Below are 54,626 nucleotides of genomic sequence, written 5' to 3' on the forward strand. Positions count from 1 at the left end.
CTAAAGATTCAAACGTACCATTTGGATTTTTCTTGTACACCTTGATGTCTTTTTTAAAGGTCATTTTTCCCGTTTGCTCTTTTACAACTTCTGCTCCATCATACATCACTTTCGCTTCTGATTTTGTTGGATGTACTACTGCAAATGCAAAGCCTGCTAGTAACACAATAAATAATTTTTTCATTATTCTCCCCCTCTCAGCTTTATTGTAGAAAACACAATTTAGTATAATATACTAACAATCCAATATTCTACCAATCAAATGATAATGATGTAAGTCATTTAACAAAATTAGAGTGTTTTGCCTCAACTTAATTTCTTATCTCTAGGTACTCTGATATAATAATGACGGTTAACATTTAAAGACAATTAACTAGTGAAGATAAAAATAAAGCTAGTGACTATTTTAATGACTTCATTTAGGTGGTCACTTTTTGATTACTCGCTCCATCTTCTACTCAATCCTGCACACATAATTCTTTAAAATTACAGCCTTTACAGTGCCATTTTTCAAGGGTTTGCTCAAATTCTTCAAAATCCACTGGTTCATTGGAGAAAATATCAGCCTGATATTTTTTCATTTCGAGTACACTTCGCTGAAACGTATGTAAAATATTGTCCATATCAAATGTTGTAAAGGCATATTTTTTTCGTTTGCCGGTCAATAAATATTCATTATAGACATCAATCTGGTCAAGAGATACGCGATATTTCTGCTGGATATAGTAAGCATAGAGCGCTAATTGCTGGCGATCATCATCGGACTCTCCACCTGTTTTCCAGTCGATAATAATCCATTTGTCTGCCATCTCATCATAATAATGAAAATCCATTACGACGAAAACTTGTATCCCCTCGATTTTCATGGAACGAAATTGTTCAGGCTCACCGATTCGAAGGGAGCCTTTTTGAGCGGTAATTTGCTGGAACGTTTCACTGTTAAGAAAGTTATCAAAGACAGCCGTCATTCGCTCCTTATAGTCCTGTACAAGTTCAGGATTTAACTGCCCCTTGTAATAAATTTCCTGCATCATATAAAATTTATTCGGCTTATGTCTCCATAAATCTATATGGCGTGTAGAATCGATAAAAGCGGCATTAAGCTGGCCACGTGCACGATTTACTAGCTCAGCAACAGTCGGCGCCTTGCCGGTTTGCAAATAATCATTGATCGATTGCTCTATTAAATGATGGACGATTTGCCCAAATAAAATCGGCATGGATTGCAGCTTTTTTAAGCGATAGACATGTTGATGATATGGCTCCACATTGTAGCTTAGCCAGCCATTATGAGAAAAATAATATTCATAGCCATATTTTCGCGCACAGCTTGTTAACGTTTTATGACGTGACAGTGACCACGAAAAAGATGGATAAGGTGTGATTTCAAACATGGATATCGCCTCCTTATATTTGTTTGATAAAGTCGTATACAAGCTGTAGTATCAACAAGATCGTAACAACTCGTAGTAATAACTTTACTTGATTTGCCTTAACCTTTCTTGCAAGGATAATTCCTATTTGCGCACCAATGACAGAACCAATCATTAAAACGATGGTCAATGGCCAATCAATTTTATCTGTGACAATATACGTAATTGCGGCTCCTGAGCACATCGCAAAAACACCTACACGTGACAGACCTACAGCTTTCATATAAGAGATTTTCTCATGAGCATATGTATAAAGTGCCAGCGTGCTGCTCCCAGGACCGAACATCCCATCATAAAAACCAACACCAAGAAGTATTGGACCGTTTTTACGATTCATTGTAAAGCTTTCTTTTTCTCCAAATTCAGCCCCACCTATAAAGGACATAACAAGTGCAAAGCCTAATAAAATTATAGCGATAAACGTCAATGTTTGACTGCTCATAAACGATGCAAACAGCCCACCAAGGGTCCCACCTACTAGAGAAACAAGTAATACTGAACGCATTTCTGACCATAACAATTCTTTTCTTTTAAAAATCATATAGAAGCTTGAAAAGGCACTGACCATATTAGAAACCTTATTTGCGCCGATCGCTGAATGGACCGGTACCCCCATTAACGTCATGGTCGGTAATGTAATTAACCCACCACCTCCCACTAACGTTCCAATGACGTTGCCAGTGATGCCTATTAGTAAAAACAACAAGTATTCCATACAACCCCTCTTTCTATGACACACATGATGCAATTCCTATGATACAGTATAACAGAATAGTATTTTTTAAAAGATGAAATATGAGGTGAACAAATGCTTGATCAACAAAAAACACCTAAACCGCGTTTTTGTAAGCCACTAACGCTTATTGTCGCGACCATTTTTTTAGCTGGCATTACGGCAACGCTTATCCAATACAATAAGCTCCCCGCTTCTATACCCGTTTTGCAAAGCTTTAAGAGTGAACATGCGCAATTTGGCCCAAAAATCGCTATTTTTTATTTACCCTTTATTGCCTTCATGCTATTTTTACTTTTACACTACTTAGAGATTAGAGCAGCTTATCCTATTCTACGTAAAAATAAGCCCACTCTATCACATGTACAGCGACAAAATGGGATTATTACCTTTTGTCTCATCAAAAATAGTATCCTACTGTACTTTACATATTCACTATTCAATGACTTAACCGTCGCTTTAGGCCATAACCGTATTTTACAGCAGTGGCATGCTTATTTATTTCTATTTGTACTAAGTACTATTTTTATAATGGGGATTGTACGTGGGATTTTATTGAACAAGACGGAATAGAGCATTCTTCACTCCAATACTGCGTTGATGGGTAATTAAAACCACCTATACCTTTGCAATTGTCTCTTATGCAAAAGGTATAGGTGGTTTTATTGTTACATCTATTAATAAAGCATAATAATTAAAACAAGTGTTGCACTAATAATACTTATTTTTATTGTTTCTACTTTATATATGGAATATGTCTGTACCTTTCGTATTATGAAATTCCAAAAAATCACACCATATAAAAGCGCAAACGTCATTATTAATGGCTTATACAATGGACCAACCCAGGTTGCCCAAGCAAATATGCTAGAAATCATCGCAAGCACAAGTACTAACAGCCACCACACATGCTTAGATGGTTGAGGTGCTTGTAGATTATGACGTTTATAATAGTTCGCAGAAAATAAATTTACAGCTATCACGATTAGTGGCAGGATAAATATCCAAGGCATTGTTTCTACAGAGTATAATGTTTGAAATACTTCATCATACATATCAGAATTCCCTACAAAAAACTGGCCAGAATCAACATTTAGCATGCCTGTATCTGAAATCTGATAGTGCTCTTCCTGACGATCTCTTACAACTACTACATCTGTAATATAGTTACCTAACTTTCCATCTGCTTTTTCGACATATTGTGTTAAATCTTCAAAAAAGCTAAAAACTGATGTATCTTCAACCTTTTTCACAGACATATACAAACTCGAACTTCTTGCAAAGAATTCCCCTTCTTTTCCTCCAAAATGCTTATAAATCGCTTGGATGGATTGACTAGCAGTTTGAGGCGGTGAAGAATTTTGTGGAATCAAAATAAAAAATAGAGCAATCATGGCGATCGTAAATAGTAGAAAACTTTCCTTCCATATCGTTAAGCCATTTCTTTTCTTATGATGAATGCGTTCATAAATACGAGCCTTTACAGCCCGATCCTCTGGTAATTTATTGAGTTCCTTCAGTCGTTTGTTTAAATCCAAATTTATCACCTCCAAGTATCTTCTCTAAAGCCTTCATAGCGTTTCTTTGTGTATTCGCTATTTTCATTGTAGACCACCCTAAAATTTCACTAGTTTCGGCTAAATTCAACTCTTCAATTTTTCTGTAAATAAGAACCTCTCGATATTCAGGCTTTAATAATTGGATTGCTTCATATAATAGCCGACGCTCCTCAGATTGTATGATCCAATCATGTGGTACATATTGTGTCTCCCGTTTCTCATGTTCTCTTTGAAATGGTAGCCATTTAATAAGTGCTTTTTTTCTATATGTGTCATAGACAAGGTTACGTGCAATTCTCCTTATATAAGTGCCCATTGCAGCCTCATTTCTAAACTGTCCTTTATAAACACGGATAAAGGTTTCCTGCGTTAAATCCTCCGCTAAACCTGGATCCGAGACCATATAGTAAATAAATTGATAAATGCATTGAAAATATTGTTCATAAAGCTCATCAAACTCCATCTTTTCACCTCTCTTACTTTATTAGACGAATGAGTATACAAGATTTGTATATTTAAATGTAAATTTACTAAGTTAAAAATAGGCTACCTGACACCATATAGCATCAAGTAGCCTAAAATTTTTACAGATCCGTTTTCATTTTTTCAAATGTATGTATTAACACATATTTTTGTACACCACGAGCCACTTCAATGCTTTCTTGGGAAAATTGATGAAGGGCTGTTTCATTCTTCATTTTATACGCATAAACCGCTTCAATTGCTGGCTGCATCCACGGCTGTGTAAGCTGATCACTTCGCATGTCAGTTATTCGTCCTTCAAATGCAGCGATATAACATTTTGCATAGCTAGTTAAAGGCTCTTTATTTATTTTATTTGCCGCATCCTTTGCTTCCTCTAAATTCTCTTCCATGATCGCCTTAATAAATTTACAGTTATACTTCATTGCTGGCTGTTTATACTTTACAATTGCCGTTTCTAATGAGTGTAACTGGTCTTCCTTTGTACCATAAGCAACTGCATATAGGTAGGCAAAAAAAGGATGCTTCTTGCGATCTTTTACTAACTTATCTACCAATTTCATATTATTTGTCCACAATACAATATGTATATGTCTAAAAATCATTGCAATGGCGATAAGGATAAAAATGCCGAGTGAAATGGATGGGCGAACCCCAGCTAGTGATAGTAATAGTGCCAACATAAATATGACCAAATAAAATATGGCTAGTTTTGTAATTTTCATAATTCCTCCTACTGTAATTTCCTTCGCATTTTTCGAGAAAAAATAAAGCCTGCCCCAAGGAAGAATATAAGCGCCATAAATTTCATGAGAGGAATAATAAATAACTTGCTAATCACGAAAACAACAAAAATATAATAGACTACCATTGCCAATAAAAATAATGTCAGTTTATTCACTGTGCTTCCTACCTTCATTCAATGCTGCTTCAATGGTCGCTAGCGCTTTCGGTCCCATCCCGTGTAAATTTTTCAACGTTGATAAATCAACATTTTCCAATTGCTCTAATTGTGTATACCCTGCCTCATTTAATGCACGTATAGCAGGCTTCGCTACTCCCTTTGGCCATTCTGTCATTTATGCTCGTCCTTTCCTTTTTCGTCTATTAAGGATCTCAGTTCCAATAATACCTATTAATAGTATAACTAGTGAGGCGACATGATAATCAACGAAAAAAGTCGTAAATGCTATTTGATAATAACGGCATATTGTGGTGATAATACGCCCTCCCAATCAATTATGCCTCGGCATAATTGCGTCCTGAATCGTCTTTATGCTTAGGCCTGCATGAGGAACTGCATTCCTATCACCTCTCTGCTTTATTATGCAATCGAACATGATGAAATGCAAATGAGCTAGGTCTTTAGAGTATATTAAACATTGCCATGAAAGAGGCAAACAGATTGCCAATACCATGTATGCCCCAGCTTGTTACGATGGAACCATTAGATTTCCGTTCATTGATCCACCCCATTAAATAACCTACAAACGCTGTTGCGATAACAACTAATACTACAACTCCAAAAGGAACTAAAGAATAAAACATCCATCCATGTAAAATGCCAAAAAGTAGACTTTGCATGATATTTCCCATTTGAAAACCAAACTTATGCTTGAATCTTTTTAGTAAGAAGCCTCGGAACAACAGCTCCTCTGACAACCCCGTTTGTACAATTGAATGGAAAAGTGCTGGAATGAGCGCTGAAAACCCAAGTCCTGTAAAACGATTGGTCGCTAAAGTTGAACTATCTAGGTAGAAATAGCTGATTGTAGTAAGGGGTACGAATAATAAAATAATAATGAATAAAAACCATAGAAAATAATTCCCTTTATTTTCAATGACAGGCTTTTTGAGACCGAGCCAAGTTAAAAATGATTGTTCCTTTCTTGCTGAGAAAAACCACCAAATAAACGGTATAACTGAAAATAAAATGACCTGAACAATTGCGCTTATTGCACTTTCCAAAACCATAACTTTTCCCCCTGTTCAAAATGTTTTCCATGAAGAATGACGAGCGATGGTAAGGTGTTTTCTAGAAATATCTGGTTGGTGTTTGAAGTTCGCCGGTAACATTTGCTTTTCCGCCGCTAAACGTTCAAATTGCGCCGCTAACATCCTCTTTTCCGCCGCTTAATGTTCGAATTGCGCCGCTAACTCCTGCTTTTCCGCCGCTTAACGTGGAAAATACGACGGTACTCTATATGTTAAGCATATTAAATAGCAGAGTTGAAATCAAGATGTTTTTAATGATAATCATTAAATAATTATCTTTTATAACTAAAAATTGAATGTTAATCGGTATGTAAGCATTAAAAAAGCGACTAGAAAAAGACTAGTCGCTTTCATTCTTTATTCGGATTTCGTTCAATAAAATCTTTAATCTGATCTTTTAATTCATAAACTAAATTAAAATAATGATGCTCATTCATTGCACCCTTCTTTCGCCATTTTTGCATTTCTTGATAGTGGAAAGCGATAAAATAACTTTCAATCTCACGACGCTCTATCCCTTCCTTTTTTGCCATATCAACAATCGAAAGCCCCTCTTTCCAGTATTGATCATACACTTTTTGCGTGATCCCAAGAACCTTACAAATAGCATCATAATCATACTTTACGTGGTAAATAAGCTGTCCTTCCTCACCATTTGCATGTTGTTGAATTACATTATTTGCATAACCAATTGGTGTAAAACTCATTATAAGTATGCTCGTGAGAAATATTTTTTTGAATGGTGCTTTCATTTTAAACCTCCTCATGTTTCCAATAGTGTGTGAGGTTTTAAAAAATCATATTCCTTTGATCACAATACTTTACGAAATGAATAGCACCATTTTTCATACCCTAATCGATCTTCATAAAAGCGATGTGCACTAGTCCTTTGAATACCAGACTCCAAAGCAATATAGTGCGCTCCATTTTCTTTGCCCCATTGGTGAAGATCATGCAATAATTTCTCACCATAGCCTCTTGAACGATAGGCCTCATCCGTTACTAAATCATAAACGAAAATATGGCGTTCACTGTAAAAGTTGACTCTCCAACTTAATCCGGCGACTGCCACAATATTCATGTTTTCGTATAAAGCAAATAACATATAGCCATCTTGGGTCATTTCCTTTAATAATAGAAGGTACTTTTCTAATGTTAATTCTGTACGAAGCTGCACCATAACAGAATATGCTTCCATCCATTCCTGCTGCGTTGTTAATTGTTTAATTGTTACAGTCATTTTTCGAACCTCCTTTTACCAATATTTAATAAAATGATATACTCCATCGTCTATTTTCATCCCAAGCTTCTCATAAAGTTTTTGAGCACGAACGTTGTCTGTCGCTGTTTCTAAACCTATATAACGTGCATCATTCTGTAAACAGTATGAATAACATTGTTCAATTAGGCCCTGCGCTACACCTTGTTTCCTGGCATGCTTTGCTACAAATAAATCGTTTAAAATAAATGCCTTTTTCATCGCAACTGATGAAAAAATAGGATAGAGCTGGACAAAACCAACTGGCTGCGCATCCACATAAGCTAGAAAAATTACCGACTCCTCCTTATTTATACGCTCCATAAGAAACTGCTCAGCTTGCTTTAAGTCAGATGGTTGACCATAAAATTCTCGATAGGCATTAAATAATGGCACCACGTCTCCAACTGTTGCTAAGGTTACTGTACAAATTTCCATTATCGTTTCTCTCCATTTCTTTTAATATGTAATTCTAGTATTATGATAAAAAACAAACTGACATTTAAAAAGAAACAGTTCTAGACATTTCAACATGTCAAGGAGGGCCTTTATGGAGGATTTTATTTTCTTATTCACAGACGAAGAGGCAAAATATAAACAAATTTATCAGCAAATCAAATGGTTAATCGAACAAGGGAGATTGTCAACGAATGATTCTCTTCCTTCTATTCGAGGGCTAGCCGAAACTTTACATGTCAGTCGGAATACTACTTTAACTGCCTATGAGCAGCTCGTTGCGGAAGGATACATACGTGGTGAAGGGCGAAAGGGTTATTTCGTCAATGAATTTGAGCAAGTGTTTCTACAGGAGGAGGAACGACCAAGCCTTACGCAAAAAAAAACAGCTAACAATGGAAATATCATCATCGACTTTCGGGCTGGCGCTGTCGATCAACAGCATTTTCCACTGAAAGTATGGCGTCAAATCGCCAATCAAGTATTACCTTTACAAAAGTGCTATGAATATGGTGATCCTTTCGGCGAGCCACTTTTAAAGGAACAGCTTGTGCATTATTTACTTCAAGCTCGTGGGGTTCATGTAAATGAAGAGGACATTATTATCGGTAGCAGCACGCAACAAATGTTAATTTATCTAGGCTTCCTATTAAAGCAAGATTTCCCAAGTGTTATATTAGAAGACCCTGGCTACAACGGTGCTCGAGAAGCATTCAAGCTGCATGGCTTTCAAATAGAGACATTACCTGTGCTGGAAAAAGGTGCACAGCTTGAACATTTAGCGCATTTACATTCGCGCCTACTCTATGTCACACCTTCTCATCATTTCCCATTCGGTGTTTCCATGAGCATTCAGCAGCGACAAGCTTTAATTCAGTGGGCCAAAAATGTTGATGGCTATATACTTGAAGATGATTATGATGGAGAATTTCGTTATACGCAGCAGCCATTTCCTGCTCTCGCCTCCATCGACAAGTCACGTGTGATTTATATAGGAACATTTTCCAAATCATTTTTACCAGCTATTCGTTTAAGCTATATGGTGCTACCGAAAGCTCTTGTTCAGCCATATAAAGAACGCTTTGCTCATTTTGAACATAACGCCTCGTCCTTACATCAATTAACAATGGCGAAATTTATGGAGCAAGGTGAATGGACACGACATATTAAAAGAATGCGCATCACCTATAAACATAAAATAAATACTCTTGTAGAGGCACTTAACAAGCAATTCGGAGAAAAAATTACAATACTTGGAGAGCAATCTGGTCTTTATATATTGGTCAAGGTGCATACCTCATTTTCAGAAGAGCAGCTCATTCAAAATGCACAACAATACGGAGTCAAGGTCTACCCAACGAGCCCATATTTTCTACAACAGCCAAGCGCCGTGCCTATTATCCAATTAGGCTTTAGTAAATTAAAAATGGAGGAAATCGTCCTCGGTGTGCAACTGCTGAAAAAAGCTTGGATCACAGCATAATAAGCCATAACTGTAATGGTTATGGCTACTCTTTATCTCGATAATCATATGTTTCATCAGGCGAATTTAACATAGCGCTCAAATGTATGCTCTATTTTCTCGATATTGTTAATATATTTTAAACCCTAGCGAGTCTTTTGGTGACCTGATTGCGGTTTTCTCTTGGACCCGAGCCGTTCTCACGCTAACCCGATCAATTTTCTTTTGAATCCAATAAAAAAGGAATCTGCACAGGCTGCCTCTGCACAAATTCCCCATAATTTTTTTAAAAATAATCAATAAACGTTGGAATGCCTACTGGTAGTACGGTCTCTAGTAGTGCAATTTCAATAGCATTGCCGTGTAAACGCTCGATTTTTTCTAAATAGCTCGGTCGTTTATAGCCTAGTAACATAGTGGCGAGTGTTTGAACCGTGAGCTGAATAGCATTTTCAGACTGTGTCTCACTCACCTTTTCAACGGTAACTTTTCCATTCTGCTTCGTTATGACAAATGTGCCATTATTCCATGCCACAATGCGATCACTAACAGCGAGTCGAAGTTGAAAATCATTTCCCGTGAATGGGTAGCGTAACAGAAATTCTTTTACGTCTACAATTCGGGCCATAAAATAAGGGGACACCTTTTGAATAATTTCACTATCCTCTAACAAAAAGGCAACGGCTTCATTGCCGGTTGTTTTACCATAGACATTGTAAATCATCGAGCTATGTGCGGAGACAAAATTCCATAAGCCTTTACGCGCCTCTTCCTGCAAATAGACAATTTCATCGATGTAATAATTTTCCTCCATAATACGATAAAACATATAGCCTTGGGGTATTTCATCTTCGTCATAATACACAGCAGCCTGGAGGTTCACATCACTATCGATAAATTTTTCCTCCCAAAAATCTTCCTGAAACTTTTCATTCCAAGCGATACTATTACGAACCATGACACCGTGGGTCTTCGTTGAATAATGTGCATAAATGGTCATAACGTCTTCATGTTTCGGATCGACACGGCGGATCTTTCCATTTAGGCCACCATAGCGAGGAAGCTGCGTATCCTTGATTTGATATTCCACAATATCACTCATAATTTCCCAGCCCCTTTTACGGTAATACGGGATAGAATATGGAAATAAATAGGATATACATTGTCCTTCGTTTCGCATCCGCTCCAGGCTCTCAATAATCAGGCTCTCCATCAAACCATGCCCAGAATATTCAGGGTACGTTCCGACAGCAGTAATGCCTCCCATTTCATAAATCTTTCCATGAACATTTACTTCAAAAGGTAGACTTAAAATTTGAGATACAAGATGTGAACCATCAAACCAACCAATTGCATGACCTTCATTAAATTGCTTACTTTTGGCATTCACAAAGCGACGATCCTTATGAATGGACATGGACATTTGGAAAACATAATTAAGCAAATCTATAAACTGTGCCATTTCATCTAATCGAATTTCTCGCATGACTAAGCCTTTACGTTGATTCATGATTCTCGCTCCTCATCAAATAACTCTGAAAAAATGGTTTCTGGTGCATTTAAAAAGCGCTTCGTAACAATGTAATGTATAGTATCTTCATAACGAACAGACTCAATGTCCCCATTATCAAAACTATAGATTGTAGCATTTGGATAGCCAAGCAAAATAGGTGAATGTGTGGCGATAATAAATTGCGCCTCATGCTCTAAATCTTTCATAATTTTAAGGAGACTAAGCTGTCTAGTCGGTGACAACGCTGCTTCAGGCTCATCCAATAAATAAATGGCTTTCCCCTTAAAGCGATGCATAAATAGCGATAAAAAGGACTCGCCATGTGATTGATGATGTAGGGACTTACCACCAAAAGCGGTATATTTTCTTGGATCTTCTAACAAATCAATATGACTTGCAAATTGATAAAATGTTTCCGATCGTAGGAAAAAACCATTCGTCACTTTCGGCATCCATGACAATCGGATATATTCCCCGAGTGAAGACTCCGCCTTATGTACTTCATATAAATTTTGACGACCACCACCCGCTGTATTAAAATCACAGCGATCAGCTATAGCCTCCAACAATGTTGATTTCCCAGAGCCATTTTCCCCAACAAAGAAGGTCACATTCGTAGGAAACTCTAGCTCCTGTAAATCCTGCAAGCTTGGTATATTAAAGGGATACTGATCTTTATCTTCTATAGCTCTCTGTAATATCTTACATGATTTTAAATACATTTTGTTTCCTCCCTTACTACTATTATACCGCGCTTAAACTAATCTGAAACCGACCTTTTCTCTAAATACAAGCTACACACGCCAAAAATAAACAAAAGACTTATTCCTATCAAGGAAACGGGCGACCACGATAGCCTTGTATCAAACAGCTGAAAGAAAAACGTGAATATTGGTACAAAGCATAAACTCATCATTACGCTCAAGGGCGAACAATACTGAATGCCTATCTGCAATAAATACATCGGAAGCATGACACCCACTGCTGTTACTGCGATTATCCATGAAATATTTCCCGAGAAATATTTAAAAAATATGTCGAAAGTCGCGAAAAAAGATAGTAAAATTATGCCATAATAGCGATTTGCTATAATCATTGAAGTCGTCCAGCCAGCCTCACTTAATCTCTTAGAATATATCGTACATAGTACAGCCCCAATTCCACAGCCAACACTTGCTATTAATGCTAAGATTACGAGCCATGTTATGTCCATTTGAACAGCTGATTTCCCACTAACAACTGCTACTATTAATATAGTACAAGCGATAAATGTCCCTGTGGCAATTACCCATTGTGCTTTCGGAATTGTTTCCTTGGCGAAAACGGCTAACACTAAGACAAAAAGTGGTCCAATGCCCATCTCAAGCGCACTTACAATCGCTGATTCTACATATTTTAAAGCGAAATAAAACCCCATACAGGCTAACACGGATGCGACATTCAACTTCACTACAACATTTATATTTCCCTTCCACCGATTAGCTTGTTTCTGTTTGCGTGCAAAAAAAGAGAAATAAATAGCTGTCATGAAAAAACTAATACCCGTAAATAAAAATGTTGGCACTTCTTGTACTTGCTTCGCATAGAAAACCTGGCTCATCGATGTTAGTAGCGCTGATATAACAAGTGCCATTAACCCCACTGTCGTTACCTGTTTTTTTGTTATTTCCATCCCATTGTCCCCCTTTTTTTGACACTAATCTTTATGGTTTAACATTTTGTCGATGTAGTTGGGCTTTCAAGAAGCCATTTCTAGCGAAGCGTTTCCCATTTCTCTCGTTCCATTTCCCAAAATAAAAAAACCTCGTCTCAAAAAAACATAGAGACGAAGTTATCCGCGGTACCACTCTGATTAGCTAGAAAGCTCACTTTACTATAACGGTAGTTGCCGTTCATGCTTATTTTATTCAGCATGAAAAACTCCTGGACGAGTTCACAAATGGTTTGCGATGATTTTCACCAGCCATCACCTCTCTAAAGCAAACTACATCCATTACTACTTCCAATCATTGTTAAATTATTTTCGATACATCATAATTCATTTCAACTTTTTCGTCAAGCAACTATCCAAAATAAGTTCCCCGGAAGTATAACAAATGTTCTATATTATAGGTTCTTTTCATACATTGAGTAAAACCTTCCCCTTGCTAATTATCCTCATAAAAACCATGTCTCTTTTACATTACATATAAGGAATAAAGGAAGGTTTTTTCTAGGTTAATAAAACATTTATAAGGAGAAGAATTATGTTTGTAACTCATTTCTATGAAAACAAGACGTCCGTTTTAAGTCAGCTGCTTGTAAATTTACCTACTGTCGAAGAGAACATAAAAATTAAAGGACGTAAAGCCAAAGTTGTTCAGATTACTCAAATAGACGACCACAACTATCAAATAAGTATCATTTTTGAAAAAATACCTAAAAAACAACCATTAAAAGACATTGGGAAGAAAAAGAGATAGCTCTTCCCTTTTTATTTGCCGACGCTATCATTTAATGGTAGCGTCTTACCTTTTAAAAAGCGGGTATCGGACTCTAAGAGAAAAAATCATCGCGAACCATTCTCAACTATATAAATGGCTTAAAGAAAAGTATTTGACTTTTTAATTGATAACGATTATCATTATCAATAGATTATTTCTTCACTCCGAAATGCTTAGTTCAGAATCCCCCTATTTTTTTGAAATAAGCATGTATCAAACGGATATTCTTACATCAGACTAAGAATATCCGTTTGATACATGCTTATTTCAGCAGATGTTTTGACACCCGATGAAAAAAGTTAAATTCTCCGTCGGATGTTTAATTAATTGGAGAGATTTACATAAATAAAGGAGCTGTTTTACATGGATTATCGTATTGAAAAAGACACAATGGGTGAAATTAAAGTACCTGCAGATAAAATTTGGGGTGCTCAAACACAGCGCAGTAAAGAGAATTTCCAAATTGGAACAGAACAAATGCCCATTGAGCTAATTCAAGCAATGGCCATTTTAAAGAAAAGTGCTGCGATCGCTAATCATAAATTAGGAAAGCTTTCAGAACTAAAAGCAAATGCGATTGTGCAAGCAGCTGATGAAATTTTAAAGGGTCAATGGAACGATCAATTCCCTCTTGTAGTTTGGCAGACTGGTAGTGGTACACAGTCAAATATGAACGTCAATGAGGTAATTGCGCATCGTGCAAACCAACTTTTACAAAATGCTGGAGAGGCTGAACGTATCCATCCAAACGATGATGTCAATAAATCTCAAAGCTCAAACGATACTTTCCCAACAGCTTTGCATATTGCAGCAGTGTTAAAAGTTGAAGATTATTTACTGCCTCGACTACGCTTACTAAAAGCAACACTTGATGACAAGGCAGAGAATTTTAAAGATATTATTAAAATTGGTCGTACTCATTTACAAGACGCAACACCACTTACCCTAGGTCAAGAAATTAGTGGCTGGGCAGCAATGCTTGCTAAATCTGAGCAAATGATTGTCCAAAATATTGAATATATGAAGGAACTAGCAATTGGTGGAACTGCAGTTGGTACGGGTATTAACGCACATCCCGAATTTGGTGAGCGTGTAGCAGTGGAAATTAGTGAATTAACAGGAAAACAATTTACTTCTGCAGCAAATAAATTCCATGCATTGACGAGTCATGATGAAGCCGTTGTCGCACATGGCGCATTAAAGGCTCTTGCAGCTGACTTGATGAAAATTGCCAATGATGTTCGCTGGTTAGCAAGTGGTCCTCGTTCCGGTATCGGTGAAATTACGATTCCAGAAAACGAGCCAGGCTCATCCATTATGCCAGGTAAAGTAAATCCAACGCAAAGTGAAGCAATGACGATGGTTGTTACACAAGTCGTTGGCAATGATGCAACCATTGCCTTTGCCGCTTCTCAAGGTAATTTTGAGCTAAATGTCTTTAAGCCAGTCATTATCTATAACTTCTTACAATCAACTCGGCTACTAGCAGACACCATGAAATCATTTAATGATCATTGTGCTGTCGGCATCGAGCCAAATAAAGAAGTGCTTGACCATAATTTACGAAACTCATTAATGCTTGTAACCGCACTAAACCCTTACATCGGTTATGAAAATGCTGCAAAAATTGCGAAGAAAGCCCATACAGAAGGGACAACATTAAAAGAAGCAGCGATTGCATCTGGTTTACTAACAGAAGAACAGTTCGATGAATACGTGGACCCTGCGACGATGATTTATCCAAATGTAAAGTAGCAGGAATGCAAGTTAATCACACAGCACCTTCAAAACATTAATATCTCAACGTATATTACTGCATGTTTCTGGGGCTTAGTGGGGCTAATTAAAAACGATTTGGTGGGCATGTTTATAGGAATGCGTGATAGAGATTGGGGCTAATTGCTTCAATCTTTTTTGTTGGTCCATTATAAAAAATAGCACTGTTTGACACAGTGCATTTCTAGGTCCATTAGATAACCCTTCACAGATAATTGTGGAAGGTAACTTTATTTTCAAAATAACTACAGTTAGCACAAAGATAATCTTTATTTATAAATATAGCACTGTTCATATTTGACCAAGGAATATGTTCAGAACATCTTTCGCATTTATCTACATACTTATCACGTAAAATACCATTCTCTAAAAAGACATACCATTGTTTATCCGATAAACTTTCAGGTCCATTTTTTATGACAAGCAACGATATTTCTAACGCTTCACCATCGTCAAATCTATTCTCGCTAATTAGTTCTTTCAAATATGAAATAAATTCAGATTCTCTTATTATTCTCTGTTTAAGCTGGTCGCTTTGCATAAAACCTCTCCTTTTTTCATCTACTTTAATTCGATAAAAGGAAAAGAATCCCCTTCCAATATATCGACAAACATCCTATTCACATGTCAACCATCCATAAAAAATTGCCCCCTTATCAAATTAATAAGAGAGCAATATATAATTCATAATCTATCACTTATCTTCAACTGACTTTAATAGATTGGCTTTAAAATACCTACGGGAAGCCAAATACATTGATCGTCATTTGCTTCCAAGTTTTCCTTTACACATAGATAAGCATTAATTGAATCACTCACTGAATAAACAATGCTTCCTTTTTGCATGACTTTTTCAGTTTTAGAATCTATTAATGGATAGGATTTCGCATCGGTATCTTCTGTTACCTCATAACGTACACCTGTTTTTCTAAATTTTGTATCAGCTACTTTCATATCTGAACCAGGATAAGACTTTTCACACTTTAGCCCTTCCCCATCGCTCTTGCAATATTTCAACGTTTGATTACCATTCATATCAGTTATTGATGAATCACGCCATTCGGTGAACATTTTCCCATATCCTCCGCTATCACGATTAATGTTTATATAAGTTGGATTTGGATAGAAGGATGCGCGAATTTTCATTGGAACTTCTTTAAAAACTACCAGATTGGTTGCTTGTACCCGATATTGCCCCATTTGATAAAATGTTTTGCCATCATATTTTTCAATATCGTACGTTTTAAAGTAATTATTTCGCTTCACCACTAGCGAATCAAATGTACCATCTTCATTTTTCTTGTATACCTTGATGTCTTTTGTAAAGGTCATTTTTCCTGTTTGGTCTTTATATACATCTGCTCCATCATACCTTACGATAGCCTCTGATTTTGTTGGATTTACTACTGCAAATACGAATGCTGTTAGTAACACAATAAATAATTTTTTCATTATTCTCTCCCTACTTAACTTATTTTGAAAACATTATCCACTAGTATTATATACCAATAATCTAATATTCTACCAGCAATGATATAATGATTAAAATCTCAATATATTCTCCATTGTCAGTTTCTCTTTACTATATTGTAATTACTGTCCTCCACAATTCATCGTTCTACTAGCAAGATAAAACTCATCGCTATTCTTTGTGGATTTGCGGTATTAGTTCCCTATTTTTAGCTAGACATAACACTAATTAATGTTTTATTATAAAACGATTAGAGAAATTGACATCAGCAAATTAATAAATTGTAGTGAGGTGTTCTTTAATGACAAATAGTAAAATGAATCCGAAAGTTGATGAATTTTTAAGTAAAGCTAAAAAGTGGCAAGAAGAATATTCGGCGTTGAGAAATATTGTACTTGACTGTGAACTGACTGAAGAATTTAAATGGATGCATCCTTGTTACACGCTTGAGAACAAGAACATCGTGTTAATACATGGATTTAAAGATTATTGTGCGCTTCTTTTTCACAAAGGTGCCTTGTTAAAGGATGTACATGGGATTCTAATTCAACAGACTGAAAATGTACAGGCGGCGCGTCAAATACGTTTCACTAGCGTTCAAGAAATAGTTGGAATGGAATCGATCATAAAAGACTATATTTATGAGGCCATTGAAGTTGAAAAAGCAGGTTTAGAAGTGCCAATGAAAGAGCATAAGGAATATATAATTCCTGAAGAACTTCACAATAAATTCGATGAAATGCCTACTTTGAAAACTGCCTTTGAAGAATTGACGCCAGGACGACAAAGAGCATATATTTTACATTTTTCTCAACCTAAACAATCCAAAACGCGCGTGTCTAGAATTGAAAAATGCACGCAGCAAATTCTCGATGGAAAAGGATTAAATGATTAAGTTTATGGAGTCACGCCTTTAAATATAAAGTCCAATTTCAAAATTAAGAAATTGGACTTTTATCATTACAAGGGAACAGCGCTCAATGTCCTTAGACTGCTTCTATTCTTCATAACTGTTAATCAAATATTGTATCTTTATTAGGATTTCTTAAAAATTCAAAAAGCATTTTGATCTGAGGATCTGTATTTCTCCCTAAAGAAAGCTTCAGTAAATGATCTTCATGATAAAAGTTTACTCCTTTTGTCTCCAAACCATTTCTTGCATGCCCACCAATAACCTCACATTGAATAAACAATTTATAATAATGATATGGTTGAGGTGGATGAGGATGCTTATTCATATCCAATACAGCAAGCAATTTCGTAGGAACTACATCGTATCCCGCCTCTTCTTTAATTTCTTTTACAATGTTTTCACTAGGCGACAAATCTATATCACAGAAACCACCCGGCAAAGACCATCTATCATCAATTTTTTCTTTTACCAGTAGTATTTTATTGTTATTAAATACTACTCCTCGAACATCTATTTTAGGTGTTTGATAACCCGTTTCATTAGTAAATAAATCCTTTATTTTCTCCAGTTCTAATCCAGTGTATTCTTTCATTATCTCAGCACTTTGAAAACATTCTGAAAGGTATAATAACAAATTGGTAAAGTATTTGCCAAAGTTCCATCGAAGTCAAAAATAATAGCTTTCATACCATCCACCCCTCCATTTCCAACATTATCAAATGAAGGTTAATTTATCAATATATAGACTACAGGAAAAGTTTAAAGTCAGATATCTCCATACGAATGCTTCAAATATTGAGTCAGACCAGCAAAATAAAAGAGACTATCTGTTTAGTCAATAGCCTCTTCAATAAAATAACAGGTGTGTTGATTAACCATTTTTATACATCCAAAGAGGCTGATTTCCGCTACGGGCTACTCGCTTTCCTGCGGGCGAGCGTCGAGCCGCTTCCTCCGCTTCGCTCCGTGCAGGGTCTCGTCTGTCTCGCTTTCCCGCGGGAGTCGAGTAGCCCTACGCTACAATCAGTTAAAATGGAAATATATTGGCAAATTGGTAACGAAAAAATCCTTTTATCGCTCAATAATAAACTTATTTTTTCCTAATCAACACGCCTGATAAAATAATAAAACGATTATACTTCTGTTCTGCCAATTCTCGGATATCACTTAATCTTTTCCAGCTTTTTAACCCCCTAAATTTTACTCTTCCCAGAACAATTCATCTAAGGTTTTATTTAACGTTTTACATATAGCAATACATAAATTCAAAGTCGGGTTATATTTACCTAATTCAATTAAACCGATTGTTTGTCTAGTGACCCCCACTTTTTCAGCCAATTCACCTTGTGATAAATCATGTTCAATTCGAGCCATTTTTAAACGTATGTTTTTCATACTGATCACCACTATCTTCATCTTCTAACATTCTTTGAATAACTCGATCACTTTTCTTTTTAGCAAGCCCATAAAATAAGATTAAAATTCCGGCAATAAATGATGAATACATGAACAGTGATACAAAAAATACCATAAAGAAAAAATATATTGCTTGTGGAGTGCTTTCTGCATAGTTGAATGCACTGTTAACACCCATAATAATTGCAATAACCATTCCAATAGCCACACCGAAAATAATAAATTTAGTACTTAATTTAAATTTACTTGCACTATCGTGAATCTCTACTTCATCAGTAAATATGCCGAGATAGGCTGCTCTGCCACAATAGTAAACAGCTGAGAATATTAAAATCAACCGCTCTGTTAATACATTTTGTGAGGACACTCCCTCTGTTATGAATTTTATTAGGATCGATATTAAACATATTAACATGACAAAGAAAAAAATCTCTTTATAAATTTTATTTTGCTGATTTTTAACTCTTTCGTCGACTTTTTTACTTTTCCAAAACATAAATATTTTACCTCCCCTTATTTTATAATTTTAATTATACAAAATATTTGTCTTTTTGCAATGTATACATTGCATTAAGTTAATTATATCTTTCATTAATAAAATGATACCCTTTACTAGTCTGTTTCCATAGATGTTGATTTAACAAATGACAAAATGAAAAAAACCACTCATCGTGGAGTGGTCATGTTTATTATCTTTATCAAATTTTTAAACTTCAATCTATCAGTTAACTCTGAAGTTAATATGATCGATTGGCCAACAGATGATACTTGTTGTACCCATTATTTTTTCTTTCGGAATGAACCCTACCTCAGGAAATCTACTATCTTTACTTATGCGACGATTATCACCTAATACAAAGTAATGCCCTTCAGGTACGGTAGTTTCACCTAAGTCTTGTTCTAACGTAAAATCATAAGTAAGTGTCCCAGAATCTGTTAATTCCTTCTTGTACTGATCTAAATAAGGTTCACTGTACTTTTCACCGTTTATGTATAATTGATCATCCTTATACTCGATTTTATCTCCTGGCAGACCAATTATACGTTTAATATAATTTTCTTCTTCATTCATTTTAACAACAACAATGTCAAATCGATCAATCGCTTTAAATTTCGGACCGATTATGTTAAGCATAACACGGTCTTTGTCTTCCAATGTCGGCATCATAGATTCACCTTTTACAAGTACTGGAGTAAATAAAAAATGCTTGATTAAAAATGCCACCAATAAAGCGAATACAATTGCCTTTATCCATTCAACAAACTCATTTTTTTGTTTTCCCTGTATTTTTTCCTCCAAAATTTCACCTCCTACTATTTCTCTTATTTAATACGTCGTATATTTAAAATAGTTTCAATTTCAAACCCCAAATAATTAAATATTATATTTTTTTGGAAAGTCACTATAAACAAAGATCAAGAAAATTTTTAATCACCATCGCTATCAGAAACGATTAAACGGCCTAAGTCCCTTAAAGTTCAGGGCTCAAACCGCTGTCATTACCTGAGTTAGTCTGTATCATAGAGTACCATTGTTCTTTCAATTGATTTTGAATCATTGACAGTACCTCTAAAAACAGCTCTTCTTTTGATTTATATAGCTTGCAAAAAGTTTCCGTTGATATTCCAACTTCATTAGGAAGTGTAGCGATACTAGTTAATTTAAATCCTTTCGTTTTCCAACTCTGAGCACAGATATCACGTAACTTTGTTTAAGAAATGGCCTATCTTCTTCAGTAAGATTTTTAGCCTTCAGATCGGTTCCTCTAATTAATATCATTTAGATCAGTCCCTTTCATTTCGTACTTTCATTGTACGAATCGACTTTCTCTTTTTTCTTACTCAATCCTTACAAATTTATTAATTTATAACTGAAGGTGAACTGAATAAGCAAGCTAAAAAACCCTCCACAATTGATTGTAGAAGGCAATAGAATAATTTATTTACGATAAGCATATTTCTCGGCGTATTATCTATCTCTTAATACAGCGTGCTTAATCACGAATTCGGCTTCGTGCCAAGACTCCTACCGCCGTCATTTTCCCAACGATCAATGTCCCAAACAACATCTTCCAAGCCGTCTTGTATTTCTCCGCTAGGAAGGGAACCAGTTATAGAAATACTCATATTATCATCAATGACATGTTAGACATCATCCTTTTTAATAATATTTCATATTTTATATTATGTAATGTTATTTGTTTTGTTCATCACCAAATATGGGTTGTTTTATAGCTAAGAACCTTTTTTAGAATTATCCTTTAATTCTTCCCATGACAATCGTATTATAATAGTTGCCATCTGACAGGAGTTTATCATTTTTTAAGACACCTTCTACTTCAAAGCCAAGCTTTTTATAGAGCAAAATTGCTTTGTCATTTGTCTCTACAACATGCAAGGCCATTTTTTTAATGTCATTAGCGTCAGCCCACTCCACTGATGCTTTTAAAAAATTCTTCCCTATTCCATAGCGCCAAAACGCCTTTAATACACCTACACCAAATTCTACTTTATGAGCAAATCTTTTTAATGGAGACCCCTCACATCTAGAAAATCCGACGATTCGATTATCGACCACTGCTACTAAACACAAATTCCTTGGACTTTCTGTGTCTTCCTTAATGATCTTTTCAAATCCTGTCGCATCGATAAAGCCTTCCCCTTGTTCTCTATCGAAGTTTTCCGTTTCTCCATCAAGTTGTAGCCTCAGATCTGATAATGCTTGAGCATCTTCTATATTGGCAGATCTAATTGTATAATGAAGTTCGTTTACATTAAATTCTTGGCTGTTTATGAGCATTATTGAAACCCCTTTTTACTTATTTTGAAAAAAGTACATGGCTGAATGTTCACGAATCGATTGTGCCAAACGGACTCGTGGTGCTTTATTATTTGCTGTGCATTTAATACATGACTATCTAGTGTGGTATGTGCACCTTCAACTAAAATATTGTGATGGTATCCATGGCTGTAAGCATTACGAATGGTCGTATCAAGACAAAATTCTGTTTGAGCACCCGCGAAAATAAGCTGTTCAATTTGTTGTTCCTGTAAGTATTGCGCTAATTCCGTTTGGAAAAATGCATCCCACGTTGTTTTTTGAATCACTTTATCCTCTGGTTGACGTAGAAGCCCATGATATAGATCCCAGCCAGGCTTGCCAAACGCAAAATCGTCGTCTTTATTTGAATCCGTATGCTGAATAAAAATAATCGGAACTTCGCTGTGCCGTGCCCAAGTTATTAACATATTAATATTTTCTAATACTTTTTCATAATCAAATAAGTAGTTTTCACTATCCAAAAAGAATGCTTCCTGCATATCCACTATAATTAATGCCTGCTTCATATAGTTCTCCTTTAAGAATCTGACTTTGATTCTCTTATTGTACAAAAATCTATTTTCCATTTAAAGAGAATTATGATAAAAAAAGATAACCCTCCATAGCACGATGCCATGAAGGGGGTAAACAATATTTTATTTCATTAATTCCTCAACAAATTCAACTGGTACATATGTTTTTTTTGGTTCTAATAAAGCTGGTGCTACTTTAAAATAACGAAGTGCTTTATTATAGCCATATTCTTTTTGACCACGTGTAATTGTATATGATAATGCGCCTTTAGAAATAATAGCGCCTTTTCCTGTTGATTCTACTTTATAGCCTAACTCTTCGGCAATTAAACGTAGTGGTACCATTTTAGTACCTTCAACCTCATAAAAGTCTTTATTTATAATTTCTTGTACAGCAGCTTTAGATGGATCTACTTCACCTGGCTCTTGTGCGATCGTATCTAAAACGACAACTTTTGAAGGTGGTGTTTGTGCTGGGATGCTCATTGTTGCAATTGTATAGAACACTAGTAAATGTTGTTCTGCTAAATCCTCAGCCTTTACTTTTTTACCAGACAGGCTAAGTAATTCCGTTTCTTTACCAACATTTAGTTTTAATGTGTTATCAGTATTCACTAATTCTTTATTGAAAAAGTCAACTTCAACAATTCCCATTTCTTTTGTTTCAACAATAATTACTTCTGGGTTATATTGTGGTGGATAAATCGTTAGCATTGGTTTATTTGCATACGTGTAAGCCGTTACTTTATCACCTTTTTGTAGTTTAACTTCTTTACCAGTATTATCGAAAACTAGCGTATCGTTATTTACGACAAAAACATTTGTATTTTTGTCCTCTTTAACAGTGTAATATGTTGAATCCTCACGTTTTTCAACACTCTCAATTGTTCCAGCTATTTTAATAAAAATAGGTTGAACTTGTGGATTTTGCTCATTATTATCTTTAGCGTTCGTCACAACCGCTTTCCCTTCGTTCGCTGATGCAGTTGGAGCTACTATAGCGCCCCCGATTAATAATGCTGACATGGCAAATGGTACGACTTTCGTCATTTTCATAAAAAAGCATCTCCTTCATTTCACGAATTCACTGTAGTAGTCGGTTATAAAAGAAAAAGGTTACAACATTTCCAACATTTTTATCATTCCCCTAAAAAAGCCGTGATTCTTTTTACAATAAAGAATCACGGCTGTCACTCATACTATTTGGATGTGTATTTTGTTCGGTTCGCGGGTATTCGTTCATCTTCCGCGGGTATTCCCCTGCTTCGCGCGGGTATTCACTCATCTTCCGCGGGTATTTTCCTGCTTCGCGCGGGTATTCGTTCATCTTCCGCGGGTATTTTCCTGCCTCGCGCGGGTATTCGCTCACCTTCCGCAGGTATTTTCCTGCCTCGCGCGGGTATTCGCTCACCTTCCGCGGGTATTTCCCTGCTTCGCGCGGGTATTCGTCCATCTTCCGCGGGTATTTCCCTGCTTCGCGTGGGTAATTACATTAAATTACATCAAATTAAAACATGAATTGCAGTAGATTTAGTATACGCTGTAAAAAGTATTCACGCTCATTTTGCTTTTTTCGTATATCCAAAGCTATATCTGGGAGATCAGTAATGACTCCATTGACATTTTTCCGAATGAATTCTTGTAATGATCGGTCTTTATTCAATGTCCAGACAAATAAATCAATCTTTTGTTGCTTCACCTCTGCAATTAGTTGATCTGTTACCCATGCTTCCTCAAGTGAAATAAAATCAACTGTTTCATCCATAGGCCCGATATTTAAAGCATAGACAATCCCAACACGTAAGTTCGGCGCCAATTTTTTTAACTGTGTCATCATTTGTGGATCTGATGATTGCACATAGAACGTATCGAGCACCTTATAAGCCTTTAGTTTTTCTACTAACTTGGGCAATATATCTTCCGTTTCTTTACCATGAACTTTCAATTCAATTAGTAAGGAAACATTTAGCGTTTTTGCTACTTCAATAAAATCATCTAAAGATGAAATTTTGTCATTAAAGCCATTAGCATGAATCGTTAATGTCTTTAATTCCCCGAGCGTCATATTGGCGATAACACCATTTTTACCAGTTAGTCTTCTTAATGTTTGATCATGAAATACAACGAATTGTCCATCTACTGTTTGCTGAATATCGATCTCAATTAGATCTGCACCTGTACTTGCTGCACTGACAAGGCCACTGATCGTATTTTCCACATTACCGGTCGTGTAGCCACGATGAGCAATAATTTTGGTGTCCGGTGCATAGACACTTTTCTCTAACGAAATACTATTCATCACACTTAATACGATGAAAACAACCACAACGATGAAGGACAATGGCTTATAGCGACGTTTCTTAAATTTCGGTGTAAACCTTGACTTGCCTAACACAGATGTATTATAGGTAACAGTAACAGCCACCATTACTTGTGAAAACATTGCTTGCAATAAACTAAATAACACGACGAAGACCATTTCTAAAAAAGCAAGCGTAATTCCTGCTGTGACAAGTGCTGTACTCGGTATCAAACGTTCCAAAATATATAATGGCAAGGTGCTTATAATCGTAATTCCAAGCATCACAAGTAAATGAACCGTAACAATCATAGCGAATAATCCAAGTAGTTCTAACAAGCCCCGCATTGAAAAACGCCAGCTCTGTATTAATGAACGTAGTATTGATATTTTGGGCTGGATTGTAAAAATCGGCAAAGCCAAAATGCTACGTATCCCCACGATTACTAAAACAATTACTACAACAGCATAAAGTAAACGACCCGAACGACTGCTCAATATTTCATCTATTAAAAAATGCGGGATAGACATGGCTTGAGTTAATGTTAGTGGAAATATAAATGAAGTTAATGGCAATAAAAGGGCAATATAAATAATGAAAAATATAACTTGAATACTAAAAAAAGAAATAACCTTACGATTGAGCTGCTGCCATATGTGTAGATATCGATAGCGAATTCCCCTTTGTTGATAATAGGCCATTAAAAAAAGAAAGCCCATTTCATAATAAATAAATAGCAACATGAGCATGATCAAAAGAATGATCATCGAGATGACAAAGGGATGCACCATAAAGCTTTGAATATTTTGCTCCGTAATATGTGTGTAGCCCGTTACTCGCAGCATTAGCTTAAATACGATAGCCGTCATAGGCACAATTAATATAAACTGAAATAACTTAATCAGTGCGAAAACCTGTAAATAATCAATGCGATACATATAAATATTGTAGACAGCTTGTCGCATTACTTGTCCCTGTTTGTGCATTTACTCACCCCAGTCATACCTATCGTATCCCCTATCTTAAGCATCTTTGCGATTTTTATAAGCTCTTCCTATGGGATATATTTAGCCATTTATTTCAAATTACTTTCCGCTCTTGAAATACAATATGTTCCATATAATATGCGTGAAAAAATGATAAGATTTCTGTATTTTTAGTGTCTATAAAGATTTTCTTGAAACTTTTTTGTATGTAACACAGTAAATAATACAATCGATACAAATTAAGGGGGGTAGTAATTATGAGACAAACAATTTTTAACATTGAAGATATTAGTACATCCGTACTTCTTGTAATTTTCCTGGCCCTGTTTTTCGTGATGATTAATATGATAAAAAAAATGAAATCTACAGCTCCTGTGCCTCCCCAGGAAACTCTCCAGCAAAAAGTAGATGATTTAACAACTCGAGTGAAAATGCTAGAGCATCAAGTGAAAGATTTATCAGAAAGACGCTAGCTTCTTAAAAAATTATTGTTACATGAAAAAACGCTGTAAAGTTTGTTCTTTACAGCGTTTTTCATGTTCTTATAAAAATATTATGTCAATGAAGACTATAAACAAAGATTGATTTTCACTCCGAATTGGCGCTTTCCGAGGGAGTCGCCACTCTCCGTGAAAAATCAACGGTTCCTAATCAGGGTGAGTCGACAAGCTGAAACCAACTAGCTTTTATTAAACTTTCCTTACCCAGAGACAGAAAACACAACAGTTTCGACGCTGCTCACAAAATACTTAATGGCGAGAATGAAAAAAGGGACATAAAAACACCTGTCCTACCACTATGCTTTCGCACATCTGGCCCAAGCGGCTAACTAGCTAAAGAGGCTGGGACAAAAGGATTTTAGCCAATGAAAAACCCGAACTATATTACGAAACGCTCATTCTGTGTTTCGTAATAATTCGGGTTTTCTGTTTATATTCTTTGTTAATTTAAAAATTATCCGTCTTTCATAAAGGACAAATTAGTTATGCCCCAGCCTCTTCTCATAAACGATACGGCCATCTACAACCGTATAGGCGACTTTTACTTGTGGAATGTTTTCAATATCTATCGTAAAAAGATCCTCTTCTAAAACAGTGAAGTCAGCTGTATAGCCTTTTTCAATCTTACCTCGAACATGGTCTTGAGCGATTATTTGTGCAGCTCCTACAGTATAGAGTCGTACTGCCTCAAAGAGTGAAATTTTCTCTGCTGGACCGTAGCCGTTATGGGATTCCCCAAAATTCCGTCTTGTTACTGCAGCATATATACCATGTAAGGGATTTGGCACTTCAATCGGGGCATCACTGCCACCTGCAACAACTAATCCACGATCTAGCAGCGATTTTAATGGGTGCAAGCCTTTTGCTCGTTCCTCCCCTAGCCTAGCTAGTTCTGCCTCATACTCTCCCTGCACAAATTGCGGTTGCATATCCACTGCGACAGGCAACGCAGCAAGTTTTTCTAAAATATCTTCATCGACTAAGCTACAATGAATAACACGATCTAATTGACCTTCACGAGGTGGATAGGCGGCAAATACTTTTAAAATTGTTTCAATGGCTAAGTCGCCAATTGCATGCACTGCCACTGTTTGTTCATGCTGACGTGCAAGTCGGACATATTCCTCTAATTGTGCTGTTGAGTGTACAAGCATACCGCAATTGCCTGGTTCATCACAATACGGTTCACGAAGAGCTGCAGTACGTCCTCCAAAGGCACCATCGACAAAAATCTTCATGGCACCAAACTCTACATACGGAGAAGATGTTTCTTCCATCTTGGCAACTTCTTCAAATACCGTGTGGTGTTGTAATAAATGAACTTTAAACGATTGCTTTGCCTCGACGATCTTTCGAAAAGCATGTATTGGTTGAAGAGGTGGTCCATAATAGCTTAAATCCTCAGAATGACCACCTACTAAGCCATATGATTGCAAGGAGATTACCGCCTTTTCGAGAGCATCCTCAATATACTCAGGCGTAATATGAGGCATATGGTTCACAATTATATACAATGCTGCATCTTTTAAAACTCCTGTTAGCTGTCCATCCACCTTATCAATGACGCCACCTTCTGGAGATGGTGTGTCCTTTGTTATTCCCGCAAATGCAAGCGCTTTGGAATTAGCCAAAATTAAATGATGGCAGCTGCGCTTAATGATTAAATGTGCTTCACCAAGTGCATCAAGTTCCGCTAATGTTGGGAAAATAGGATCTTTAAATTGTGTCTCATTAAGCCCTATCGCAATCACCCACTCATCAGCGGGAACTTCTAGCATCCGTTCACGAATAATTGCTAGTAGCTCGTCCTTACTTTTGACGTTCGATACATCAATATGCTTTAATTTTTCCCCATAGCCAATAATATGTAAATGACTATCAACAAAGCCTGGGTACATCACATTCCATTGTAAATCTTGAATAGATGTAGCATGTGGCGACAAGCTATCTACTGAGCCTGTCGCCACAATTTTTCCATCTTCTACAAGGACTGCTTCAACTGTTTCGCCAACTTGCGCCATCGTGTAAATTGTTCCACCTGTCCATAACGTTGCCAAAACAATTCTCCTCCTATGCAATCGCTTCTATTAAATGTGCACTTTCTAAACGTCGACGAACAATTACGCCAACCCATGCTGCTAGAACAGCTTTTAGAATACCGACAATGATAAATGGTGCCACGCCGCCCATAAATGCTGCTGTCCAACTTAAGTCTCCTACAATTTTTAACCAAACCGTTCCAAATGCTAATGTTACAACCATCCCAATCAGGTTAGCAATAATAGCGTGGAAGATTGTAATGCCAAATTTATCTAAGTAATAGCCCATAATGATTGCCGTAACTAGGAAGCCAACAATATAGCCACCAGTTGGGCCAACCAAAATTGCAAATCCTCCCGACATACCACTAAATACAGGAAGACCCACTGCGCCAAGTAAAATATAAATCAGTACTGAAAACGTACCAAGTCTTGTCCCTAAAATCGTTACGATTAAGCCTACTGCTAATGTTTGTCCTGTAATCGGTACAGGTGAAAATGGTAATGGAATGCTCACTTGTGCTAACACTGCGATAATCGCTGCACCAAATGCCGCTAACACATAATTATATGTACTACTCTTTTTCAAACTAAATTGCCTCCCTTTGTACGTTAACTCATGTTGTAAATAAGTTAACACAAAGATAAAGCAAATAAAAACCGTTGTCAATCTATTTTGAAATATTGCTATAAAAAAAGAAATTGCTATAGTGAACTAGCAATTCCCCTTCACAAAATTACCAAAGCGGAGTGTTGATAGGATCATCTTCTTGTAAATCAAACACATATGGTGCTAATAGACGATAATAAATATAAACACCAGCTATAAAGAAAATGGTCCCGATCGTAATATTATCAAAAATCATATGCATTAAAGCCATAAGAGGAATCGGGAACGTTAAAATGCCACCCATTTGCACAGATTTCTTTGTACGATATTGTTTTTTCCCACAATAAGGACATTCGAGTTGCCCATTTTTTCGGTACATTTTTCGAGCTTGCTTCTCTGACCAAGTTTCCCCACACTCAATACACACTGGTAGGCCATATCCTTTCTTGATTAACACACGTTTAACAATAAAAGCAATCCCCACCAAAAAGCTAAAGAGCAATATACCTTTTACGAAATCGTATTGTAAAAATGTCCATATACGCCATGTATCCGCTTCTTGCTGTAAACTAGCTGCTTGATGACTTCCTGAACTTTTATCGTGTGATAATAAATAACTAAAACCAATGACAAAAATCGTAAACGTTGCGAGCACCACACGATATTGCCACGGGCTACTTCTTCTTTGTTTAGTTTTACTACGCGCTTTTTGAGCAATTGCTTGTTTTTTTTCATCTGTAAGCTTTACATCCCGAAGTTCATTTAACACATCTTCTTTAAATTGATTCATGGCGTAACACCTCCCAATCATAATCACCGATTGCTGTTGCAAGTTGCTTTCTCGCACGTTGTAATCTTGTACGTATTGTTGCTTCTGGACAACATATGAGCTGTGCAATTTCCACTGTCGTCATATCCTCAAAATAGTAGAGAATTAGTACTTCTCTATAGGCTACGGATAATGTAAACAAAGCTTCTACTAGCTCTCGTTTTGTGGACTTAGCAAGAAATTCTTTTTCAGGCGTGACGGCTGTCGTACGCCCTGTTATTTTTTCAAAGAGTGTCAGTCGTTTACTTTTCCAACTACGCAAATAATCATGGCTTCGATTGACCGTCATTTTCACTAAATATGTACGTAATGATGATTCTTGACGAAATTGCTCCTGCTTTTGATAAAAGGCGATAAACACATCCTGCACAATGTCTTCAGCTGTTGCTTCATTTTTCACATATAAATAAGCAACCTTCAGTAAATAGTCACCGTGCTCTGCAATAATTTTTTCGATATCCATTTGTTGTCCCACCTTCTTTCTAAACTACTGACGGATGCCACTTCATTTCCGATTCATTTTTTCAATAAAATTTTTTAATAGAAAAGAATCTGCAAAACTCCAACGACTATTCGTTGAAATGAAGCAGATCCTTTATGATTGAAAAAAATATTTCGTTGCTGATTAGAATGCTTTCATTTAATAATCCACTAGTACCATCATCTGACCTGTTTATTTACTATTTCCCACATCACTATATTGATTATATAACGTAATTTGGTTACGACCATTGCGCTTGGACGTATACAGTGCTGTGTCCGCGTTATGAATCAGCTCTGCGACCGCGATAATCTGGCCTTGATTGTTTGTACTTAAGCCAATACTAAATTCCAAATGAACGGTCTCATCATTGATTGTTAAAGACAGAGAGTTTAATGTTTGATAGAGATTTTCCGCCATCATTTGTACAGATTCACCTTCCTGTAATTGACAAAGAACAATAAACTCATCTCCGCCAAAACGAGCAACTATCGACTCAAATGGTTGAAAATAGTCTTTTAATTTAGTGGCCGTAATCGTTAAAGCATCATCACCAAATAAATGACCATTTGTATCATTGATTTCTTTAAAATAATCTAAATCAATCATCATTAATGCTAATTGCTGATTTTCTGCAGAAGCTTTCTCTACCATTTTCTCTGCATTCTCATCAAAATAGCGTCGATTATATACATTCGTTAATGGATCAATGAAAGAGGTTTTTTCTAATTGTTTCTTCTGGTCATTGTACTCCATCTCAAATAACATATGAGTATAATTTTCCCTTTGTATTTCAAGTAAAATATTAATATATTCCTTTTGTATCGAGCACAATACAATTTTATTACCTTGCTCTTCTATTAGTTTCACCAAAGAATTATAGATAGTTTGAAGCATAGATAAATCATTATTTTGTAAGGCATAGTGCTTCGACTTTTGGTACAAATCTATGGCCTCGCCAATGCGTCCTTGTTTTTCACAAAGTAAAGCATAGGCATTTATAACCTCCAATTGTACCTTGGAATAAGGTGGTTTCTGAATCATCGCCAACAGCTCTTGCAATAATTCATCTGCCTCATCAAATTCCTCCAACCAAATTTGTGCGACAGCTAAGTTTATTTTTGAATAAATTATCCCTGTATAAGGATTGTCATGCTTTGTCTCAAAAAAATTAGCATAATATAAGCTCTTTAATGCAAAATCCTTCGCTTTTTGATAGTTCCCTAAAGAGTTTTCTAAGTCGCTCAAATTATTATAAATTTTCCCCATACTATCTATATGTTGAATACGCTCAGCAATCTTTAGCCCCTTAATCATAAACTCTCCAGATTTCTTTAAATGGCCCAATGTCCCCCAATAAATGGCCGCTAAAATATAATGATGGATTAAATCGATATCATCACCATATTGAAAGGTTAATTCACGATATTGCTCAAGCACACTAATGGAAACTTGCAAATCACCTGTTTGAAAATAGCTTGCACAGCTATAGCGTAATAATAGAATTGCTTTTTTATACATACCAAGCGCAATAGCACTTTCAATTGCGGCACTACTTATTTCTATATATTCTATAAAGCGATTCGCATTATACAATTCATTTAGCGTAATCCATAATTCTTCAAACTCCTGTGTGTTCATACCGCCCCTCCTCGTATATTAACCCCTACTTCTTTAATACTATCTTTATGTGCAAAATATTACAATTCCTCAGACTCATTTATTTTTAAATTCATGAGTAAATTTTACCTCATAATAATAATAAGTGATTCTTTTCTCCTAAAAATATTAGATATACCTGTAAAAACGACTCCTTTAATATGGAAAATATTTATAATAGTACAAAAACTATAAGCCCCTGGCAAATAAAAAACAAGTCTCTGCTTTAAAGAGACTTGCTGACTGTCGTCAATGGAAGCTATTAAGATTCTTTAATACCTAATATCGCCTTTAACTCTTCTGATCTTTTTTGACTAAGATGTACAATACCACAACCCTCTTTATACACATATAGTGATTGACCGTAACTAACCCAGACATCGAAACGAACTCCTTCTATCATCAATGAATAATCTGGAGGGGTCCCCATATCTTCAGCAGGCTGCCACTCTGTTTGTCGAAAGAATTGCATAACTTCTTGTTCATTTTGGATGTTGAGATTAGTAGTGACTGTTGGTTCACTAATTTCCACATTGTTTAATACCCCGTAGTTTGTGACAATTCCATTTTCGTCTATTGACTGGCTACTATTTGATTCTAAACTAACATAATCTCCTTGCTTAACGTTGAAATCATCCATAACCGGATACCAAGTAGCTTTTGGGTACTTATTCATGATCTGCTCTTGAGAAAGGTTTTCTAGGTCCTTTGGAATAACTCCTTCAACAAATAGAAAAGCATTGGATTCTACCTCTACTTTTATGACTGTTCCCATATACATAATTCCATGTGAGCTACTATTATAATTCTTGATGCCATTTTGCTCCTGAAACGTTTTTTCCTGCTCTGCAAAATGTTTATCAAAATAACGGAGAGCATCTTGAGCAGCTATTTGTTGAACGATACCTTTTGGAAAAGTGGGGTATTTTTCTAAATAAAAGGTTTCAAGCTTTTTTCTAGCTGTATACATTGGTAACAACGGCTCCAAATACGTCTTAAAATATTTATCGACTCCTTCTTCTTGAAAAAGCTTTGCATATTCAGGTACTTGTTGTAACGTAACAAGCTCGTCATAATGCTCATTTCCCACAGCCTTTAGCTCAGCCTCAGAATATTGAAGACCAAGTGACTTCGCGTAATAATAAATGGCAACTACCTCCTTGTAGCGTTCATATGCTTCTTTTGTATAAAATTCCTCGTCTTGCTTGCTCCAATTGATGCGTGTGATTTTTTCAAAATGAGTAAACTGTATATCGTTAAACAAGTTTGCCGATTGTTTCGTCTCCTTATTCAGTAGTTGTACCATGACAAATCCAACTAAACAAAACGTCACAATTGCCGTTAAAAGCGCGAAACGAATGGGCTTTTTAGGTTTGACAGCCTGTTGCTGTAAGACTCTTTTTTTGACACGCTCTTTACTCTCTTCCATATCCCCTGCTACTTTCACCATTTCCTTTTGCCATTTATTCATGTCCAAGCACCTCCCATTCCTCTTGCTTTAAATGAGACTTTAAGGTTTCTCTCGCCCTTTTTAACCTTGTTTTCACTGTGTTTTCTACAATACCTAGAACTTGTGCTATATCAGCAATCTTCATTTCTTCATAATAGTAAAGAATGATTGGCTCTCTATATGTTAGCGGAAGCTTTAAAATAGCCGCCCCGATTTGCGATCTTTCCTCCGCTTCAATCAGTGTATCGCGCTGTATATTAGCCTTCACCGGAAATATTTTTTCTTGTAAAATTAATTTTTTATAATGCCAGCTTTTTAAATAATCCTTGCTTTTATTTATCGTTAACCGAGATAAATAAGCACGTAGCTGTCCACGTTCCTCATAATCATGCTGAGAAAATTTTATAAAAACCTCCTGCACGATATCTTCTGCTGCGTGTCTATTTTTTACGTAAAAATAGGCCAGACGTAATAAATGCTCTGCATGTTCATCCATAATTTTTTCAAGTATGCCGTCCACCTCCCCCTATTACACTATAAACGACTGCCAATAAATGACCGTTTCACTTAATTCCAAAAAATTTCAATTATTGTATTGACCTTGGAGCACACTCCAATGTTAGGATAAATTTAGGAGGTGCTCACATGCATATCAAACAGTTTGCAGCTAAGTATAATTTATCTACTGATACCGTGCGTTACTATGAAAAAGAAGGATTACTGCATCCAAATAAACAGGACAATGGCTATCGCGTGTATGATGTCACTTGTGAACATACAATAAAATTTATTTTAGTATTAAGACAGGTTGGCTTTACATTACAAGAAATCAAACAGCTTCTTACACTCGAGCAAAAGCCCATTTCAGATTCATGTAATCAAGAAACAGTACAACTATTCTCTACAAAGATCACCCACATTGAGCAGCAGTTATTTTTTTATCAGCAGGCACTACAATCCTTACAGCTCACTCAAACATTATTAGCTGAAGGAAAATATGCGGAAAATAAATTGATCATCGGTTCACTGATTGAAGATATGTACAACAAATTACAAGAAGGAAGTGGTCATTATGAAACTACGTAAAATTATTTCATTGGAATATTTACTAGCATTTTTAGGAAGTGTATTTTTCTACTGGTATTTTGAATTTTCGTTCCTATATTTTGTATTGCTGTTATTACTACCTGATATAAGCATGTTAGGCTACATTGTAAACACTAAAGTTGGCGCGTTCTTTTACAATATTGGTCATAGTTTAGTTGTTCCGGTCATTCTCTTGATTATCAGCTTTGTTACTGTATCGACTTCGCTACTAATGGCCTCTATTATTTGGCTTGCCCATATCTTTTTAGACCGTACACTAGGCTACGGTTTAAAATATGATGAAGCCTTTACTAAAACTCATTTACAGCAAATAGCTTAAGTTAGAAGTTGTGATCTTATCGGCGGTTTTGAACGTTTTATCAGCGATGTTTGAGGTTTTATCAGCGATTCTTGCACTTTTATCAGCGATGTTTGGCGTTTTATCAGCGATTCTTGCACTTTTATCAGCGATGGGCTCTTTTAACAGCAGTTCTGTTTAAGTTATTTTTACCCTTTCAAAACCAATTTTCGGAGGGATACTATGGTGTTGAATTTAGTTCTTCGTTTTCTATTAGAAATTTGTGTGATATTGGCTTTTGGATATTGGGGTATACAAGCTGGGAAAGGCATGCTCTTCAAGCTTTTACTTGGCATTGGGGCACCCGCTTTGTTCGTAGTTATTTGGAGTATGTTTGGTTCACCTAAAGCAACATATCCATTGAATGGGACTTTGCATTTTATACTTGAATTTGTGATATTCTCTTTAGCCGTCATAGCTCTGTATGCTACAAGACGAACACAATTAGCGACAATATTTGCCATACTATTCATCATTAATCAGATTTTATTGTCCGTATTTCATCAACGCTAAAAAATCCACGTTATTAGAAGTGGATTTTTTAGCTTTTTTGAAGGTACTTATAGATCGTTGTAAGGTTAGCTTTAATACCGTTTACTCCCTTCCATTCCCTATACTCTTTAGGTATACCAAATTCAGCAATAAAATCTTCCAGTGACAACTTTCGTTGAAGAGCCTCTTTTGCGCGTTGAGTCATGAAAGATAAATAATCAATTAACGTATCGCATAAAGTCAAATCTGCAATATTACCATGACCAGGTACAATTATATTTATATCGAATTGTATAACTCGCTTTAATATCGTCAAAAATTCTTCAGGATTATAGATCGGTACATGTAAATCTTCTGTCGCTAAATCACCCATAAAAGCTATTTTTTCTTTAGGTAGGTACATAAATGTATCACTCGGTGAATGTCCTCCGCCTAAACAGTATAATTCCACAGTTCTATCGGAACCTGTGATAGTCAATTTTTCTTCAAATAACAAGGATGGTAACACAATTTGTAATTGAGATAAGTCATCTAACACCTTCGACATTTCTTGATATTGGTTGATTAAACTCACTTTTATAATGGTGTCCTCTGTTGAATCGATTTGATTTTTTAGCTGAAGCAGGTACTGATTCATGTCCTGTTTTTCCTTCTCATAATCTTCAATCTTATTCTTTTCTTTGCACAATTTCTCCGTTCCATATGTAGAAATAATCGTTGTATCTGAAAATACTTGATTTCCAAAAACGTGATCCCCGTGATAATGACTGTTAATCAAATACTTTACTTTCTTACCCGTTAAACTTTCCGCTTGGCGTCTTAACGCTTCCCCCGCTGAAGGCGTACTTAGCGAATCAAAAACTAGAAGCTCGTCACCTAAATCAATTATTCCTGCATTACTCCAAGCACCTTGACCTGGTTTAGCAATGGCAGCAAACACACCGTCACATAAAGTATGCAAAGTAAAATACTTTGTTTCTACAATCCCCTGTTCCATTCATAGCCCCCTAAAAGTTTTAACATATTATAGCATTCATACTTCAAGATAAATCAATGTTTCGTGAAATTAAAGTTGTTTAATTTATTATCAAGAGCTAAATGTAAAAAGCCATAAAAAAATGGGTGATATATATTAGTTAACAATAATATGTATCACCCTTTTACTACTTGTCAACAATCGCTCCTTATAATGGAATAACGAAAATACTTTATTAATTTTGCACCCTTTTCATTAATCGCTTTAATTTATTTTCTGTATCCGTTTCCTCTACTGGTGTATAAACACTGCACCGTAAATCCATCTCACCTTGAACCTGAAGAGAAGTTAAATTAAACAACATTTTGCCTGCTTTAGCATGTCTGAATTCAATTATCATTTCTGGAGCTTTGCTCACTTGACTTTCTTGCCACAAATCCTGAAATTCTGAATGTGAATGACTCATTTCATTAATAAATTGGTTGTACCATTCATCGCCTAAATAGTGTCCATAATAGGTACGGAAAATAGCAAGAAAACCTTTCGCAAAATGCTCCCAATTGACGGCCAATGCTTTGAATTCTTTTCTAGTGAACACTAAACGAATCAAATTTCTTTGATCATTCGATATTTGTTCAAAATCTAAAAAAACATGAGCAGCTGCCGGATTCCAGCCCACTATATGGCAATGTCGATCTGTAATGATAGTTGGACAATATGTTAATTCAGTTAGTATTCGCTTTAAAGAGGGGCTAAGCTCTGATTGATTATTTTTTTGATTTGTAATTTCTGATTTTGTCCCTAATGCCAGGTCATATAAGTAGTCTCTTTCATCATTATTTAATTGTAGAGCTGTAGAAATACAATCAAGTACGATTGAAGAAACTTTTATATCTCTTCCTTGCTCTAGCCATGTATACCAAGTGGTACTTACACCTGCTAATTGTGCAACTTCTTCTCTTCGTAATCCAGGGGTTCTTCTCCGGTTTCCAGCAGGTAAACCAACAGTCTCTGGCTTGATTTGAGCACGTTTAGCTTTTAAGAATGTCGACAAAGCTTCAAGCCTAGTATTATCATTCATTTTTAAAACTCCCCATCTTATCAATTTATTCTATTAGTAATTATACCAGGATAAACTATTACTTGTAATAGGATAAAAGAGATGTAAAATACAAGTAAATCATTTATATGGAGGTATAAAAAGTGGAAAGAGTTGTGATTACTGGTATGGGGATAGTGTCTCCTTTAGGAAACAACATCCAAACATTTTGGAACAATTTGATTAATGGGGAATCTGGTATATCCACTATTGATACATTTGATGTTACTAATCATAAGACAAAAATTGCAGGTATCGTCCAAGGATTTGATGCGGATGAAGTTTTAGGAAAGAGTGAAGCTAAACGTTTGGATCGTTTTGCTCAATTTGCTTTGGCTGCAGCTGAACAAGCTTGGGTAGATTCTAAGTTAGACCTTGATCATATAGATGTAGAACGGTTAGGCGTATATGTAGGTTCAGGTATAGGTGGAATTGAAACCTTGATTGAAAATATTGATACGCTTAGACAGAAAGGGCCTAGAAGAGTTAGCCCAACCCTAATACCTGCCATTATTTCTAATGCTGCTGCAGCTCAAATTAGTATCAAGTGGAACGCAATGGGACCTTCTTTATCGCCCGTTTCTGCTTGTGCAATTGGAAATACAGCTATTGGTGAGGCCTTTAGACTAATTCGTTCTGGAGAAGTTGACGTTATGTTCACAGGTGGAACAGAGGCAGCTATAACAGACTTATCAATAGCAAGCTTTAGTAATGCTACAGCATTATCAAGAAGAAACGATGATCCCACTAAAGCTAGTCGTCCATTTGATGAAAATCGAGATGGATTTGTCATGTCAGAAGGAGCTGGAATTCTAATCCTAGAATCTTTATCTCATGCTTTACGTAGAGAGGCAAAGATTTATGCAGAAGTCATTGGATACGGAGCAAGTTCAGACGCACACCATATCGTAGCTACGCATCCGGAAGGTAAAGGGGCCTACCTTGCAATGAAATCAGCTTTAAAAAATGCAAATTTATCGCCTGAAGAAATTGATGTTATTAGTGCCCATGCAACAAGTACAAAAGTTGGAGACATCTCCGAAACGATGGCTATTAAGCAGCTGTTTGGTAAACAAGCTTATCAGATTCCAGTAACAGCTAATAAATCTATGCTCGGTCATATGTTAGGGGCAGCAGGCGGAGTTGAAGCAATTGCTTTAGCAATGAGTTTAAAGGAAGGTATAATTCCTCCTACAATTAACTTAGAAAATCCTGATCCATTATGTGATCTCGATTATGTACCATCTATTGCTCGCCAAGTGAATATAAATACGGGTCTGTCTAACTCATTCGGTTTCGGAGGTCATAATGCGGCTATTGTATTAAAGAAATACGAGTGAATAAACTTTCTCTAATAAATCTAACCGTTTCTTAAGGAAATGGTTAGATTTATTCCGTTCAATGGCCCGTTTGTTGAACAAGTAGAAAACGGAGTACCCTTAGATTTTCCTATGAGCTTTTGAATGCATCCGCCCACATTTGCGGACTAATGCTTATTTAGACTTCAATAGTATATAACTTTATTGTTAGTACATAATCAAGAGAAAAAGAAAATCCACTCTTTTTCAAAGTGGATTTTCTCATCATATTAAATAAGTCGCTTAATCAGCGTTTCATATAACGCAACAATTAATAAGCCACCAAGTATAGGGGTTAAAGAACTAAAACTGAAATAAAAACCTCCATCATAGTATTGTCCTAAGAAATGAAATTGCAGCCATGGAACGCCATATGTTTCACCGACACCGTATAAAAAAACTGTGCTAAATAGAAACAACGCTAGACATTTAATAAATTCATTTCTCTTCATACAATTCACCTCACTTAACGATGGTCATTTGTTTTGCGTATGCTACAAGGTCTTCGATTGTTAACTCAGAATTTCCAATAAAAATGCTATATTGATAACCGTTTTCCTGCCAGCTAATACTACGGAATTTATTCTCATCCATTACAGTACCTTTTTGACCTCGGATGTCCATTTCTTTTTCACCTATAATAGGCTCTACCTTAGTATCATTACTATTTGCTTTAAAAACTGTTACTGAAATATCTTGCTGACCATTCTTTGCATAATTAAAGGTATACTCTGAACGATCTTCTATCCCTTTATCTAATGAAATACCCTCCAAAGTTAGTCCATTTACTTCTGGCACCATTAAAAATTTGCCTAGCTGTTCTTTCACTGTATCCAGTGTTACTGACTTAGATTCAGGTACACTTATTTCTTCCACTTTTGTATCCTTTGGAATATCAATTGTAAATTGGGCATCATCAATTTTTGCCTTTTCATCCATTTTCGTATACTCTGTTGTCATTTTATTTCCAGCACTTTTCGTTATTGTTTTTAACGTTACCCATGTTTTTTTATCGACCCATACTTCGATATCACCTATTAAAGTATCATCTTTTTTAGCTTTCGCTACAATTTTATACGTATCTCTTCCAGCAATCTTCTCCTCTCCGGCAATTTTCACATCATGTGTATCCTTTACTGCATTAAATAGTATTTCTAACTGATCTCTTTGTGATGGGAGTTCATCTAAGCCATTTTTGCTAATATCTATTTTATGAACAGTGTTTTTAACAACATCATACATAATAACCTGTGAGCCATTGTTGACTGCGATGCTATGCTCACCATTTTCAGCTGTTGACTCAATACGTCGTTTACCATCTTTAGTCCACTCTTTGACTTGAGCTTTTCCACCAACCTCGCCCATATCCATTGTGTATTCAGCGTAATAAGTAAGTGGTTCTTTCGTTTCCTGTAATGCGTGATCAATAATTTCCTGTGGTGAATATGACCCTTCTGTATTACAACCTACTAAGCTAAATGTTAGTGCGGCAACTAAACCTGCTGCACGTAATGATTTTTTCCAATTCATTATCAAATCTCTCCTTTAAATGGTGGCAGCCAGCAAAGTACAGCTGTTCCATTGCTTTCTTTCGAGACAAGCTCTACTGTCCCACCATGCTTTTCTATTATTTGTTTTGCAATATTTAATCCTAAACCAGTGCCGCGTTCCCCAGCCTTTGTTCGTGCTGTATCTGCTTGGTACATGGGCTCGAATAACTTCTCAATATCCTCTTTTTTTACACCTTGCCCGCTATTTTGCACAATGATATACATACCATCCTGCTTTATTAATGCATTTGATACAAAATCAAAGCACCCTATAGGACACTGTCCAGCATTCACGGCTGCTAAACGTATCGTTGTACCTACTGCTCCATAGCGCCAAGCATTACTCATTAAATTGTCGATCACCCGTTGAAGCTGCTTCGGATGTACTGCATACATTCCCTCTATGTCACAAGTAACTTCAAGCATAAATCCTTGATCCTTGCAAAGCTGATCATAATCAGACAGTGCCATTTCAAAAAACTCCGCCCCATCTACTTCTACAAGTTCTAAATGATAGCTTGTCGATTGCAGTAAAGTGTACATTAGTAAATCCTCTAACATATGCTTCATCGTTTCTGACTTTGTTAAAATAATTTGTCGGTACTCGTCTTGCTGTTCTTCTGATAACGCCTTGCTTTGTAAAGACTCAGCATATGCTTGAATAGCTGTAAGAGGTGTTTTCAAATCATGGGAAATACTCGCAATCATTAACTCCTTTTGCTGTTGTTCAGCTTTTAAATGAGTACGCGCAGTTTCAATTTCGTCCTGCATGGCAAGAAAGGTTTGAGCAAGTTCTCCAATTTCATCTTTTCTTGCCACTAAATTTGATTCCACATGCTCCCCCTTTGCAAAAGCACGCATTAGCCGCATCAGTTCATGTAACGGTCGATTTAATTTACGATTAAGCAGCATCATAACTGCAAAATAAATAAGAAGAAATAATAATATAGAGCTTACTATTACAAGCCAAGAACGACTTTCTACGCCTTTTACCCAATCCGTCCTCACTAATTGAATCTCATAAATCCCAAGCAATTCTCCATCTTGATAAACAGGTTCTTTATAAGTAAAGGCATTGTAATTTTGCTTTAGCTCATATAAACCTTTAAAAATACTTTCTTTCGAATCAAACACCAACACCGATTTCAATGGATTTGAAGAATACAAAAACAAGCCTGATTTCGAGTAAAGTGTAATTGCAAGATGATCATTCGTTAATGCTTCTATATCTTTTTTATCCGCATTTTTTGTATAATACATAGGATTTTCGAGAACAGATTTTACCTGATTGAGCTCTGTTAATTTTTCGAAATACTCAGCAACGTTTTTATCTTGATAATAGGCATTAATCCACACATAAAGGCTATATGCACCTGTTATCGGTAAAACCATCACAATGAAAAAAGTAATGAGTAACCATGTTTTAATCTTCATAATAGTTCACCGATAAAGCGGTAACCCTTGCCCCATACTGTTTGTATATAATATGGTGATTTGACTGGATCTTTTAGCTTTTCTCGTAGCGCCTTTATATGTACTGTGACTGTATGTGTGTCATCTACGCTCGCCTGTTGCCAAATATGCTGATAGAGCTCTTCTTTTGAAAAAGTTTGGCTTGGATTTTTCGCAAGTAGTTTTAACAGAGCGAATTCCTTTTGTGTTAAGGCAAGTTCTTTATCTTCAAGCCGCACTGTTTCCTTTTGCCAATCAATTTTTAAGCCGTGTACAAAGGATGTTACATCTTCCGTTATTTCTTTTTTCGTATAACGTTTCCAGCGGCGTAAGTGTGAGGCTACACGTGCCTTTAACTCCTCTAAGCTAAACGGTTTCGCAATATAATCATCAGCGCCCTGCAAGCCCTCAACCTTATCTGCCTCTTCCTTACGCGCACTCATCATTAAAATAGGAACATCACTTTCCCAACGAATATTTTGACAAACCGTAAGACCATCCATCTCAGGTAACATCCAATCGACTAACACTAAATCGAACGTATCGGCTTGAAAATCAGCTAGCCCTTCAAGTCCTGTTGTTGCCCAAGTAATTTGGTATCCCTCTTGCTCAAGCGTATCCTTCACAATACGTCCAATCGCCGTATCATCCTCAATCAGTAATAGCTTTTCTTTCATCTGTTTTCCTCCTGAACTAACCTTACTATGTAAAAAGACATTTTTTCTGAACTTTACACTTTCTTTATAATTACCATAGATCTGTTTTTCCGTCACTTCTCGTTTTTTATCCGTCGTTTGGCTCGGCCTTTCCGTCGCTTCGCCTTTTCTTTCCGTCGTTCTGCCCAGCCTTTCCGTCGCCTTCTTTTCCATCCGTCGTTCTGCTCGAGCTATCCGTCGCTTTATCTTTTCTTTCCGTCGTTCTGCCCGGCCTTTCCGTCAATCCTATCCGATTAATCAAATCAAACAAAAAAGGAATGCACGCAAGTTGTGCATTCCCTCCATTATGTTAGAAAAATAAACTTAATAAAAAATAAATAGCTGCAGCCATGACTGCGGAAATTGGCATGGTGATTACCCATGTTGTTACGATTTTTCGTGCCATGCCCCATTTAACACCTTTTACACGGTGTGCTGTTCCTACTCCCATGATAGATGAAGAAATAACATGCGTTGTAGATACTGGTAAGTGAATTAATGTCGCACCGAAGATGATGGATGCAGAAGCAAGGTCTGCTGCTACCCCGTTTACTGGACGGATTTTCATAATCTTGCCGCCTACTGTTTTGATGATTTTATAACCACCTACAGAAGTACCAATACCCATCGCACATGCTGCTGCAAAACGTACCCAAAGAGGAATATCGTCTGTATGATGCAAGCCTCCTGCAATTAAAGCGAGCGTAATAATCCCCATCGCCTTTTGCGCATCGTTTGTACCGTGTGTAAATGATTGTAAGGCGGCTGTACCAATTTGCATTGTTCGGAAGCCTTTATTCGTTCGATATAAATTTGTATCTTTAAATAAAACTTTCATTAAAGTCATCATTAAGAAACCGGCTGCAAACGCAAGTAATGGCGAGAAAATAAGTGCTTGAATGATTTTTATAAAGCCGCTATAGTTCAACGCATGAAAGCCAGCAGCCGCGATGGCAGCACCCGCCACTGAACCGATCAATGTATGCGATGAACTAGACGGAATTCCAAAGTACCAAGTTACTAAATTCCAAGTAATCGCTGATAATAATGCCGCTAAAAAAACGACAGAACCTGTAATATCTCCATCAAAAGCGTTTAAGCTGAACGGGTCAACAATATCCTTTGTTAATGCTTTTGCTACCCCAGTAAATGTAATAGCTCCGATGAAGTTCATAAGGGCAGCCATATATACTGCTGTACGTGGCTTCAATGCTCTCGTTGATACAGAAGTTGCTATTGCGTTAGCTGTATCATGGAAGCCGTTAATAAAATCAAACACAAGTGCGAACATAACGACTAATATTGTTATCAGTAATATCGTATTCATTTCTTACACTCCATCTTACGCGTTACGCATAATTATTGTTTCAATTGTGTTTGCTACAGTTTGGCAGCAGTCTGCAATATCTTCAAATTGTTCATAGATACTCTTGAAGACGATGATGCGCATTGGATCTTTTTCTTGAATAAATAATTGCTTCATAGACGAGCGGAAAATTTCATCACATTCACGCTCATAGTCCTTGATCTGAATAGCATGTTTACGCATTTCAACAAGCTTTTTACTATTTAATAGCTCCATTGCTTGTACCATTTCGTCAGTACTTTTCGCAATATATGTTAAAAATTGGCGCATCGGGTCTGTAACTTCTGTTAAATTATACATGTCAAAATGAGCAATACAGCCTTCCATACCATCAATGACATCATCTAATTTATTGGCAAGTGATAAAATATCCTCACGCTCGATCGGTGTCATAAAAGATTTATTTAGCATGACGATAAGCTCGTGAATCAATTTATCTCCACTTGTTTCATATTGCTTCATTGTGTCTGCAATGTCTTTTAGTGCATCTATATTTTCAATACGTGCGTTATGAGCGTAGTAAATACCTTCTTTGACATTTTTAGAAATGTTTAATAATGCTTTGAAAAATGGATCTTGCTTGTTTGAGTTGAACATCATGTTCCTCCTGTTGAATGAATATTGTCGATTTCTGCAATCATCATAACAAAACTTTCACATATTTCTACAGATTTTTAAACATAAAATAGTTGAATTTACAAAAATGTAATATAAAATTCGCCACAATTATTTTTAGGTGCTTTTCCAAGTTGAAAACGTTGGAAACTCGATAATAAAAATTATCGATTTTTCTTAAAAATCACTGTTTTTTCTTTCATTTTTACAAAAATACTTGAAAGATCTTTTTTCCCTTCTATTTTTTCATCGTTAATAATGTTAAGGAATTGTAAACGATATTTACATTCCTCCATTGTCATTTATTACAATTCGCAGTACTGTTATAAGAAAACTGTAACTTACACAATAAGCGTTAAAGAAGGTTGTGAGTATCATACATATGGACATCGATTTACTATCACTTGTCATACTTTTAGTACTTGGTTTTATTGCGTCGTTTATCAATTATGCCTCGGCATAATTGCGTCTGGAATCGGCTTTGTGCTTAGGCCTGCATGACGCAGGTCAGTTAGCCGTTATCGCATGGATGCGATGATTTTAGGCTAACATCCTCTAAGAACTCCTTTCCGATTCCGTGACATCCGCCGGAGGCTTTAGGCCAACACGATGTGGGTCACTCAGTCGTTGCCACAGGACGTGGCGCTCTTAGACTGAGTTCCTCTATTTCAGCAGCTGTTTGGACACCCACTGGAAAGTGACTTAAAACCTGTAAATGACACTTTGCTTTCGCTACAAAAGACATTTGCTGAAAGAAGTTAAATGCTATTGTCGGTGGCGGAGGATTAATTTCATTACCAGCGCTTCTGGCCGTTGGTTTGCCCCCAAGTACTGCAATTGCCACAAACAAACTCGCCAATACAATTAGCAATGGGACTAGCATGTTAACTTTTTTACGAGCTGGCAAGGTTGATGTTAAAAAGAATAAGAAAATAATGCCTTTTATATTTATTGGTTCATTCATTGGCGCCTACACCGTGCATCTCGTTTCACCAGCTATTTTAAAACCTCTAATGCTTGTTATGCTCGTCCTTGTTACCGCTTATACAATTTTCAAAAAAGATTGGGGACAACAGCCTGAAGAGCGGACATTAAGTACTGTGAAGAAAATAGCCTTTGTTGGCGCTTTTGCTGCTGTTGGCTTTTACGATGGTTTCTTCGGACCTGGCACTGGTTCTTTTTTTATTTTCCTTTTATTAATGATAGGAAATGATTTCTTGCAGGCTGCCGGTAATGCAAAAGCTTTTAATTTCACGTCGAACTTAGCCGCGCTTGCTATGTTTTTACTTTTAGGAAAAGTTAATTTTTTATACGGTCTACCTATGGGCTTCGTCATGATTTTCGGTGCGATAATGGGTTCAAAATTTGCGCTGAAACGTGGGACAAAAATGATGCGTATTATTTTTATCATCATGACTTGTACATTAATTGTCAAAAATGCATGGGATTATTTCAGTATTCATTAAAGCTCACTGTTTAGAAATCGATAAGAAAAATACTACTGATTTTATTGACAATAATTATCAGTCAATTGACAAAATTTATTAGCGTGCTATAATACTTTTGGGCTTCACCGCATTGAAGCGAAGAAGTAACTATTAGGAGGATTAGCATGTTTCGAATTGCAGCAAAGAGTAACCCTCGATTTATCGAGGCAAGCTTTATAATAATATTAATAATTGCCACGATGGCATTCAGTATTGGGTATTTAAAAGCGACACCCCATATACCTATTTTTCTTGTCATTACACTATTAATTGCCTATGGATTACTTAAAAAAATTCCTTTTCGTGAGCTTGAAGCTGGGATGGTTGCAGGTGCAAGTGCTGGACTTGGAGCAGTTTTTATTTTCTTCTTTATCGGTATTCTAATTTCGAGCTGGATCATGGGTGGCACAATTCCAACACTTATCTACTACGGTTTTTTAACAGTTACACCAAGCTTTTTCTTTGCGATCGTATTTTTGATTTGTAGTATCGTTGGTGTTTCAGTTGGTAGTTCTTTAACTACTGTTGCGACAGTGGGCGTGGCCTTTATGGGCATTGCAGGTGCAATGGACATCTCTTTAGCTATAACGGCTGGTGCCATTGTATCCGGAGCTTTCTTTGGAGATAAAATGTCTCCGCTATCGGATACAACAAATCTTGCATCTGGTACGGTTGGCGTCGATCTTTTCGAGCATATTAAAAATATGGGCTGGACAACGATTCCAGCTTTCGTGATTTCATTCGTCCTTTATGCAATATTATCGCCAACAGAAGCAAATACTTCTTTTGAAACAGTTGAGCAATATAAAGAGGGATTACTGTCAACTGGACTTATTCATTGGTATACATTATTGCCAATTGTTGTTCTTGTTATTATGACTTTTTATAAAGCGCCTGCACTTATTACACTCGCAGTCGTCTCAGTTATCGGTGTTGGACTTGCCTACATACAAGAACCGATAGCACTATCAAATGTCTTTAAAATGCTTTTTGACGGCTATGTATCCACTACGGGGAATAAAGACGTAGATGCATTACTGAGCCGCGGTGGTATGAACAGTATGCTATCTACAATTGCCTTAGTCTTATTAGCTTTAACAATGGGCGGTCTATTATTTACGCTCGGCATTATTCAAAGTATTTTAGCGAAGGTAGAGAGCCTCTTTAAAAGTGCTGGCTCTGTTATTACTGGAGCTGCCATTACTGGGATTGGTGTTAACACATTAATTGGTGAACAATATTTATCCATCCTACTTACGGGTGAAGCATTTAAAGCACAATTTGAGAAGGTAGGACTTGCCCCTAAAAATTTATCCCGTGTCATGGAGGACTCAGGTACTGTAGTCAATCCTCTTGTCCCGTGGAGTGTTTGTGGTATTTTTATCGCTAGTGTACTAGATATCCCTACAACAACTTACCTACCCTTCACCTTCTTCTGTCTACTCGGACCAATTTTGACGATTATCTTTGGGTGGAGCGGTAAAACATTAACGAAGCTTGAAAAATAACATAATAAGATCGGTAGCTGATGAATCCGTCAGCTACTTTTTTTCTATCTCCCACCATATTAATGCCTTTAAATTCATGATGAAGTAAATTTCCTTCTTTCAATTACAAGAGTCCGATCTTAGCGGTACTCCAATATGCATTTTTATTAATTGTTCAAGTTGTTCAATATCTATAAATACTACATTATAGAGTTCTATGGAGTTAATCCATTCTAATAGAAAACCATGGAATAGAATGAGGGCTGTCACAAAAGTCACTTTTATGACAGTCTTTTCATTTTTTATTGATAAAGGTGCAAAAGATAAATTGGATAAGACTTTATTACCTTCTCTTCTTTGATGGTAATCAATAAATAGCTATCCAAAAGAAGGATTGGGATGAGTTTTTCTAACATAGGGTAGGTCGGGATTAGGAGGATTTGGTCCTTCAAAAAGCAAGATTTGATTTAAAAGAACAAGGTCATCTTGCTGGTTTTTGATATGAGGCCAAGTAATTTTTCAGCTAAAGACTGACGACTCTTGAGATAAGGGAGTTGTTTATTTCTTGTGGTCATAAAGGCAGTAATAAGCGCTTTAATCTCATTATCGGTAATGCGAGCAGTGGGCAGGACAGAGTTGTTCATGACAAAATAGCCCCATCATAAGCCCTGTTCACCTGATCCTCAAGGGTGAGTACCCGAGGTGGCAAACAAGCCGTCGAGTCCAAGCTCCTCCCTTTCTTCTTTAGTAAAAGCGGTTCCTTTATTCAAAAAAGGATTTGAAAGAACCTCTTTTCCTTTTAATGTTGTAAGAATTACATTTTCAAGAACATTCATGGGTTTCCCTTCTTTTTACAGAAAGTTTTTTATTAAGTACTCTTTAATTTGGTTATATTCATGCTGGTAAACAGGCCTTCCTATGGTCCCATATATAACCTTGACATCAAGGATTCCTAAATCCTTTAAGAAGTTTAGATACTTTCTCGCAGAGACCGTTGAAATGCCCACAACATTTGCCACTTCTTCGGTGGAAAACGGCCCTTCTTTCAATTTCTGAACCGCTTCCCAGACTTGCTTTAAGGTATCTTTAGTCAACCCTTTTGGGAGCTCTTCAACTATTGTAGCTTCATCCCTGTGCAAAAGATAATTATCGAGCTCCTGCTGGCTGACTGCTTCCAGTTTACCAGTAAACCTTGTCTTTTGCTGATAGCTGACAAGAGCAGCGTTGAATCTTTCAAATTTAAAAGGCTTTATTAAATAATCGACAACGCCGTATCTTAATGCCCTCTTGATTCGTTCCAGATCCGATGCTGCCGAAATAATGATTACATCGATTTCAAGTTCATTTTTCCGGAGGTACGCCAATAGCTCTAAGCCCTGCTTGCCCGGCATAAAAATATCCAGAAGTATAAGCTGTATATCCTCCTTTCCGAGCAAACGGAGAGCCCCATCGACTGAATTGGCTATTGCAGCCAAACGGAACCCAGCAATCTTAGAAAGATATCGTTTATTGATTTCCGCCACCATAGGGTCGTCTTCGACAATCATTACATTGATCATGCCTCTTCATCCTCTGCTTTATAAGGTATATATACCGCAAAATTCGTTCCCTTTCCCGGCTTGGAAGAAATGATTAGGTCCCCTTCTAGTCTTTCAATAGCCTGAGCTAACAGATATAGCCCGAACCCACGGTTATCTCCTTTCGTGGAGAAGCCTTTTTCTAATATTTTATTTTGCATTGCTTTCGTCATTCCTATCCCTGTATCTTTAACCTCGATTGTTAAAATATCCTCTGCGTAATCGAGCTTTAAGTCAACTTTTTTGATAGGACTGTCCGCTATTGCTTCCATTGCATTATTGACGAGATTTCCAATAATCGTTATCAGGTCCTGGGTGATTTCTTGGTTCACAGGCTGGGGAAGCTTATTGGAGCAATCAAATGATAGTGATGCACCTGATTCTCTTGCAAAGCTTTGCTTGCCAATCAAAAATCCGGCTAGAACTGGATCCTGGACATTCTCTGTTACAAAACCCAGTTCCGTTTCCCGGTGGTTAACCGTTTCACTCACATAGTTCGCAAGTGTATTATATTGCTCGGTACGGACAAGTCCAAGAATGACATGCAGCTTATTCATGAATTCATGGGCATGGGCACGTAGGGCATCCGCATAATTGCGTACACCTGTGAGCTGTTCGGCCAATAACTGAACTTCTGTTTTATCACGGAATGTAGCGATTGCTCCAACCGGCTGATTATTCACTATTACTGGTACCCTGTTTACCAAAATAGTAACCCCATGCAGATCCTGTTCCTGGTCCAGCTCAGTTCCTCCAGACTTCAAAATATGGGTTAAGCGGGTGCTAGGCAAATAATCTTCTATTTTGAGTCCCATTGGATTCCCTTCTAGACCGGCTTTTTTAAAAAGCTTTCGGGCTGCCCTGTTTACAAGGGTAATTTTTCCTTCTTGGTCAATGGCTATTATACCCTCACGGACAGATTGGAGCATAGAACTCCGCTCTTCAAGCAACCTGGCAATAGCGAACGGTTCGAGTCCCAAAAGGTTTTTTTTGATAACCCTGGCCAAGCCCACTGCACCTGTTATCCCGATAAGTATTCCGATTAATGTCCCGATCACCATGCCCATCCGGCCTTTATGTACAGCCTTCGTTACGTTTTCCAAAGAAATCCCTACTGCAACTGCGCCGACTTGTTTTCCTTGTGAATTCTTTATTGGGGTAAATGCCCGCATGGAGGGGCCGAGAATACCCTTTGAGATGGATACATACTTTTTCCCTTGAAGGACTGGCCCTTCATCTCCTCCCTTAAATTTCCTTCCCACTTCACCTGGATCCGGGTGGGAAAGTCGGATTCCTTTCATATCCATAACGACAACGAAGTTAACATGCGTTAAATCTTTTATTTGATTGGCAAAAGCTTGTACTTCTTTCGGATTTATTTCCCCTTCGAGAGACCCAATCACTTGCGGGCTAATGGAAACCATACTTGCAATATTGAGTGCCTTTTCTTTCTGTGTCTCTTCCACGCTAGAGGTAATTCTCTTACTAATTAGCAAATCGGTTATACCAAGTGACAAAGCAACGACAAAGCATACAAAAATAATAATGATGACTTGTAAACTAAATCTGCCCTTTTTCATAATCTCCTCCAGGTTATCTGTTTAAGTATAGTATGAATAAGGTTTATCCATTACATTCATAAAGACCACGAAGCTCTCTGGAAGAGCTTTGCAGTCTCTATATTAGATCATCTTATTAGTAAAATTGTCCCCGCCATGATTGAGGTAAGTAAGGAATCGTAAAGAAATAAAGATGGAGTCAACGTAAAACTATTGCTCCATCTTTATTTTTTATTCAATATTTAGGATCTGTTTTATTATGCAGGACTAGCTGTTTTTAGCTTACCCATTGACTTCTATCTAAAACATTAAAAACCTCAGACATTCAGTTTTTACTCCGCAACCGTACCGAGATTTGATCAACATATTTTAGCTGACTTTATGAGAGACGGCTATTTTGACCCTGTTTAATCTAGTTTATTATAAAAAAATGCCTGTAATTTCCTGGAATACCGAAAGTCCGATTAATTACCAGGAGTACAGGCATTTTATTTAACTATTTAATATGCTTAGGAATTAATCTTTGTCCAAATACCTACACTCTTAATTTCTTTATACTCAGGTTTCCACATAGAATCTTCAATAGCTTTTTCAACATCTTGAATATCTATTGTTGCAATTCCTTCTTGTATTGCAGCATGGACTACTTCAATGGCTACGTATTTTGAGACTTCATGAAGCTTTTCAATAGATGGCAGCAGGGATGCTCCAGGTTTACTTGTGTCTGACATTCTTGTAACCGCATAAGCAGCAGCTGCAAACATTCCTTTTGAGATCACTTCAGCTTTTGCAACAATCGCTCCCAAGCCTAGGCCCGGGAATATAAATGCGTTATTTGACTGCCCAATTTCATAAGAAACACCTTTGTATTCTACATTGGCAAACGGGCTGCCGGTTGCAATTAGAGCCTTGCCATCGGTCCACTTAATCAGGTTTTCCGGCACTGCTTCAGTCAGTGCCGTAGGGTTGGACATAGGCAAGAAGATGGGACGCTCTACGTGCTTGGCCATTTCTTCGACAATTTCCTTAGTGAACGCGCCGGCTTGTCCGGAAGTACCAATCAGGATGGTTGGCTTCACCCTTTGAACTACTTCCGATAATGAAATGATCCCTTCCTCATTCTTATCCCAGTCCTTAACTTCATCCATCTTTCTAGTATAAGGCTTCTGGAAGTACAGAACATCTGGTGTTTCATCTGTTAGTAGACCCCGATAGTCTACAGCCCAGAAACGATCACAGGCTTCATCTCTTGTCGACCCTTCTAGAACCATGGCATCAACCATTTGGTCTGCGCAACCGATGCCGGCAGCTCCTGGTCCAAAAACAACAATGCGCTGGTCCTTCAGGGATTCTCCTGTTACTTTCAAAGCAGACATAATAGCAGCAAGAGTAACAGCACCTGTCCCCTGGATGTCATCGTTGAAGGTAAGGATTTTGTCACCGTATTTGTCCAAGATTTTTCGCGCATTGACGTTGCCAAAGTCCTCCCAGTGAATGAGAACCTCTGGAAAGAACTTTCTTGCAGACTGAACGAATAAATCAATGAATTGATCATAACGATCACCGCGGACACGTGCGAATTTGTTTCCGATATACATAGGATCTGTAATCAAAGCCTGATTGTTCGTGCCAACATCCATCACGATTGGCAGAACACGGCTTGGATCAATACCAGCTGCAGCCGTGTACACGGCAAGTTTACCAATGGCAATATTAATACCACCTATCCCTTGGTCCCCAATACCAAGAATGCTTTCAGAGTCGGTTACGACGATTAAATCAATACCATTTTTTAGCTTTCCTAGATTATCAAATGCCTTTTCAATGCCCTCAGGATCCTCAATGGAAAGATATAAGCCACCTGGTCGGCTGTAGCTACGAGAGTATGACTGGATTGCATCACCTACAGTAGGAGTGTAGATGATAGGGAGCATTTCTGCTAGGTGTTCTTTCAATAGACGATAAAACAAGACAACATTGCGGTTATATAAATCATTAAGCAACCCGTTTTTGAACAGATTCGTCGTCCGCGTCGAAAATTGTTCATAGACCCTATTAACTTGTTCATCAAGGGTAAGTACTTGTGGCGGTAACAGACCTTCAAGTCCAAGGTCTTCCCTTTCCTCTTTCGTAAAAGCTGTTCCTTTATTCAAAAAAGGATTGGAGAGAACTTCTTTTCCTTTTATTGTAGTTATAATAACATTATGAGGTACATTCATGGTGTTTCCTTCTTTCTTAAAATAGCTATTCCGACAATACCGCAACCAATTAACTTAATGACCCTTTTTTATAACTAAACAAAGCAGACAGTGAAACCGCTGACTGCTTTGTCTTTGTTTTATTTTCAAATTGGCTTAAAAGCTTCAGCAGCATGATGGCCGGGATAACCGTAGATTTTTACTTTATTGTCACGCTGCGCTTTCAATTGATTTTTTAGCTTTTTTCTTTTCGGACCTTTTAAATGCATAATTAACAACAATCGGACAGAGTATTGCAGATATTACACATGCTGCTGCAACTTGTGCGGTAGCTCCTGGTGCTATGGAAGCTAAGGTTGGATCTGCTGCTGCAACAACAGCTGGTGTAGCTACAGCATTTCCTGCAGTTGATCCTGTTGCTAGACCAATTATAGGATTTTCTTTAAATAGTTTTAAAAGTAGGTAAGCTCCAATTCCAGTGAATGCAGCTATTAATCCTAGTAATATACCAGGACCCCCTGCTTTTATAATAGTTGAAAGATCCATCCCTGCCCCTAATGGGAATGAGAAGAATGGGATTAATAATAATTTACTGCTTCCAAGGAACTTTCTCATATCAGAGTCAATATTCCCTAAAATCATTCCAATTACTATTGGAATTAATACTCCTATAAGTGTTTGAAAAGGAATTGAGGCAAGACCGGATGCACCTAATGCAACTAATGTGAAAAATGGACCATCTTTTAAAGAAAATACAGCATATGCGCCTACATCAGTTTCATCACCATACGATGAAGCAAGAGATGCATATAATCCACCATTAGCATTTAATAATGCTGCAAGGATGGCTAATGGTGATAACCCTAGTATTCCGGCAGGCCCAAAAATCATTGCTACAGTTATACCTATCCCAGCACCCACTATAAATTTTCCTGTTATTAATATCGCACCTTTTTTTATTGCCTTTGGTGCTAATTTGAAATTAATTTGTGAACCAATTAAAAACATAAAACATGCCAAAATTGTTGATGATGCTTCTTTACTGAATAATGCTGTTGTAAAACTTCCAATTTTTAAAAATTGCGGAAAAAATGTGTTCGTTAATACCCCTAAAAAAAGTGGGACAACCATCATTCCACCTGGAATTTTATCAAGCGTTTTCTTAATTGGAATTTGCATTTTTACCCCTCCTAAAATAGTTTTATAACATCGAGTGAATCCATTATTTTACCGATTGCTCCGATAATTGCAGAAAGCGGTTCCAATTTTCTCGCATGTTATACTATTTTTTTCTCCCTTTGTTTTGTTACCTGTCTATCATATTCGGATGAAAATCGTTTTCATAGTTTATGAAAGTTAAATAATCCTTTTTGTAAATAAAAAAAGTAAGCGGCCTTTATCATTAATCATCGAATTTGCAAAATGGCACCTCCAGTAATCAAGGTAAGAACCATTGCATTTTTTAAAATTGACATAGTACTTTTTGTTAGTTAAGAAAACGTTTGGACAGGGAAAAAACAGGTTTTCAAAAGCAAGAAATAGCTTACGGGGTTTTTACTTGAGCACTTCCTTTATGTGGAATGCAGAAGATGAGATGAAAAAGCGGAGTACTTACACGACAACTTGCTGTAGTGAAAATGGTGTTGCCTATGCGATGAAGTAATTAATCTTGTAATAATTAACTTAGTACGATCTTTTATCTGCGTACGGAGCTTTCGGGCGTTTAATATTCTATTGAAAAACTTGTGAAAACTTAGCTTTTTATTGCTGGAAGAGTTACTAGATGTGTTCAAAAAGATTTCTTTGTATCTGATATTTTAAAAGTATCTTTCTAATACTAAAAAAAACAATCCCCCGTATTATTGTGTAAGGAGGGATTGTCAAATTCGACTTAGTATTTAAGATTTGAAAGCATTTTTTCTTATTTCCGGCTGAATAAATCTTTTCAAAGTGTGAGATTCTTAGATCTTTAAATACAGTATTCACTAATAATTAAGAGGCATTAGAAAGTATAAAGTTTGAAAGAAAATCATCTCATCAGGCGTGTTGATTAGGAAAAAATAAGTTTATTATTGAGCGATAAAAGGATTTTTTCGTTACCACTTTGCCAAT

Annotated in this window: 58 protein-coding genes, 3 pseudogenes and 1 other annotated feature; of the genes and pseudogenes, 14 read left to right on the forward strand and 47 right to left on the reverse strand. The window is 36.7% G+C overall.

What is annotated here, in order from left to right:
• Positions 1-458 precede the first annotated feature (458 nt).
• Complete coding sequence (locus tag AMS59_RS02355; protein ID WP_082337355.1) at positions 459-1,394, reverse strand: PD-(D/E)XK nuclease family protein; 936 nt, start codon at positions 1,392-1,394, stop codon at positions 459-461.
• A 13-nt stretch (positions 1,395-1,407) separates the two neighbouring features.
• On the reverse strand, positions 1,408-2,148 hold the full coding sequence (locus AMS59_RS02360) for a sulfite exporter TauE/SafE family protein (RefSeq protein WP_053482160.1): 741 nt from the start codon (positions 2,146-2,148) through the stop codon (positions 1,408-1,410).
• Between the two features lie 93 nt (positions 2,149-2,241).
• Here AMS59_RS02360 and AMS59_RS02365 point away from each other — a divergent pair, with 93 nt between their 5' ends.
• Entirely contained in the window at positions 2,242-2,739 is a 498-nt protein-coding gene (locus AMS59_RS02365) for a hypothetical protein (RefSeq protein ID WP_053482161.1), read from the forward strand.
• A gap of 104 nt (positions 2,740-2,843) precedes the next feature.
• Here AMS59_RS02365 and AMS59_RS02370 read toward each other — a convergent pair whose 3' ends face one another.
• The 8 genes from AMS59_RS02370 to AMS59_RS02405 form a co-directional block, all read right to left on the reverse strand.
• On the reverse strand, positions 2,844-3,704 hold the full coding sequence (locus AMS59_RS02370; RefSeq protein WP_053482162.1) for a hypothetical protein: 861 nt from the start codon (positions 3,702-3,704) through the stop codon (positions 2,844-2,846).
• On the reverse strand, positions 3,670-4,188 hold the full coding sequence (locus tag AMS59_RS02375; RefSeq protein WP_053482163.1) for an RNA polymerase sigma factor: 519 nt from the start codon (positions 4,186-4,188) through the stop codon (positions 3,670-3,672). The genes AMS59_RS02370 and AMS59_RS02375 overlap by 35 nt, the downstream gene beginning before the upstream one ends.
• Positions 4,189-4,309: 121 nt before the next feature.
• On the reverse strand, positions 4,310-4,933 hold the full coding sequence (locus AMS59_RS02380) for a hypothetical protein (RefSeq protein ID WP_053482164.1): 624 nt from the start codon (positions 4,931-4,933) through the stop codon (positions 4,310-4,312).
• A gap of 168 nt (positions 4,934-5,101) precedes the next feature.
• Positions 5,102-5,287, reverse strand: a complete 186-nt coding sequence (locus tag AMS59_RS02385; protein WP_053482165.1) for a hypothetical protein — start codon at positions 5,285-5,287, stop codon at positions 5,102-5,104.
• Positions 5,288-5,573: 286 nt separating this feature from the next.
• On the reverse strand, positions 5,574-6,182 hold the full coding sequence (locus AMS59_RS02390; protein WP_053482166.1) for a CPBP family intramembrane glutamic endopeptidase: 609 nt from the start codon (positions 6,180-6,182) through the stop codon (positions 5,574-5,576).
• 371 nt (positions 6,183-6,553) lie between these two features.
• Positions 6,554-6,955 (reverse strand): hypothetical protein, encoded by a 402-nt coding sequence (locus AMS59_RS02395; protein ID WP_053482167.1) that lies wholly within the window; start codon positions 6,953-6,955, stop codon positions 6,554-6,556.
• Positions 6,956-7,014: 59 nt separating this feature from the next.
• On the reverse strand, positions 7,015-7,443 hold the full coding sequence (locus tag AMS59_RS02400; protein WP_053482168.1) for a GNAT family N-acetyltransferase: 429 nt from the start codon (positions 7,441-7,443) through the stop codon (positions 7,015-7,017).
• Positions 7,444-7,458: 15 nt separating this feature from the next.
• On the reverse strand, positions 7,459-7,899 hold the full coding sequence (locus AMS59_RS02405) for a GNAT family N-acetyltransferase (RefSeq protein ID WP_053482169.1): 441 nt from the start codon (positions 7,897-7,899) through the stop codon (positions 7,459-7,461).
• A 112-nt stretch (positions 7,900-8,011) separates the two neighbouring features.
• Here AMS59_RS02405 and AMS59_RS02410 point away from each other — a divergent pair, with 112 nt between their 5' ends.
• A complete protein-coding gene (locus AMS59_RS02410; RefSeq protein WP_053482170.1) occupies positions 8,012-9,400 on the forward strand; it encodes a PLP-dependent aminotransferase family protein in 1,389 nt (462 codons plus the stop codon).
• 265 nt (positions 9,401-9,665) lie between these two features.
• Here the strand turns inward: AMS59_RS02410 and eis are convergent, their stop codons facing one another.
• Genes eis through AMS59_RS02425 form a run of 3 tightly spaced genes read right to left on the reverse strand, consistent with a single transcriptional unit; the run spans position 9,666 to position 12,564 of the window.
• On the reverse strand, positions 9,666-10,889 hold the full coding sequence (gene eis / locus AMS59_RS02415) for an enhanced intracellular survival protein Eis (RefSeq protein WP_053482171.1): 1,224 nt from the start codon (positions 10,887-10,889) through the stop codon (positions 9,666-9,668).
• Positions 10,886-11,614 (reverse strand): AAA family ATPase, encoded by a 729-nt coding sequence (locus tag AMS59_RS02420; protein WP_053482172.1) that lies wholly within the window; start codon positions 11,612-11,614, stop codon positions 10,886-10,888. Before AMS59_RS02420 ends, eis begins: the two co-directional genes overlap by 4 nt.
• Before the next feature lie 38 nt (positions 11,615-11,652).
• Complete coding sequence (locus tag AMS59_RS02425) at positions 11,653-12,564, reverse strand: DMT family transporter (RefSeq protein WP_053482173.1); 912 nt, start codon at positions 12,562-12,564, stop codon at positions 11,653-11,655.
• 146 nt (positions 12,565-12,710) lie between these two features.
• Positions 12,711-12,911 (reverse strand) — a binding site (T-box leader).
• A gap of 227 nt (positions 12,912-13,138) precedes the next feature.
• Here AMS59_RS02425 and AMS59_RS02430 point away from each other — a divergent pair.
• Together AMS59_RS02430 and fumC are read left to right on the forward strand one after the other, a co-directional pair.
• Positions 13,139-13,354 carry a hypothetical protein gene (locus AMS59_RS02430; protein ID WP_053482174.1) on the forward strand — a complete coding sequence of 72 codons (216 nt, stop codon included), beginning with the start codon at positions 13,139-13,141 and terminating at the stop codon, positions 13,352-13,354.
• A gap of 384 nt (positions 13,355-13,738) precedes the next feature.
• Entirely contained in the window at positions 13,739-15,130 is a 1,392-nt protein-coding gene (gene fumC, locus AMS59_RS02435; RefSeq protein WP_053482175.1) for a class II fumarate hydratase, read from the forward strand.
• A gap of 226 nt (positions 15,131-15,356) precedes the next feature.
• Here fumC and AMS59_RS02440 read toward each other — a convergent pair whose 3' ends face one another.
• Both AMS59_RS02440 and AMS59_RS02445 read right to left on the reverse strand, forming a co-directional pair.
• The gene (locus tag AMS59_RS02440; protein WP_053482176.1) at positions 15,357-15,692 is read right to left on the reverse strand and encodes a hypothetical protein; all 336 of its coding nucleotides are present in this window, start codon (positions 15,690-15,692) and stop codon (positions 15,357-15,359) included.
• 173 nt (positions 15,693-15,865) lie between these two features.
• Positions 15,866-16,603, reverse strand: a complete 738-nt coding sequence (locus AMS59_RS02445) for a hypothetical protein (protein ID WP_053482177.1) — start codon at positions 16,601-16,603, stop codon at positions 15,866-15,868.
• A 320-nt stretch (positions 16,604-16,923) separates the two neighbouring features.
• Between AMS59_RS02445 and AMS59_RS02450 the strand changes: the two genes are divergently transcribed.
• Positions 16,924-17,517, forward strand: a complete 594-nt coding sequence (locus tag AMS59_RS02450) for a YdeI family protein (protein WP_053482178.1) — start codon at positions 16,924-16,926, stop codon at positions 17,515-17,517.
• Positions 17,518-17,635: 118 nt separating this feature from the next.
• Here AMS59_RS02450 and AMS59_RS02455 read toward each other — a convergent pair whose 3' ends face one another.
• The 5 genes and pseudogenes from AMS59_RS02455 to lepB all read right to left on the reverse strand — a co-directional run bounded on the left by AMS59_RS02455 (position 17,636) and on the right by lepB (position 20,251).
• The gene (locus AMS59_RS02455; RefSeq protein WP_053482179.1) at positions 17,636-18,127 is read right to left on the reverse strand and encodes an NUDIX domain-containing protein; all 492 of its coding nucleotides are present in this window, start codon (positions 18,125-18,127) and stop codon (positions 17,636-17,638) included.
• A gap of 14 nt (positions 18,128-18,141) precedes the next feature.
• A pseudogene (locus AMS59_RS24000) lies at positions 18,142-18,222 on the reverse strand (HAD hydrolase-like protein); the annotation flags it as partial.
• A gap of 513 nt (positions 18,223-18,735) precedes the next feature.
• Positions 18,736-18,930, reverse strand: coding sequence for a helix-turn-helix transcriptional regulator (locus AMS59_RS02460; protein ID WP_053482180.1), 195 nt, complete (start codon positions 18,928-18,930; stop codon positions 18,736-18,738).
• Entirely contained in the window at positions 18,896-19,447 is a 552-nt protein-coding gene (locus AMS59_RS02465) for a DUF6773 family protein (protein ID WP_053482181.1), read from the reverse strand. Before AMS59_RS02465 ends, AMS59_RS02460 begins: the two co-directional genes overlap by 35 nt.
• A 225-nt stretch (positions 19,448-19,672) precedes the next feature.
• The gene (gene lepB, locus AMS59_RS02470) at positions 19,673-20,251 is read right to left on the reverse strand and encodes a signal peptidase I (RefSeq protein ID WP_053482182.1); all 579 of its coding nucleotides are present in this window, start codon (positions 20,249-20,251) and stop codon (positions 19,673-19,675) included.
• Between the two features lie 124 nt (positions 20,252-20,375).
• Here lepB and AMS59_RS26860 point away from each other — a divergent pair, with 124 nt between their 5' ends.
• Positions 20,376-20,459: an IS3 family transposase gene (locus tag AMS59_RS26860; RefSeq protein WP_369814306.1), complete on the forward strand. Its 84-nt coding sequence runs from the start codon at positions 20,376-20,378 to the stop codon at positions 20,457-20,459.
• Between the two features lie 746 nt (positions 20,460-21,205).
• Here the strand turns inward: AMS59_RS26860 and AMS59_RS02475 are convergent.
• From AMS59_RS02475 to AMS59_RS02490, 5 genes are all read right to left on the reverse strand, one after another.
• The gene (locus tag AMS59_RS02475) at positions 21,206-21,751 is read right to left on the reverse strand and encodes a GNAT family N-acetyltransferase (RefSeq protein WP_053482183.1); all 546 of its coding nucleotides are present in this window, start codon (positions 21,749-21,751) and stop codon (positions 21,206-21,208) included.
• Positions 21,751-22,299: a cysteine hydrolase family protein gene (locus tag AMS59_RS02480; protein WP_053482184.1), complete on the reverse strand. Its 549-nt coding sequence runs from the start codon at positions 22,297-22,299 to the stop codon at positions 21,751-21,753. Before AMS59_RS02480 ends, AMS59_RS02475 begins: the two co-directional genes overlap by 1 nt.
• A gap of 129 nt (positions 22,300-22,428) precedes the next feature.
• A complete protein-coding gene (locus tag AMS59_RS02485) occupies positions 22,429-23,361 on the reverse strand; it encodes a stalk domain-containing protein (protein ID WP_053482185.1) in 933 nt (310 codons plus the stop codon).
• 112 nt (positions 23,362-23,473) lie between these two features.
• Positions 23,474-23,758 carry a hypothetical protein gene (locus AMS59_RS24755; protein WP_156304534.1) on the reverse strand — a complete coding sequence of 95 codons (285 nt, stop codon included), beginning with the start codon at positions 23,756-23,758 and terminating at the stop codon, positions 23,474-23,476.
• 54 nt (positions 23,759-23,812) lie between these two features.
• Entirely contained in the window at positions 23,813-25,591 is a 1,779-nt protein-coding gene (locus AMS59_RS02490) for a glycerophosphoryl diester phosphodiesterase membrane domain-containing protein (RefSeq protein WP_053482186.1), read from the reverse strand.
• A gap of 257 nt (positions 25,592-25,848) precedes the next feature.
• On the opposite strand from AMS59_RS02490, the gene AMS59_RS02495 reads away from it, so the two are divergent.
• Complete coding sequence (locus tag AMS59_RS02495; RefSeq protein WP_053482187.1) at positions 25,849-26,064, forward strand: FeoB-associated Cys-rich membrane protein; 216 nt, start codon at positions 25,849-25,851, stop codon at positions 26,062-26,064.
• A gap of 506 nt (positions 26,065-26,570) precedes the next feature.
• Here the strand turns inward: AMS59_RS02495 and AMS59_RS02500 are convergent.
• From AMS59_RS02500 to AMS59_RS02530, 7 genes are all read right to left on the reverse strand, one after another.
• Positions 26,571-28,148, reverse strand: coding sequence for an amidohydrolase (locus tag AMS59_RS02500; protein WP_053482188.1), 1,578 nt, complete (start codon positions 28,146-28,148; stop codon positions 26,571-26,573).
• Positions 28,149-28,161: 13 nt separating this feature from the next.
• A complete protein-coding gene (locus tag AMS59_RS02505; RefSeq protein WP_053482189.1) occupies positions 28,162-28,719 on the reverse strand; it encodes a biotin transporter BioY in 558 nt (185 codons plus the stop codon).
• Between the two features lie 148 nt (positions 28,720-28,867).
• On the reverse strand, positions 28,868-29,530 hold the full coding sequence (locus AMS59_RS02510; protein WP_053482190.1) for a TIGR04104 family putative zinc finger protein: 663 nt from the start codon (positions 29,528-29,530) through the stop codon (positions 28,868-28,870).
• On the reverse strand, positions 29,517-30,032 hold the full coding sequence (locus tag AMS59_RS02515) for a sigma-70 family RNA polymerase sigma factor (protein WP_053482191.1): 516 nt from the start codon (positions 30,030-30,032) through the stop codon (positions 29,517-29,519). Before AMS59_RS02515 ends, AMS59_RS02510 begins: the two co-directional genes overlap by 14 nt.
• A 210-nt stretch (positions 30,033-30,242) precedes the next feature.
• Entirely contained in the window at positions 30,243-31,691 is a 1,449-nt protein-coding gene (locus AMS59_RS02520; RefSeq protein WP_053482192.1) for a tetratricopeptide repeat-containing diguanylate cyclase, read from the reverse strand.
• 280 nt (positions 31,692-31,971) lie between these two features.
• A complete protein-coding gene (locus AMS59_RS02525; protein ID WP_053482193.1) occupies positions 31,972-33,180 on the reverse strand; it encodes a hypothetical protein in 1,209 nt (402 codons plus the stop codon).
• The gene (locus AMS59_RS02530) at positions 33,173-33,679 is read right to left on the reverse strand and encodes a sigma-70 family RNA polymerase sigma factor (protein WP_082337356.1); all 507 of its coding nucleotides are present in this window, start codon (positions 33,677-33,679) and stop codon (positions 33,173-33,175) included. The genes AMS59_RS02525 and AMS59_RS02530 overlap by 8 nt, the downstream gene beginning before the upstream one ends.
• Before the next feature lie 125 nt (positions 33,680-33,804).
• On the opposite strand from AMS59_RS02530, the gene AMS59_RS02535 reads away from it, so the two are divergent.
• Genes AMS59_RS02535 through AMS59_RS02545 form a run of 4 tightly spaced genes read left to right on the forward strand, consistent with a single transcriptional unit; the run spans position 33,805 to position 35,116 of the window.
• On the forward strand, positions 33,805-34,245 hold the full coding sequence (locus AMS59_RS02535; protein WP_053482194.1) for a MerR family transcriptional regulator: 441 nt from the start codon (positions 33,805-33,807) through the stop codon (positions 34,243-34,245).
• On the forward strand, positions 34,232-34,585 hold the full coding sequence (locus AMS59_RS02540; protein ID WP_053482195.1) for a DUF4260 domain-containing protein: 354 nt from the start codon (positions 34,232-34,234) through the stop codon (positions 34,583-34,585). Before AMS59_RS02535 ends, AMS59_RS02540 begins: the two co-directional genes overlap by 14 nt.
• 28 nt (positions 34,586-34,613) lie before the next feature.
• On the forward strand, positions 34,614-34,745 hold the full coding sequence (locus AMS59_RS26605) for a hypothetical protein (protein ID WP_255349993.1): 132 nt from the start codon (positions 34,614-34,616) through the stop codon (positions 34,743-34,745).
• 41 nt (positions 34,746-34,786) lie between these two features.
• A complete protein-coding gene (locus AMS59_RS02545) occupies positions 34,787-35,116 on the forward strand; it encodes a YrdB family protein (RefSeq protein WP_234007660.1) in 330 nt (109 codons plus the stop codon).
• A gap of 28 nt (positions 35,117-35,144) precedes the next feature.
• Here AMS59_RS02545 and AMS59_RS02550 read toward each other — a convergent pair whose 3' ends face one another.
• The gene (locus AMS59_RS02550; protein WP_053482196.1) at positions 35,145-36,092 is read right to left on the reverse strand and encodes an MBL fold metallo-hydrolase; all 948 of its coding nucleotides are present in this window, start codon (positions 36,090-36,092) and stop codon (positions 35,145-35,147) included.
• A gap of 214 nt (positions 36,093-36,306) precedes the next feature.
• Positions 36,307-37,152 carry a helix-turn-helix transcriptional regulator gene (locus tag AMS59_RS02555; RefSeq protein ID WP_053482197.1) on the reverse strand — a complete coding sequence of 282 codons (846 nt, stop codon included), beginning with the start codon at positions 37,150-37,152 and terminating at the stop codon, positions 36,307-36,309.
• 122 nt (positions 37,153-37,274) lie between these two features.
• Between AMS59_RS02555 and fabF the strand changes: the two genes are divergently transcribed.
• Complete coding sequence (fabF, locus tag AMS59_RS02560) at positions 37,275-38,510, forward strand: beta-ketoacyl-ACP synthase II (RefSeq protein WP_053482198.1); 1,236 nt, start codon at positions 37,275-37,277, stop codon at positions 38,508-38,510.
• Between the two features lie 248 nt (positions 38,511-38,758).
• Here the strand turns inward: fabF and AMS59_RS02565 are convergent, their stop codons facing one another.
• The 7 genes from AMS59_RS02565 to AMS59_RS26110 all read right to left on the reverse strand — a co-directional run bounded on the left by AMS59_RS02565 (position 38,759) and on the right by AMS59_RS26110 (position 45,050).
• On the reverse strand, positions 38,759-38,980 hold the full coding sequence (locus tag AMS59_RS02565) for a hypothetical protein (protein ID WP_053482199.1): 222 nt from the start codon (positions 38,978-38,980) through the stop codon (positions 38,759-38,761).
• Between the two features lie 10 nt (positions 38,981-38,990).
• A complete protein-coding gene (locus AMS59_RS02570) occupies positions 38,991-40,058 on the reverse strand; it encodes an outer-membrane lipoprotein carrier protein LolA (protein ID WP_053482200.1) in 1,068 nt (355 codons plus the stop codon).
• 2 nt (positions 40,059-40,060) lie between these two features.
• Positions 40,061-41,512: a HAMP domain-containing sensor histidine kinase gene (locus AMS59_RS02575; protein ID WP_053482201.1), complete on the reverse strand. Its 1,452-nt coding sequence runs from the start codon at positions 41,510-41,512 to the stop codon at positions 40,061-40,063.
• Positions 41,509-42,207, reverse strand: coding sequence for a response regulator transcription factor (locus tag AMS59_RS02580; RefSeq protein ID WP_053482202.1), 699 nt, complete (start codon positions 42,205-42,207; stop codon positions 41,509-41,511). Before AMS59_RS02580 ends, AMS59_RS02575 begins: the two co-directional genes overlap by 4 nt.
• Positions 42,208-42,535: 328 nt before the next feature.
• Complete coding sequence (locus AMS59_RS02590; protein WP_053482204.1) at positions 42,536-43,552, reverse strand: inorganic phosphate transporter; 1,017 nt, start codon at positions 43,550-43,552, stop codon at positions 42,536-42,538.
• A gap of 15 nt (positions 43,553-43,567) precedes the next feature.
• On the reverse strand, positions 43,568-44,188 hold the full coding sequence (locus AMS59_RS02595) for a DUF47 domain-containing protein (RefSeq protein WP_053482205.1): 621 nt from the start codon (positions 44,186-44,188) through the stop codon (positions 43,568-43,570).
• 634 nt (positions 44,189-44,822) lie between these two features.
• Complete coding sequence (locus AMS59_RS26110) at positions 44,823-45,050, reverse strand: hypothetical protein (protein ID WP_234007661.1); 228 nt, start codon at positions 45,048-45,050, stop codon at positions 44,823-44,825.
• Between AMS59_RS26110 and AMS59_RS02600 the strand changes: the two genes are divergently transcribed.
• Complete coding sequence (locus AMS59_RS02600) at positions 45,025-45,672, forward strand: sulfite exporter TauE/SafE family protein (protein WP_234007662.1); 648 nt, start codon at positions 45,025-45,027, stop codon at positions 45,670-45,672. The two genes, AMS59_RS26110 and AMS59_RS02600, sit on opposite strands and share 26 nt — an antisense overlap.
• 146 nt (positions 45,673-45,818) lie before the next feature.
• Complete coding sequence (gene nhaC, locus AMS59_RS02605; protein ID WP_053482206.1) at positions 45,819-47,201, forward strand: Na+/H+ antiporter NhaC; 1,383 nt, start codon at positions 45,819-45,821, stop codon at positions 47,199-47,201.
• Positions 47,202-47,485: 284 nt separating this feature from the next.
• On the opposite strand, the pseudogene AMS59_RS02610 reads toward nhaC, so the two are convergent.
• From AMS59_RS02610 to AMS59_RS02630, 6 genes and pseudogenes are all read right to left on the reverse strand, one after another.
• Positions 47,486-47,824: pseudogene (locus AMS59_RS02610) on the reverse strand (transcriptional regulator); the annotation flags it as partial.
• Between the two features lie 14 nt (positions 47,825-47,838).
• Positions 47,839-48,016, reverse strand: a pseudogene (locus tag AMS59_RS24760) (NAD-dependent malic enzyme); the annotation flags it as partial.
• Positions 48,017-48,031: 15 nt separating this feature from the next.
• Entirely contained in the window at positions 48,032-48,739 is a 708-nt protein-coding gene (locus AMS59_RS02615) for a response regulator (RefSeq protein WP_053482207.1), read from the reverse strand.
• Positions 48,736-50,337, reverse strand: coding sequence for a DcuS/MalK family sensor histidine kinase (gene dcuS / locus AMS59_RS02620; RefSeq protein WP_053482208.1), 1,602 nt, complete (start codon positions 50,335-50,337; stop codon positions 48,736-48,738). The genes AMS59_RS02615 and dcuS overlap by 4 nt, the downstream gene beginning before the upstream one ends.
• Before the next feature lie 488 nt (positions 50,338-50,825).
• Positions 50,826-52,535, reverse strand: a complete 1,710-nt coding sequence (locus AMS59_RS02625; RefSeq protein WP_053482209.1) for an NAD-dependent malic enzyme — start codon at positions 52,533-52,535, stop codon at positions 50,826-50,828.
• A gap of 189 nt (positions 52,536-52,724) precedes the next feature.
• Positions 52,725-53,693, reverse strand: a complete 969-nt coding sequence (locus AMS59_RS02630; protein WP_053482210.1) for a 2-keto-3-deoxygluconate permease — start codon at positions 53,691-53,693, stop codon at positions 52,725-52,727.
• Between the last annotated feature and the right edge of the window lie 933 nt (positions 53,694-54,626).

Origin of the sequence: Lysinibacillus sp. FJAT-14745 (genome assembly GCF_001275675.1) — a bacterium.
Taxonomy (GTDB): domain Bacteria; phylum Bacillota; class Bacilli; order Bacillales_A; family Planococcaceae; genus Lysinibacillus.

Bases quoted from the DNA above. Each gene is read 5' to 3' on its own strand.
- AMS59_RS02355 (WP_082337355.1), bottom strand. From the start codon at position 1,394: ATGTTTGAAATCACACCTTATCCATCTTTTTCGTGGTCACTGTCACGT.
- AMS59_RS02360 (WP_053482160.1), bottom strand. From the start codon at position 2,148: ATGGAATACTTGTTGTTTTTACTAATAGGCATCACTGGCAACGTCATT.
- AMS59_RS02365 (WP_053482161.1), top strand. From the start codon at position 2,242: ATGCTTGATCAACAAAAAACACCTAAACCGCGTTTTTGTAAGCCACTA.
- AMS59_RS02375 (WP_053482163.1), bottom strand. From the start codon at position 4,188: ATGGAGTTTGATGAGCTTTATGAACAATATTTTCAATGCATTTATCAA.
- AMS59_RS02380 (WP_053482164.1), bottom strand. From the start codon at position 4,933: ATGAAAATTACAAAACTAGCCATATTTTATTTGGTCATATTTATGTTG.
- AMS59_RS02385 (WP_053482165.1), bottom strand. From the start codon at position 5,287: ATGACAGAATGGCCAAAGGGAGTAGCGAAGCCTGCTATACGTGCATTA.
- AMS59_RS02390 (WP_053482166.1), bottom strand. From the start codon at position 6,182: ATGGTTTTGGAAAGTGCAATAAGCGCAATTGTTCAGGTCATTTTATTT.
- AMS59_RS02395 (WP_053482167.1), bottom strand. From the start codon at position 6,955: ATGAAAGCACCATTCAAAAAAATATTTCTCACGAGCATACTTATAATG.
- AMS59_RS02400 (WP_053482168.1), bottom strand. From the start codon at position 7,443: ATGACTGTAACAATTAAACAATTAACAACGCAGCAGGAATGGATGGAA.
- AMS59_RS02405 (WP_053482169.1), bottom strand. From the start codon at position 7,899: ATGGAAATTTGTACAGTAACCTTAGCAACAGTTGGAGACGTGGTGCCA.
- AMS59_RS02410 (WP_053482170.1), top strand. From the start codon at position 8,012: ATGGAGGATTTTATTTTCTTATTCACAGACGAAGAGGCAAAATATAAA.
- eis (WP_053482171.1), bottom strand. From the start codon at position 10,889: ATGAATCAACGTAAAGGCTTAGTCATGCGAGAAATTCGATTAGATGAA.
- AMS59_RS02420 (WP_053482172.1), bottom strand. From the start codon at position 11,614: ATGTATTTAAAATCATGTAAGATATTACAGAGAGCTATAGAAGATAAA.
- AMS59_RS02425 (WP_053482173.1), bottom strand. From the start codon at position 12,564: ATGGAAATAACAAAAAAACAGGTAACGACAGTGGGGTTAATGGCACTT.
- AMS59_RS02430 (WP_053482174.1), top strand. From the start codon at position 13,139: ATGTTTGTAACTCATTTCTATGAAAACAAGACGTCCGTTTTAAGTCAG.
- fumC (WP_053482175.1), top strand. From the start codon at position 13,739: ATGGATTATCGTATTGAAAAAGACACAATGGGTGAAATTAAAGTACCT.
- AMS59_RS02440 (WP_053482176.1), bottom strand. From the start codon at position 15,692: ATGCAAAGCGACCAGCTTAAACAGAGAATAATAAGAGAATCTGAATTT.
- AMS59_RS02445 (WP_053482177.1), bottom strand. From the start codon at position 16,603: ATGAAAAAATTATTTATTGTGTTACTAACAGCATTCGTATTTGCAGTA.
- AMS59_RS02450 (WP_053482178.1), top strand. From the start codon at position 16,924: ATGACAAATAGTAAAATGAATCCGAAAGTTGATGAATTTTTAAGTAAA.
- AMS59_RS02455 (WP_053482179.1), bottom strand. From the start codon at position 18,127: ATGAAAGAATACACTGGATTAGAACTGGAGAAAATAAAGGATTTATTT.
- AMS59_RS02460 (WP_053482180.1), bottom strand. From the start codon at position 18,930: ATGAAAAACATACGTTTAAAAATGGCTCGAATTGAACATGATTTATCA.
- AMS59_RS02465 (WP_053482181.1), bottom strand. From the start codon at position 19,447: ATGTTTTGGAAAAGTAAAAAAGTCGACGAAAGAGTTAAAAATCAGCAA.
- AMS59_RS02475 (WP_053482183.1), bottom strand. From the start codon at position 21,751: ATGCTCATAAACAGCCAAGAATTTAATGTAAACGAACTTCATTATACA.
- AMS59_RS02480 (WP_053482184.1), bottom strand. From the start codon at position 22,299: ATGAAGCAGGCATTAATTATAGTGGATATGCAGGAAGCATTCTTTTTG.
- AMS59_RS02485 (WP_053482185.1), bottom strand. From the start codon at position 23,361: ATGAAAATGACGAAAGTCGTACCATTTGCCATGTCAGCATTATTAATC.
- AMS59_RS24755 (WP_156304534.1), bottom strand. From the start codon at position 23,758: ATGGACGAATACCCGCGCGAAGCAGGGAAATACCCGCGGAAGGTGAGC.
- AMS59_RS02490 (WP_053482186.1), bottom strand. From the start codon at position 25,591: ATGCACAAACAGGGACAAGTAATGCGACAAGCTGTCTACAATATTTAT.
- AMS59_RS02495 (WP_053482187.1), top strand. From the start codon at position 25,849: ATGAGACAAACAATTTTTAACATTGAAGATATTAGTACATCCGTACTT.
- AMS59_RS02510 (WP_053482190.1), bottom strand. From the start codon at position 29,530: ATGAATCAATTTAAAGAAGATGTGTTAAATGAACTTCGGGATGTAAAG.
- AMS59_RS02515 (WP_053482191.1), bottom strand. From the start codon at position 30,032: ATGGATATCGAAAAAATTATTGCAGAGCACGGTGACTATTTACTGAAG.
- AMS59_RS02520 (WP_053482192.1), bottom strand. From the start codon at position 31,691: ATGAACACACAGGAGTTTGAAGAATTATGGATTACGCTAAATGAATTG.
- AMS59_RS02525 (WP_053482193.1), bottom strand. From the start codon at position 33,180: ATGAATAAATGGCAAAAGGAAATGGTGAAAGTAGCAGGGGATATGGAA.
- AMS59_RS02535 (WP_053482194.1), top strand. From the start codon at position 33,805: ATGCATATCAAACAGTTTGCAGCTAAGTATAATTTATCTACTGATACC.
- AMS59_RS02540 (WP_053482195.1), top strand. From the start codon at position 34,232: ATGAAACTACGTAAAATTATTTCATTGGAATATTTACTAGCATTTTTA.
- AMS59_RS02545 (WP_234007660.1), top strand. From the start codon at position 34,787: ATGGTGTTGAATTTAGTTCTTCGTTTTCTATTAGAAATTTGTGTGATA.
- AMS59_RS02550 (WP_053482196.1), bottom strand. From the start codon at position 36,092: ATGGAACAGGGGATTGTAGAAACAAAGTATTTTACTTTGCATACTTTA.
- AMS59_RS02555 (WP_053482197.1), bottom strand. From the start codon at position 37,152: ATGAATGATAATACTAGGCTTGAAGCTTTGTCGACATTCTTAAAAGCT.
- AMS59_RS02565 (WP_053482199.1), bottom strand. From the start codon at position 38,980: ATGAAGAGAAATGAATTTATTAAATGTCTAGCGTTGTTTCTATTTAGC.
- AMS59_RS02570 (WP_053482200.1), bottom strand. From the start codon at position 40,058: ATGAATTGGAAAAAATCATTACGTGCAGCAGGTTTAGTTGCCGCACTA.
- AMS59_RS02575 (WP_053482201.1), bottom strand. From the start codon at position 41,512: ATGAAGATTAAAACATGGTTACTCATTACTTTTTTCATTGTGATGGTT.
- AMS59_RS02580 (WP_053482202.1), bottom strand. From the start codon at position 42,207: ATGAAAGAAAAGCTATTACTGATTGAGGATGATACGGCGATTGGACGT.
- AMS59_RS02590 (WP_053482204.1), bottom strand. From the start codon at position 43,552: ATGAATACGATATTACTGATAACAATATTAGTCGTTATGTTCGCACTT.
- AMS59_RS02595 (WP_053482205.1), bottom strand. From the start codon at position 44,188: ATGTTCAACTCAAACAAGCAAGATCCATTTTTCAAAGCATTATTAAAC.
- nhaC (WP_053482206.1), top strand. From the start codon at position 45,819: ATGTTTCGAATTGCAGCAAAGAGTAACCCTCGATTTATCGAGGCAAGC.
- AMS59_RS02615 (WP_053482207.1), bottom strand. From the start codon at position 48,739: ATGATCAATGTAATGATTGTCGAAGACGACCCTATGGTGGCGGAAATC.
- dcuS (WP_053482208.1), bottom strand. From the start codon at position 50,337: ATGAAAAAGGGCAGATTTAGTTTACAAGTCATCATTATTATTTTTGTA.
- AMS59_RS02625 (WP_053482209.1), bottom strand. From the start codon at position 52,535: ATGAATGTACCTCATAATGTTATTATAACTACAATAAAAGGAAAAGAA.
- AMS59_RS02630 (WP_053482210.1), bottom strand. From the start codon at position 53,693: ATGCAAATTCCAATTAAGAAAACGCTTGATAAAATTCCAGGTGGAATG.